Annotated in this window: 46 protein-coding genes and 1 pseudogene; 25 read left to right on the top strand and 22 right to left on the bottom strand. The window is 71.6% G+C overall.

Going from position 1 to position 57,671, the window contains the following annotated elements; all coding sequences use genetic code 11:
• Window positions 1-597: 597 nt before the first annotated feature.
• The gene (locus AB0H81_RS09385) at window positions 598-1,683 is read right to left on the bottom strand and encodes a glutamate--cysteine ligase (RefSeq protein WP_358371524.1); all 1,086 of its coding nucleotides are present in this window, start codon (window positions 1,681-1,683) and stop codon (window positions 598-600) included.
• 680 nt (window positions 1,684-2,363) lie between these two features.
• Between AB0H81_RS09385 and AB0H81_RS09380 the strand changes: the two genes are divergently transcribed.
• Window positions 2,364-4,556 carry a N,N-dimethylformamidase beta subunit family domain-containing protein gene (locus AB0H81_RS09380; RefSeq protein ID WP_358371521.1) on the top strand — a complete coding sequence of 731 codons (2,193 nt, stop codon included), beginning with the start codon at window positions 2,364-2,366 and terminating at the stop codon, window positions 4,554-4,556.
• A 92-nt stretch (window positions 4,557-4,648) separates the two neighbouring features.
• On the opposite strand, the gene AB0H81_RS09375 is transcribed toward AB0H81_RS09380, so the two are convergent.
• Both AB0H81_RS09375 and AB0H81_RS09370 read right to left on the bottom strand, forming a co-directional pair.
• On the bottom strand, window positions 4,649-5,305 hold the full coding sequence (locus tag AB0H81_RS09375; protein WP_358371518.1) for a M15 family metallopeptidase: 657 nt from the start codon (window positions 5,303-5,305) through the stop codon (window positions 4,649-4,651).
• 12 nt (window positions 5,306-5,317) lie between these two features.
• Window positions 5,318-6,556: an ROK family transcriptional regulator gene (locus tag AB0H81_RS09370; protein WP_358371516.1), complete on the bottom strand. Its 1,239-nt coding sequence runs from the start codon at window positions 6,554-6,556 to the stop codon at window positions 5,318-5,320.
• A 170-nt stretch (window positions 6,557-6,726) separates the two neighbouring features.
• Between AB0H81_RS09370 and AB0H81_RS09365 the strand changes: the two genes are divergently transcribed.
• From AB0H81_RS09365 to AB0H81_RS09350, 4 genes are all read left to right on the top strand, one after another.
• Window positions 6,727-8,052, top strand: a complete 1,326-nt coding sequence (locus AB0H81_RS09365; RefSeq protein ID WP_358371513.1) for an extracellular solute-binding protein — start codon at window positions 6,727-6,729, stop codon at window positions 8,050-8,052.
• Window positions 8,053-8,054: 2 nt separating this feature from the next.
• Complete coding sequence (locus tag AB0H81_RS09360) at window positions 8,055-9,065, top strand: sugar ABC transporter permease (protein ID WP_358371510.1); 1,011 nt, start codon at window positions 8,055-8,057, stop codon at window positions 9,063-9,065.
• Window positions 9,062-9,913 carry a carbohydrate ABC transporter permease gene (locus tag AB0H81_RS09355; protein WP_358371507.1) on the top strand — a complete coding sequence of 284 codons (852 nt, stop codon included), beginning with the start codon at window positions 9,062-9,064 and terminating at the stop codon, window positions 9,911-9,913. Before AB0H81_RS09360 ends, AB0H81_RS09355 begins: the two co-directional genes overlap by 4 nt.
• Window positions 9,914-10,000: 87 nt before the next feature.
• Window positions 10,001-11,539: a glycoside hydrolase family 3 protein gene (locus AB0H81_RS09350; protein ID WP_358371504.1), complete on the top strand. Its 1,539-nt coding sequence runs from the start codon at window positions 10,001-10,003 to the stop codon at window positions 11,537-11,539.
• 27 nt (window positions 11,540-11,566) lie between these two features.
• Here the strand turns inward: AB0H81_RS09350 and AB0H81_RS09345 are convergent, their stop codons facing one another.
• Window positions 11,567-12,745 carry an ROK family transcriptional regulator gene (locus AB0H81_RS09345; RefSeq protein WP_358371501.1) on the bottom strand — a complete coding sequence of 393 codons (1,179 nt, stop codon included), beginning with the start codon at window positions 12,743-12,745 and terminating at the stop codon, window positions 11,567-11,569.
• Window positions 12,746-13,015: 270 nt separating this feature from the next.
• Between AB0H81_RS09345 and AB0H81_RS09340 the strand changes: the two genes are divergently transcribed.
• Both AB0H81_RS09340 and AB0H81_RS09335 read left to right on the top strand, forming a co-directional pair.
• Window positions 13,016-13,465 (top strand): Rrf2 family transcriptional regulator, encoded by a 450-nt coding sequence (locus AB0H81_RS09340; RefSeq protein WP_175594372.1) that lies wholly within the window; start codon window positions 13,016-13,018, stop codon window positions 13,463-13,465.
• A 49-nt stretch (window positions 13,466-13,514) separates the two neighbouring features.
• On the top strand, window positions 13,515-14,300 hold the full coding sequence (locus AB0H81_RS09335) for a DNA-formamidopyrimidine glycosylase family protein (RefSeq protein ID WP_358371498.1): 786 nt from the start codon (window positions 13,515-13,517) through the stop codon (window positions 14,298-14,300).
• Here the strand turns inward: AB0H81_RS09335 and AB0H81_RS09330 are convergent.
• The 8 genes from AB0H81_RS09330 to AB0H81_RS09295 form a co-directional block, all read right to left on the bottom strand.
• Window positions 14,297-14,653, bottom strand: a complete 357-nt coding sequence (locus AB0H81_RS09330; protein ID WP_358371637.1) for a helix-turn-helix transcriptional regulator — start codon at window positions 14,651-14,653, stop codon at window positions 14,297-14,299. The two genes, AB0H81_RS09335 and AB0H81_RS09330, sit on opposite strands and share 4 nt — an antisense overlap.
• Before the next feature lie 286 nt (window positions 14,654-14,939).
• Window positions 14,940-15,431 carry a CinA family protein gene (locus AB0H81_RS09325; RefSeq protein ID WP_358371495.1) on the bottom strand — a complete coding sequence of 164 codons (492 nt, stop codon included), beginning with the start codon at window positions 15,429-15,431 and terminating at the stop codon, window positions 14,940-14,942.
• Window positions 15,432-15,433: 2 nt separating this feature from the next.
• A complete protein-coding gene (gene pgsA, locus AB0H81_RS09320; RefSeq protein ID WP_358371492.1) occupies window positions 15,434-16,006 on the bottom strand; it encodes a CDP-diacylglycerol--glycerol-3-phosphate 3-phosphatidyltransferase in 573 nt (190 codons plus the stop codon).
• Window positions 16,003-17,412: a 30S ribosomal protein S12 methylthiotransferase RimO gene (gene rimO / locus AB0H81_RS09315; RefSeq protein ID WP_358371489.1), complete on the bottom strand. Its 1,410-nt coding sequence runs from the start codon at window positions 17,410-17,412 to the stop codon at window positions 16,003-16,005. Before rimO ends, pgsA begins: the two co-directional genes overlap by 4 nt.
• 46 nt (window positions 17,413-17,458) lie before the next feature.
• Window positions 17,459-18,295, bottom strand: coding sequence for a helix-turn-helix domain-containing protein (locus tag AB0H81_RS09310; RefSeq protein ID WP_358371486.1), 837 nt, complete (start codon window positions 18,293-18,295; stop codon window positions 17,459-17,461).
• A 78-nt stretch (window positions 18,296-18,373) separates the two neighbouring features.
• Window positions 18,374-20,899, bottom strand: coding sequence for a DNA translocase FtsK (locus AB0H81_RS09305; RefSeq protein WP_358371483.1), 2,526 nt, complete (start codon window positions 20,897-20,899; stop codon window positions 18,374-18,376).
• Window positions 20,900-20,995: 96 nt separating this feature from the next.
• Complete coding sequence (locus AB0H81_RS09300; protein ID WP_358371481.1) at window positions 20,996-21,943, bottom strand: aldose epimerase family protein; 948 nt, start codon at window positions 21,941-21,943, stop codon at window positions 20,996-20,998.
• Window positions 21,940-22,911, bottom strand: a complete 972-nt coding sequence (locus AB0H81_RS09295) for a LacI family DNA-binding transcriptional regulator (RefSeq protein WP_358371479.1) — start codon at window positions 22,909-22,911, stop codon at window positions 21,940-21,942. The genes AB0H81_RS09300 and AB0H81_RS09295 overlap by 4 nt, the downstream gene beginning before the upstream one ends.
• A gap of 224 nt (window positions 22,912-23,135) precedes the next feature.
• On the opposite strand from AB0H81_RS09295, the gene AB0H81_RS09290 reads away from it, so the two are divergent.
• The 4 genes from AB0H81_RS09290 to AB0H81_RS09275 are packed head-to-tail and all read left to right on the top strand — an operon-like array spanning window position 23,136 to window position 27,866.
• On the top strand, window positions 23,136-24,023 hold the full coding sequence (locus AB0H81_RS09290) for an NAD(P)-dependent oxidoreductase (protein ID WP_358371476.1): 888 nt from the start codon (window positions 23,136-23,138) through the stop codon (window positions 24,021-24,023).
• Entirely contained in the window at window positions 24,020-24,928 is a 909-nt protein-coding gene (locus tag AB0H81_RS09285) for a 5-dehydro-4-deoxyglucarate dehydratase (protein ID WP_358371472.1), read from the top strand. The genes AB0H81_RS09290 and AB0H81_RS09285 overlap by 4 nt, the downstream gene beginning before the upstream one ends.
• Entirely contained in the window at window positions 24,925-25,974 is a 1,050-nt protein-coding gene (locus AB0H81_RS09280) for a mandelate racemase/muconate lactonizing enzyme family protein (protein WP_358371469.1), read from the top strand. Before AB0H81_RS09285 ends, AB0H81_RS09280 begins: the two co-directional genes overlap by 4 nt.
• 2 nt (window positions 25,975-25,976) lie before the next feature.
• Window positions 25,977-27,866, top strand: coding sequence for a DUF6807 family protein (locus AB0H81_RS09275; RefSeq protein ID WP_358371466.1), 1,890 nt, complete (start codon window positions 25,977-25,979; stop codon window positions 27,864-27,866).
• A gap of 36 nt (window positions 27,867-27,902) precedes the next feature.
• Here the strand turns inward: AB0H81_RS09275 and AB0H81_RS09270 are convergent, their stop codons facing one another.
• From AB0H81_RS09270 to AB0H81_RS09245, 6 genes are all read right to left on the bottom strand, one after another.
• A complete protein-coding gene (locus AB0H81_RS09270) occupies window positions 27,903-29,072 on the bottom strand; it encodes a hypothetical protein (RefSeq protein WP_358371464.1) in 1,170 nt (389 codons plus the stop codon).
• The gene (locus tag AB0H81_RS09265) at window positions 29,065-30,345 is read right to left on the bottom strand and encodes a Gfo/Idh/MocA family oxidoreductase (protein WP_358371460.1); all 1,281 of its coding nucleotides are present in this window, start codon (window positions 30,343-30,345) and stop codon (window positions 29,065-29,067) included. The genes AB0H81_RS09270 and AB0H81_RS09265 overlap by 8 nt, the downstream gene beginning before the upstream one ends.
• Window positions 30,346-30,441: 96 nt before the next feature.
• Window positions 30,442-31,689, bottom strand: coding sequence for an extracellular solute-binding protein (locus AB0H81_RS09260; protein WP_358371457.1), 1,248 nt, complete (start codon window positions 31,687-31,689; stop codon window positions 30,442-30,444).
• 81 nt (window positions 31,690-31,770) lie between these two features.
• Window positions 31,771-32,637: a carbohydrate ABC transporter permease gene (locus AB0H81_RS09255; protein ID WP_358371454.1), complete on the bottom strand. Its 867-nt coding sequence runs from the start codon at window positions 32,635-32,637 to the stop codon at window positions 31,771-31,773.
• The gene (locus AB0H81_RS09250; RefSeq protein WP_358371451.1) at window positions 32,621-33,514 is read right to left on the bottom strand and encodes a sugar ABC transporter permease; all 894 of its coding nucleotides are present in this window, start codon (window positions 33,512-33,514) and stop codon (window positions 32,621-32,623) included. Before AB0H81_RS09250 ends, AB0H81_RS09255 begins: the two co-directional genes overlap by 17 nt.
• A 343-nt stretch (window positions 33,515-33,857) precedes the next feature.
• Window positions 33,858-34,658 (bottom strand): NAD(P)-dependent oxidoreductase, encoded by an 801-nt coding sequence (locus tag AB0H81_RS09245; RefSeq protein ID WP_358371448.1) that lies wholly within the window; start codon window positions 34,656-34,658, stop codon window positions 33,858-33,860.
• A gap of 135 nt (window positions 34,659-34,793) precedes the next feature.
• Between AB0H81_RS09245 and AB0H81_RS09240 the strand changes: the two genes are divergently transcribed.
• The 7 genes from AB0H81_RS09240 (at window position 34,794) to AB0H81_RS09210 (ending at window position 43,652) form a co-directional block, all read left to right on the top strand.
• Entirely contained in the window at window positions 34,794-36,104 is a 1,311-nt protein-coding gene (locus AB0H81_RS09240; protein WP_358371445.1) for a sugar ABC transporter substrate-binding protein, read from the top strand.
• 14 nt (window positions 36,105-36,118) lie between these two features.
• The gene (locus AB0H81_RS09235) at window positions 36,119-37,039 is read left to right on the top strand and encodes a sugar ABC transporter permease (protein ID WP_358371442.1); all 921 of its coding nucleotides are present in this window, start codon (window positions 36,119-36,121) and stop codon (window positions 37,037-37,039) included.
• Window positions 37,036-37,899: a carbohydrate ABC transporter permease gene (locus tag AB0H81_RS09230; RefSeq protein WP_358371441.1), complete on the top strand. Its 864-nt coding sequence runs from the start codon at window positions 37,036-37,038 to the stop codon at window positions 37,897-37,899. Before AB0H81_RS09235 ends, AB0H81_RS09230 begins: the two co-directional genes overlap by 4 nt.
• Window positions 37,900-37,938: 39 nt before the next feature.
• Complete coding sequence (locus AB0H81_RS09225; RefSeq protein WP_358371438.1) at window positions 37,939-38,727, top strand: IclR family transcriptional regulator; 789 nt, start codon at window positions 37,939-37,941, stop codon at window positions 38,725-38,727.
• A 12-nt stretch (window positions 38,728-38,739) separates the two neighbouring features.
• On the top strand, window positions 38,740-39,645 hold the full coding sequence (locus AB0H81_RS09220; protein ID WP_358371436.1) for a 5-dehydro-4-deoxyglucarate dehydratase: 906 nt from the start codon (window positions 38,740-38,742) through the stop codon (window positions 39,643-39,645).
• A gap of 138 nt (window positions 39,646-39,783) precedes the next feature.
• The gene (locus AB0H81_RS09215) at window positions 39,784-41,874 is read left to right on the top strand and encodes a beta-galactosidase (RefSeq protein WP_358371433.1); all 2,091 of its coding nucleotides are present in this window, start codon (window positions 39,784-39,786) and stop codon (window positions 41,872-41,874) included.
• A gap of 365 nt (window positions 41,875-42,239) precedes the next feature.
• Window positions 42,240-43,652: a GH1 family beta-glucosidase gene (locus AB0H81_RS09210; RefSeq protein ID WP_358371430.1), complete on the top strand. Its 1,413-nt coding sequence runs from the start codon at window positions 42,240-42,242 to the stop codon at window positions 43,650-43,652.
• A 186-nt stretch (window positions 43,653-43,838) separates the two neighbouring features.
• Here the strand turns inward: AB0H81_RS09210 and AB0H81_RS09205 are convergent, their stop codons facing one another.
• Window positions 43,839-45,311, bottom strand: coding sequence for an aldehyde dehydrogenase (NADP(+)) (locus tag AB0H81_RS09205; RefSeq protein ID WP_358371427.1), 1,473 nt, complete (start codon window positions 45,309-45,311; stop codon window positions 43,839-43,841).
• 101 nt (window positions 45,312-45,412) lie between these two features.
• On the opposite strand from AB0H81_RS09205, the gene AB0H81_RS09200 reads away from it, so the two are divergent.
• Together AB0H81_RS09200 and AB0H81_RS09195 are read left to right on the top strand one after the other, a co-directional pair.
• The gene (locus AB0H81_RS09200) at window positions 45,413-46,669 is read left to right on the top strand and encodes a glucarate dehydratase family protein (protein ID WP_358371424.1); all 1,257 of its coding nucleotides are present in this window, start codon (window positions 45,413-45,415) and stop codon (window positions 46,667-46,669) included.
• A gap of 411 nt (window positions 46,670-47,080) precedes the next feature.
• Window positions 47,081-48,241, top strand: a complete 1,161-nt coding sequence (locus AB0H81_RS09195) for a hypothetical protein (protein WP_358371421.1) — start codon at window positions 47,081-47,083, stop codon at window positions 48,239-48,241.
• A gap of 37 nt (window positions 48,242-48,278) precedes the next feature.
• Here AB0H81_RS09195 and AB0H81_RS09190 read toward each other — a convergent pair whose 3' ends face one another.
• The 3 genes from AB0H81_RS09190 to AB0H81_RS09180 form a co-directional block, all read right to left on the bottom strand.
• Window positions 48,279-48,548, bottom strand: coding sequence for a hypothetical protein (locus tag AB0H81_RS09190; RefSeq protein WP_358371418.1), 270 nt, complete (start codon window positions 48,546-48,548; stop codon window positions 48,279-48,281).
• Window positions 48,549-48,618: 70 nt separating this feature from the next.
• Window positions 48,619-49,260: a response regulator transcription factor gene (locus tag AB0H81_RS09185; protein WP_358371416.1), complete on the bottom strand. Its 642-nt coding sequence runs from the start codon at window positions 49,258-49,260 to the stop codon at window positions 48,619-48,621.
• Window positions 49,257-50,729, bottom strand: a complete 1,473-nt coding sequence (locus AB0H81_RS09180) for a histidine kinase (protein ID WP_358371413.1) — start codon at window positions 50,727-50,729, stop codon at window positions 49,257-49,259. The genes AB0H81_RS09185 and AB0H81_RS09180 overlap by 4 nt, the downstream gene beginning before the upstream one ends.
• Before the next feature lie 112 nt (window positions 50,730-50,841).
• On the opposite strand from AB0H81_RS09180, the pseudogene AB0H81_RS09175 reads away from it, so the two are divergent.
• The 5 genes and pseudogenes from AB0H81_RS09175 to AB0H81_RS09155 form a co-directional block, all read left to right on the top strand.
• Window positions 50,842-51,468, top strand: a pseudogene (locus AB0H81_RS09175) (ABC transporter ATP-binding protein); the annotation flags it as partial.
• Window positions 51,469-51,557: 89 nt separating this feature from the next.
• Window positions 51,558-52,322: an ABC transporter permease gene (locus tag AB0H81_RS09170; RefSeq protein ID WP_358371410.1), complete on the top strand. Its 765-nt coding sequence runs from the start codon at window positions 51,558-51,560 to the stop codon at window positions 52,320-52,322.
• 73 nt (window positions 52,323-52,395) lie between these two features.
• The gene (locus AB0H81_RS09165) at window positions 52,396-53,172 is read left to right on the top strand and encodes an ABC transporter permease subunit (protein ID WP_358371407.1); all 777 of its coding nucleotides are present in this window, start codon (window positions 52,396-52,398) and stop codon (window positions 53,170-53,172) included.
• Window positions 53,173-53,666: 494 nt separating this feature from the next.
• Window positions 53,667-55,520 carry a serine hydrolase domain-containing protein gene (locus AB0H81_RS09160; protein ID WP_358371404.1) on the top strand — a complete coding sequence of 618 codons (1,854 nt, stop codon included), beginning with the start codon at window positions 53,667-53,669 and terminating at the stop codon, window positions 55,518-55,520.
• A 765-nt stretch (window positions 55,521-56,285) separates the two neighbouring features.
• Window positions 56,286-57,662, top strand: coding sequence for a PucR family transcriptional regulator ligand-binding domain-containing protein (locus AB0H81_RS09155; RefSeq protein ID WP_358371401.1), 1,377 nt, complete (start codon window positions 56,286-56,288; stop codon window positions 57,660-57,662).
• The last annotated feature ends 9 nt before the right edge of the window (window positions 57,663-57,671 follow it).

Genomic DNA, 57,671 nt, shown 5'->3' with positions numbered 1-57,671 from the left:
TCGCCCTGGAGGAACGACTACTCCCGGAGGGACGACCGCCCTTGGAGAAACGAGTACTCCAGGGGCGACGACTACCCCTGAGGCGACGGCCGCCTCTGAGGGGACCGTCGCCTCTAAGGGGACGGACGCCTCTGAGACGACGGCCGCCTCTGAGGAGAGGACCGTCCTTGGAATGGACACCCGTGGGGGGACGACCCCCTGGAGGACACCTACTCCTGGGGAGGACTGCCTCTAGAGGGCTGTGCGGGAGGGCCGGGTCTTCGGCTGGCTTGCGTCCTCAGTTGGCTGATCGCCTCTCTCGAGGAGCTGTTCACGTCACCCGAGGAACTCGTCTCAGTCCACCCGCCTCTTGAGGGGCTTGTCTTGTGGGGCGCGCCTCTTGGGCACTCGTTTCTTGGAACGCGGGGCGCGCGCCTCTTGGGAATCCCCCTCTAGGGATTTCGTCTCGTGAGGCGCGCGTCCCTTGAGTGCGTCTTGAAAGCGCGTCCTTCGGAGGCGCGTCCCTCGGAAGCGCGTCCCTCGGAGGCGGGTCTCCGGAGGGTGCTGGTCCTCAAGGGGACCGGAGCCTACTCCTCGACATCAGCGACGCGTCGAGGGTCAGGCCGTGGTCGCCTGAATCAGGTCGTCCACCACTCTTGTGAGGTCGCCGGTGGTCGCGTGGGTGCGGAGCTGGCGGGTGGCGCCCGAGCCTCTCCTGAGGAGCCGGCCCAGGCCGTCCTTCACGAGTTCCAGGTCGCCTGACTCGGCCAGCGCGGGCCGTACATGGTTCAGGAGGCGGCAGGCGTGCACCGGCGCGGGTACGAGGGCGCCCGAACGCAGGTCCAGGGTGTCGCCCGCGAGCCCGTCGCGGGCGGCGCGCCAGTAGGCGGCCCGGAGCACCTCCGGCGGCACGGGCAGTCCCCGGTCGCCGTCGGCCACGTCGTGCAGGGCCGTCACGACGAGGGCGCGCACCAGGCCGGCGAGGGTGGCGCTGTCGCCCACGTCCAGCGGCACGTCCGTGACCCGCACCTCGACGGTCGGGAGCCGGGGCGACGGGCGCACGTCCCAGAACACCGTGCGCCGGTCCATCAGCGCCCCCGACTCCGTCAGCGCTTCCAGCGCCTGCTCGTAGGCCTCGAACGAGGGGAAGTACGGCGGGGCGCCCGAGACGGGCCAGCGACCCCAGCTGATCACCCGCCAGGAGGCGTATCCCGTGTCGCGGCCCGCGAAGAACGGCGAGTTGGCGGCCAGCGCGATCAGGCTGGGCAGCCAGGGACGCAGGTGGTTGGCCACATAGACGGCGTGCTCGTCGTCGGGCACGTCCACGTGGACGTGAAGGGCGCAGATGCTGCTCTCGTCCTGGAGGGCGCGGTAGAGTTCGCGGCCCTGTTCGTAGCGGGTGTCGTCCCCGAGCGGGGGCCGGGCGACGTCCCCGAGGACGGGACCGCCGCTGGCGACCACGGCCAGGCCGCACGACCGCGCCGCCCCGGCCACGTCCTTGCGCGTCAGGCGCAGGTCGGCGGCCAGCGCGTTCAGGTCGGACGTCGGCGCCGTGCGGGCCTCCACCTGGAAGCGGGTGATCTCCTGGTCGACGTCGAGCGTGCCGGACGCTCTGGCCAGGACCTCGGCCGCCCGGGGAACGACGTGACGGGTGCGCGGGTCGACGACGAGGTACTCCTCCTCGATCCCGATCAGCAGAGCCACGACCCACCTCACAGCGCGCTCAGGAAACCACCTCCGTACCGTTCTGTTGTGGTTTGTGCCCGTTGGTGCGCCTCAGGGAAACCGCCTCACGGATCTTTCGCCGCCCGCGCCCCTACGCACAAGTCCCCAAGCCCCCGCCTGCGTGTCCTTCGCGCAGGTCCCCAAGCCCCCTACCTACGCCTCCTCGCCCATCCGCTGCGCGTCCGCTCCCCTGCACCTCCCCTCGCACGCCTTCCCTAACGGTCCCAACCCGCGTCTTCCTCACCACATCTCCTCGTGCGCGCCTCCCTCGCCGCCCTCTCTCACACCACCCCTCCTCCCTTTACGGCCGGCACGGGAAGGCCCACCCACCGCACAGGGCCGGCCCCTGTCCAGGGGAACGCTCCTCCGGTTCCCCGGCTTGCCGCCGTGACGTGCGCATTCTGGGCCGTCCACGTGGTAGTCCCGACACCGGGGGCGTGCCCCACAAAGACACTGGGCCGCAGCCCTCGAAGGCCGGTCACCCGCGCCACATCCGGCGGGAAACCGCTTACTCTTGTGCCGTCCAGGAGATCGTGAAAAGCTGCCGATCAAGCCTTACTGTTAAGAGTCTTTCCAGTAGGCGGCACGGCACCCCCATCCCCGTCTCCCAGGAGGGCTTCGAACCGCATGGAGAACCCCCCGACCGAGACGGCCGTCGCATGACCGTGCGCGCCTACGCCCGGGCGACGTCGTGCGCGCAGGGCGACACACTGTCCTTCGTCGTGTCCGGGACCGCGCCGGTCGAGGTGGCCGACGTGGCGAGCGACCGGGTCGTGTTCACTGGTGTCGCGACCCCGGCCTGGGAGCTGGAGATCGGCGCCGGCTGGCCCAGCTCGCTCTACCGGGCGCGGTTCGGGCCCGAGGTGCCATGGCCTCAGGGGCTTCCGGGCGAGGCGCCATGCCCCGACAATGAGGTCTTCTTCGTGGTGCGGGAGGCGGTTCCGGCCGCGCCGATCCTGGTCAGCGTGCCGTTCGCCACCTGGCAGGCGTACAACAGGGCGGGCGAGCCGGGGCAGGGCCTCTACTGGACCGAGTCGCCGGTGCGCGCCGGTCGCGTGAGCTTCGACCGGCCGGGCGGCGGCCCTTCCCCGGAACGCTGGGAGTTCGGCCTGATCCGGTGGCTGCGGCCGGCCGGCTACGAGGTCGCGTACTGCTCGAACCTCGACCTCGACGACGGACGTGACCTGCTGGCCCGGCACCGCGTCCTCGTCGTCAACGGCCACGACGAGTACTGGTCGGACGGGATGCGCGACGCGGTCGAGGGGTTCGTCCGGCGCGGGGGGAACCTGGCCGTCCTGTCCGGCAACACCGCGTGGTGGCGGATCCGGCTGGAGGACGGCGGGCGGACCATGGTGTGCCACCGCGACGCGCTGTGTGATCTCGTGGACGACCCCCGGCTGGCGACCGTCGAGTGGTCGTCCGCCGGCCGGCCCGAGAACACGCTCACCGGCGTCAGCTTCCGCGCCGGCGCGGGCACGTGGGGGCCTCACATGCGGCGCATGCTGGACGAGTCGTACACGGCGCGCTTCGCGGACCACTGGGTGTTCCAGGGGACGGGGCTGAAGGACGGCGACCCGTTCGGGCAGGGGTGCCTGGGCTACGAGACGGACGCGGCCGAGGTCGAGGAGATCGGCGGGGTGCCCCGGGCCACGTGCCGTGACGGGACACCGCCGTCTTTCGTGGTGCTGGCCACGGCGGACCTGCGGCACTGGAGCGCCTACGGCCAGGGCGGGACGGCCACCATGGGGATCTTCACCAGCGGCCTGGGCACCGTGTTCAACGCGGCCACCGTCAACTGGGGCAACACCCTGCACGACCCGGTCGTGGAGCGCGTCACCCGCAACGTGCTCGACCGCTTCAGCGGCGCGGCGCCCGCTCCCGACTGGGAGATCATCGGGGCCGCCGGGACGGACGTCCGGGCGCTGGCGGTGCTGGGACGGACGCTGTACGCGGTGGACGGGTCGGGGGCGCTGCTGCGACGGGAGCTGTGCGGCCAGAACCTGCCGTGGGAGCCCGCCGGAAGCGCCAGAACCGCGACCGGGACCACAGGGGCTGAGCGAATCGGGCCCGGGACGGCAGTGGCCGATGCGATCGGGCCCAGGACTGGGATCGCAGGGACCGAGGCGATCGGGCCCGGGACTGGGGCCGCCAGAGCCGAGACCCGGACTGCCGAGGCCGGGGCTCGGACCGGGGCGGCCGGGACTGCCGGAGCCGCTCGGGTCGCTGGGGACGTGGTCGCGCTGGCGGTGCCGAGGGAGGCAGCGGCGGGGTTCCCCGTGGGACTGTACGGGCTGACGGATGCGGGGCGGCTCGTCCGATGGGACGGCGAGGACCTGTGGGCGGACCTCGGGGCGGCGCCATCGGGTGTGACAGGGCTGGCGGTGGCGGACTGCACCTTCTACGCAGTGACGGGGGGCGGGGAGCTGTGGCGGCGGCCGTTCGCGTCCCGGGGGTGGGAGCCGGCCGGCGTGATCCGACCGGCCGACACACCCGAACCGACCAGTACGCGGGAAGCGGCCGAGCCAGGCGGACCGGCTGACGTGACCGGAATGAGAGCCCGCCGGGTGAGCGGGCTGGCGGCCATGAACGGGCGGCTGTTCGCGGGCCTCGCCGACGGCCGGGTGCTCACCTCACTTCCCGGCGGCCCATGGGAGGAGTACGACGTGACGCTCGTCGCGGCCGTCTTCACGGCGCACGCGGGCGCGCTGGTGGCGGCCGACCGCGAGACGCCGCTCAGCCGCCACACCGTCCGCCGCCGCCATCACTGGGACAGCGGCCGTCGCCGAGATGCGACCGTCGCAGGACAACCACCGTCACCAGACAGCCCGGCGGCACCAGCACAACCGGCGTGACCACGACGGCGGCCCCCAGGCAACCCGCCGCCATGACAGCCACCGACTTCCAGGACAAACCCCGCCACCAGGACCAGCGACGGCGGCGGGCGTCAGAGGGACGTCGGGCCGTAGAGGGCGTGCGGGGCGCCGGTGGTGAAGGCCCAGTAGCGGTCCCCGTACGACCAGTGCCACCACTCCGTGGGGTAGTTGACCAGCCCGACCGGTTCCAGCGCCGCGGCCAGGAGCTTGCGGTGCCGCCGCGCCGCCTCCGGCAGGTCCGGAGCCGCCGTGTAGCACAGCCCGCCGCTCTGCTCCGGTGTGTCGTTGATCGCCGTCCCCATGTCGTACTCGGACCCGTCGGGGTCGCACAGCGTGAGGTCGACGGCGGCGCCGGCCGTGTGCGGGGCCACGTCGACGGGTGAGACGTAGCGGCTGGTGGCGGAGTGCAGCTCGTCCGGCGTCAGGCCGGGGAAGCGTCCGGCCAGTTCGGCGCGGTAGCCGTCGAAGATCTGGCGCTGCGAGGAGATCGTCCGGTGCCCCTCGACGATCAGCAGGTGGTACCCGTCGGGCAGGGTGCGCTCGGCGCGTTCGAGCCGGTCGAGGATGCCCTGACGCAGGTGGGCGTACGCGCCCTCGGGGTCGGCCATCCGCTCGTCCACCCGCAGCCGGCCGCGGACGTCGACCAGCGGCTCGCTGTTGTCGACGAGGGGAGTCGCGGCGACACGCGGATCGGAGATCAGCACGATGCCGCCAGTTGGGTGCCACATGTGCAGCAATTCTCACACAGTGTCGGAGAAGACCTGTTCGCGGGCTTCCTCCAGCGCGGCCACCAGAGCCCCGCGCAGCACGGGGTTGCCGGTCACGCCCGTGGCCACGACCGCGGGCCGGCTGGGGCTGATCCTGGCCACGGCGGTCTCGACGCGCTCGGCGAGCTCCGCGCCGCCCGCCTTGCCCACGTCGCCGGCCAGCACGATGAGACCCGGGTCGAGGACGACGCTGACGGCGGCCACGGCGACGGCGAGCCGGGCGGCGACCGCGTCGAGGAACCCGGTGTTGCCGGCGACGACCGCGGCCTCCACCAGCCCGGCGACCGAAGCCGCCTGCGACGGCTTCGAGAAGCCTCCGCCCGCGACACGACCGTCCGGTAGCGCCGGCGAGTCCGGAGATTCGGGAGAATCGGTCAAGCCGTGGGCGCGGGCCAGGGCGGTCAGGGCCGCCTGGCCCACGAGTCGCTGGTACGACCCCGACTGAGGCCGCGTCACGTCGTCCGGCAGCGGCTCCCCCGGCACCGGCAGCCAGCCGATCTCCCCCGCTCCTCCCGTGATGCCCCGGTGCAGCCGTCCGTCCAGCATGACGCCGAGCCCCTGCCCCACGCCGGCCCACATGACCACGAAGTCGTCGTGGCCGGCGGCGGCGCCGTGGCGGTGCTCGGCGAGGGCGACGAGGTTGACGTCGTTCTCGATGGTCACGGACGCCCCGAGGGAGCGGCGGAGGCTGGCGAGCACGCCCGTGTGCCAGGCGGGCAGGTCGTGCGAGAAGCGCATGTCGCCCGTGCGGGGGTCCACGACGCCGCGCGTGCCGATGACGAACGACCGCAGCTGCGGGAGCGTGATGCGGGCCGAGGCGCAGGCCCGCTGGACGGCGGCGTGGACGGCGGCGACGGGGTCCTCTCCCCCGGCCGGATCCACGACGATCTCGACCACGACCCGGCCGGTGATGTCGGCGACGCCGACGGTGATGGAGTCGGGCAGCACCTCCAGCCCGGCGACGTGGGCGCTGGAGGGCACGACGCCGTAGAGGGCGGCGTTGGGGCCGCGCCCGCCGGCCCGTTCGCCGGCGACGTGGACGAGGCCGCGTTCCTCCAGCCGGGCGAGGAGCTGCCCGGCTGTGACCTTGGACAGGCCGGTGCGCTCGCCCAGCTCGGCGCGGGTCAGCGGGCCGTCGGAGATGAGCAGGTCGAGCGCGCTGCGGTCGTTGAGCCGGCGCAGCAGCCTGGGGACGCCCGGGTTGCGGGTCACGGGCTTCCTCCCCTCTCGTCACGAAACGCTAACGCCGGTTTCTTTTAAGAAAGTTTCTTGTTAGTTTACCACCATTCGACACTGACGATCAGCCAGGTGCGGACCCCCGGGCTCGGCACCCGTATGAGCGCAGACCCCCGACGCGTTTTAGCCGGGAAGGGAGAACCCTAGTGAGGATCGCGAAGACCACGGCCGCTACGGTCACCACGGCCGCCCTGGCCCTGGGACTGGCCGCGTGCGGCGGCTCCTCCGAGCCGTCCAAGAACCAGCCGGCGCAGTCCGCCTCGGCCGCCGGCCCCAAGTTCGCGGGCCAGAGCCTCACCGTCTGGCGTCTCGGCGACCCCAACGAGCCGTCGCAGAAGTACATGGACGACCTCGTCGCCGAGTTCAAGACGCAGACCGGCGCCGACGCGAAGGTCCAGTGGATCCCGTGGCCGCAGGTCAACGACAAGTTCACGGCCGCGGCGGCCGGCGGCGAGGGCCCTGACGTGACCGAGATCGGCAACGACCAGGTGCCGCTGTGGCAGAGCCAGGACGCCCTGGCCCCCGTCACGTCGATCACCTCCGCCGGCGAGCAGGCCCAGATCCCGAAGAACCTCTTCGGCCTGGAGACCATCGACGGCGAGGTCTACGCCATGCCGTGGGGCGCCGGCACCCGCGCGGTCATGTACCGCACGGACTGGTTCAAGGAACTCAAGATCGAGGTCCCGAAGACCTGGGACGAGCTGCTGGCCGCCGCCAAGAAGATCCAGGACAAGAAGGGCAAGGACGTCGACGGGTTCGCCTTCAACGGCGGCTCCGACGCCAACCACCTGCTCGGCGCGCTCGCCTGGTCCGAGGGCGGCGAGTACGCGGTCAAGGAGGGCGACAAGTGGGTGGGCAAGCTCACCGACCCCGCCTTCAAGTCCGGCTTCGGGACGTACACGGGGATCGTCACCTCCGGCGTGTCCGGCAAGTCGCGCCTGACGCAGAACACCACCGACATCCGCACCCGCTTCTCCAACGGCAAGGTCGGCATGTATCTCACGGCCTCGTGGGACATCGCCACCATCAAGGAGGAGAGCAAGGGCAAGATCAAGGACGACCAGATGGCGTTCTTCCCGCTGCCCTCCAAGAGCGGGGGCGAGACCCCGGCGTTCTTCGGCGGCAACGACATCGCCGTTTGGAACGACGCCAAGAACAAGGAGCTCGCGACCGAGTTCGTGAAGCTCGCCTCCGGCAAGAAGTGGGCCGACCGGTACGCCAAGGACGGCGGCCTGCTCCCGGTCTACCCGGACACCCTGGCCGAGCTGGCCAAGGACCCGGCGCAGGCGGCCTTCGCCGCCGCCTTCGCCAAGGCCAAGGCCTTCCCCGCCGACCCGCAGTGGACCGAGGCCAACGAGACCAAGGCCGTCCTGCAGAACGCGGCCCGCTCGGTCATCGAGGGCAAGGCCACGGCGGACGACGCGCTGACCGCGGCCAACAAGGAACTCGAAGACATCCTGAACCAGTCGTGACGATGGCGGACACGTCAACGCTCGCCAGGGGCGGAGCCACCTCCGCCCCCGGGCGGCGCCGCGGCTCGCGCAAGCCCTCCCGCGCCGGCGGCCTGCCGGCGTGGGCGGTGCCCTACGTCCTGCTCGTCCCCGGCACGCTGGTGATCGGGGGGCTGCTGCTGTACCCGATGGCGCAGATGGCCGTCATGTCGTTCCAGGACATCAGTCTCCGGGTCATCCGCGGGGTCGCGGAGCCGAAGTGGGTGGGGCTGAAGAACTACCAGCAGATCCTGGACAACGACATCTTCTGGTCCTCGCTCCGCAACACGGTCCTGTTCGCCGCGGTCACCGTGACGCTCACACTGGTGCTCGGCACGGCGGTGGGCGTGCTGCTGAACCGGCTGAGCAAGCGCATGTCCACCTTCGTGGTCATCGGGATCATGTCGGCGTGGGCGGTCCCGCCGGTGGCGCAGGGCACGATCTGGCGCTGGCTGTTCGACGCCGAGGCCGGGATCATCAACTGGGCGCTGAACCTGCTGCCCGACTGGCTGTCGTCGCTGGTGTTCGGCCGGACCGACTGGACGGGCGAGCCGTGGCTCAACGACTCCTGGTCGGTGTACGTGGTGCTGGTGCTGACCGTGGTGTGGGCGTCCTTCCCGTTCGTGGCGGTGTCGGTGCTGGCCGGGCTCAAGGGCATCCCGTCCGAGCTGTACGAGGCGGCCCGGGTGGACGGCTCCACCCCGTGGCGCACGTTCAGGAAGATCACCTTCCCGCTGCTCAAGCCGGTCTTCGCGGTCCTGACGATCCTGTCGATCATCTGGGACTTCAAGGTGCTCAGCCAGCTGTACGTACTGCTCAACGGGCCCACGAACCGCGAGGCGTTCAACCTGTCCCTCTACTCCTACGCCGAGGCGTTCAAGGCGCCGCCGAAGATGGGCACGGGAGCGGCGATCGCGATCGTGCTGACGATCATGCTGCTGGTCGTCACCGCCGTCTACACCCGGCAGATGGTCAAACAGGAGGACCTGGCATGAACCCGCTGGCCCGCAAGCGGCTCACCCGGGCCGCGCTGAACACGGCCGGAGTGCTGGTCTTCCTCTTCGCCGTCTTCCCCGTCTACTGGATGGTCTCCACCTCGTTCAAGGCGAACGACCAGATCTTCACCACGGACTTCATCCCGTTCCCCACGCACTTCACCTTCGAGCACGTCGAACGGGTGCTGAACGAGGGCGTGGCGGGCAACCCCATCTGGGTCTACATGCGCAACAGCGCGATCGTCGCGCTCGGCACCGTGCTCGTCGGGTCGACGTTCGCGCTGCTGGCGGCGACCGCGGTGGCCCGCTTCCGGTTCAGGGGGCGTACCGCGTTCCTGGTCGCGCTGCTCGTCGTGCAGATGATCCCGTGCGAGGCGCTGGTGATCCCGCTGTTCCTGAACGTCAAGCGGCTCGGGCTCTACAACGAGCTGCTCGGCCTCATCGTGATCCAGGTGGGCCTCACCCTCCCGTTCGGCATCTGGATGCTGCGCACGTTCGTCGCGGCGGTGCCCAGGTCGCTGGAGGAGGCCGCGTGGATCGACGGCGCGAGCCGGTTCACCACGTTCAGGAAGGTGCTCTTCCCCCTCGTGGCGCCGGGCCTGGTGGCGACGAGCATCTTCTCGTTCATCACCGCGTGGAACGACCTGATCTTCGCGCTGGTGCTGATGAAGGAGAGCTCCGGCTACACCATGCCGGTGGCCCTGCAGTTCTTCTTCGGGCAGCGCGGCACCGACTGGGGCGCCATCATGGCCACCTCCACCCTGATGACGCTGCCCGTCATCGTCTTCTTCCTGCTGGTGCAGCGCCGCATGGTCTCCGGCCTGGTGGCCGGGGCCGTCAAGGGCTGACCCTCCCCTGCCGCGGTCCCCGGCACGGCCGGCGTCCCTCCACGCGCCGGCCCGTGCCGCGGACCGCCCTTCCCACGATGAGGAACCATGAGTCACAGTGATCGGGGGCTGCGCCGCCTCGCGGCGGGCACGCTGCTGGCCGCGTTCGAGGGCATGACGGCGCCCGCCTGGGTGCTGAGAGAGCTGGAGAACGGCCTCGGCGGCGTCACGCTCTTCGGCTTCAACGTCACCGAGCCGGCCGCGCTGGCCGGGCTGACCGCCTCCCTGCGGGCCGCCGGCGACCCCGTCGTCTCGCTCGACGAGGAGGGCGGGGACGTGACCCGGCTCGCCTACCACGTCGGCAGCCCGTACCCGGGCAACGCCGCGCTCGGCGCGGTGGACGACCCGGACCTCACGCGCCGCGTCTACCGGGCGATCGGCGCGGAGCTGGTCGCCTGCGGGGTGAACCTCGACATGGCGCCCGACGCCGACGTCAACACCGCGGCGGACAACCCGGTCATCGGCACCCGGGCCTTCGGTGACGACCCGGAGTTGGTCGCCCGGCACACCGTGGCGGCCGTCGAGGGGCTCCAGGCGGTCGGGGTGGCCGCCTGTGTCAAGCACTTCCCCGGCCACGGCGCCACCACCGTGGACTCGCACCTGGACGTGCCGTTCGTGGACGTGCCGCTGGACGTGCTGCGCGCCAGGGAGCTGGCGCCGTTCTGGGCGGCCATCGCCGCGGGCACCAAGTCGATCATGACGGCGCACGTCGCGGTGCCGGCGCTGACCGGCGACCGGCCCGCCACCCTGTCCGCGGCCGCGCTCACCGGGCTGCTGCGCGGCGAGCTCGGCTACCGAGGGGTGGTGATCTCCGACGCGCTCGACATGCAGGCCATCACCGAAGGCGTGGGACTGGCCGAGGGGGCCGTCCAGTCGCTGGCGGCCGGCGCCGACCTGCTGTGCCTCGGGCCGAGGCCGGGGCCGGAGGACGTGGCGGGCATCATCGAGGCGATCGTGGCGGCGGCCCGGGAGGGTCGTCTGCCGGTGGAGCGCCTGGAGGAGGCCGCGGCCCGTACGGCGGCGCTGCGCACCTGGTTCGGCACGCGCGCCGGCGCCGCCCACGAGGTGCGCTCCGCCGACGCGCCGGAGAGCGGGCACATCGGCGGGACGCCGGAGAGCGGGCACGGCGGCGGGACGCCGCAGGACGGGCACGACGGCGGGGGCGCGTCCTCGATCGGCCTGCACGCCGCGAGGCGCGCCGTCCGTCTCGACGGCTCGGCCGGGCCGCTGACCGACCCGCTGGTGGTGGAGGTGGACACCCCGCCGACCATCGCGGTCGGCGACGTGCCGTGGGGCGTCTCGCCGTGGCTGCCACAGGCCGAGGTCGTCCGGGTACGGCCCGCCGACGCGGACGCGGGCGCCCTCCTGGAACGCGCCACCGGCCGGTCGCTGGTCGTGATCGTCAAGGACGCCCACCGCTACGCCGACAGCCGGGCTCTGGTGTCGGCGCTGGTGGCCGCCCGGCCCGACGCGATCGTGGTGGAGATGGGGCTTCCGGTGTGGCGGCCGGGCAGCGCCGCCTACATCGCCACGTACGGCGCGGCCCGCGCCAACGCCCAGGCGGCCATGGAGCTCCTCACCGCCTGACGGCCGGACGACCGGCGGAAGGCCGGTTCAGGAGGCGAAGATCTCCTCTCGGGCCTGCTGGAGGGCGGCCAGGACGGCGCCGCGCAGCACCGGGTTGCCCTCCAGGGTGCTGGTCGTCACCTGGGGCCGTACGGGGCAGATGCGGGCGACCGCCTCCTCCACCCGGGCGGTGAGGGCGCGCCCGCCCGCGTGGCCCACCTCGCCGCCCAGCACGACCAGCCCCGGGTCGAGGATCACGCACACCGCGGCCACGCCCAGCGCGAGCCGGTGGGCCAGCTCGTCCAGCAGCGGCTCGCCCCGGTCTCCGGCCGCGAGAGCCACCTCCACGCACTCCCGCGCGCCGGCGGCGGCGAAGCCGTAGCCGGCGGCGAGCTCGGCCACCGCCTCGGCGCTGACCAGCGACTGCAGGCCGCCCGCCAGCGCGGGCAGGCGCCCCGGGGAGGTGCGGATCTCCTCGGGCAGCGGCGCGCCCGGCACCGCGAGGTAGCCGATCTCGCCCGCGCTGCCCGAGCGGCCCCGGTGGAGTTTGCCGCCGAGCATGACGGCCAGGCCGAGCCCGCGGCTCGCCCACAGCAGCACGAAGTCGTCGAGGCCCTCGGCGGCTCCGTCGGCGCGCTCGGCGACGGCGGCGAGGTTGACGTCGTTCTCGATGGTGACCTCGCGCTTGAGCTCACCGGCCAGCGCCTCGTGGCTGCCGTCGTGCCAGCCCGGCAGGTCGAAGGCGTAGCGGACGTCGCCCGTGCGGGGATCGACCACGCCGGGCGTGCCGATCACGACGCCGCGCAGCCTGCCGACGCCGACCTTGGCGCTGCGGCAGGCCTTCATGATGGCGCCGTGGAGCACGGGGACGAGGTCGTCGTGGCCGTTGGGGGCGAAGGTCACCTCGGCCACCGTGCGGCCGTGGATGTCGGCGACGGCCGCGGAGACCTGCTCCGGCCCGACCTCGAGGCCGGCCACGTACGCGCTGGAGGGGATGACGGAGTAGAGCGCCGCGTTGGGGCCCCGGCCGCCGGCCTGGGCGCCGACGACCTCGACCAGGCCGCGCTCCTCCAGCCGGGCGAGCGTCTGGGAGGCGGTGACCTTGGACAGGCCGGTCAGGTCGCCGATCTGCCCCCGGGTCATCGGACCGGTGGAGAGCAGCAACTCGAGCGCGGCCCGGTCGTTGATCTCTCTCAGCAGTCTGGGCACACCAGGGCGTCGCTCCACGCTGTATCCCACCGTCTAATCGAAAAGGTTGTTGGAAGTTTAGCGCTCCTCCCGCCGCTAATCACCGCAGGTGAACGCGAGGATCCCTCGTGACAGCGGCCTCGTGGGCACGCTCCCATCCTGACCCCGGCCGAGGACGGGCGCCGTGAAAGCGAAAACGGGTCCGCGGAAATGTCCGCGCAGGCAGGACCGCTCCCGGGACGCCGATCATCGGGCCGTTCCGGCGACCATGCGCATTATCACTGTTGACCAGGAGGGATAATCGACAACATGCGCCTATCCGCTCGTGTCGACTACGCCCTCCGTGCCGCCGCCGAACTCGCCGCAGCCGGTGCCGGCCCGACCACCGTGGGCGAGCTCGCCAAGGAGCAGGACATGCCGCCCAAGTACCTGGAGAACATCCTGCTGCAGATGCGCCGCGCGGGCCTGGTCCGCGGCCAGCGGGGCCCCGAGGGCGGCTACGTGCTGGCCCGCCCCGCGGCCCAGATCTCGCTCGCCGACGTGATCAGGGCAGTGGACGGGCCGCTGGCCAACGTCCGCGGCGAGCGTCCCGAGCACGTGGGCTACCGCGGCCCGGCGGAGTCGCTCCAGCAGGTCTGGATCGCGCTGCGGGCCACCGAGCGCTCCATCCTGGAGGAGGTCACGCTGGAGCAGGTCGCGAGCGGCACGCTGCCCGAGCGCGTCCGCCAGCTCGCCGCCGACCCCGCCGCCTGGGACTGATCTCCCGGCGCCTCGCAGGACACCGGGCAGGGCTTCCTAGACTGGAGGCATGCCCGAGGGAGACGCCGTCTACCGTGCCGCCGCCCGGCTGCGGGGAGCGCTCGACGGGCGGGTGCTGACCAGGTCCGACTTCCGGGTGCCCCGCCACGCCACCGCCGACCTGCGCGGGCGGACGGTGCTGACCACCGTGTCACGGGGCAAGCATCTGCTCACCCGCGTGGAGGGCGGCCTGACCGTGCACACCCACCTGCGCATGGACGGGGTCTGGCGGATCACGCCGGCCCGCCGCGGCGCGCCGCGGGCAGGCGGCGACGGGGTGCGGCTCGTGCTGGCCAACGCGGAGTGGCAGGCGACCGGGATCAGGCTCGGGATGGTGGACCTGCTGCGGACCGCCGGTGAGTCACAGGTCGTGGGTCATCTCGGCCCCGACCTGCTCGGCGACGACTGGGACGCGGCCGAGGCGGTGCGGCGGCTGACGCGGGAACCGGACAGGACGATCGGGGAGGCGCTGCTCGACCAGCGCAACCTGGCGGGGATCGGCACGATCTACCGCGCCGAGACGCTGTTTCTCAGAGGGATCTGGCCGTGGCGCACGGTCGGAGAGGTGACGGACCTGGAGGGGACGGTCACGCTGGCCCGGAGGCTGCTGGACGCGAACAAGGCTCACGCGGGCACCGTGACGACGGGCGATCGCCGTCCCGGCGCGCAGACCTGGGTCTACGGCAGAGCGGGGCAGCCCTGTCGCCGATGCGGCACGCGCATCAGCCGTGGAGAGATGGGGGCACGGCCACAGGAACGGCTGATCCTGTGGTGCGGGGCCTGCCAGCCTCGTTAGGCGGCCACCATGTTCTTGACCTCGGGAAACACGGAGTCGGAAATCGATCCGGACACCGATTCGCCCAAGGGGATGCGCTCGTGGTCGGGGACGTCGGCGAGAACGGGGGCAGCCTGCAGCTCAGCCAGGGCGAACTGGTCGGACACCTCGCGCAGCACCTGCGACAGCGGAATGCCGAGGGCACCGCAGATCGAGGCCAGCAACTCGGACGACGCCTCCTTCTGGCCACGCTCCACCTCGGACAAGTAGCCGAGCGAGACCCGCGCCAACGTGGACACCTCTCGGAGAGTGCGTCCCTGCCGCACGCGCAACCGCCTCAGCACGTCGCCGAGCAGCTGACGCAGCAAAATCATCTGTCGCTCCCTCCCCGGGGTGGAGGTCTTCACCACGCCCCGCGCGATCGGATCGTGCCGCCCGTCCTTCTTCTTCGCTTGGTACATGCTCCTCGCCGTCGTCATGGGGCCCTGCCGTCCCCGGATCGTCGCTCCCGGCCCGTCATGCGACACACCCGGCCTGCCTGCCGGGCGCTCGCTGCTTGACGTTGGCTCACGGACCTCACTCACAGCTCCACCGTACCTGTATCGACCGACACCGCGTCAGACCGTGCCTGTCATGTTCGCTCGGGACGTAACACGGTAATCACCCGGAATGTTCCCCCTTGTTCGGCTTAAGCACACCTGTAAGTAGATCAACCGCCTCGTCCACCGTCTTTACCCTGATACGTTCGCGCGACCCCTGGAGCCTCAACTCCCGCGACCAGATTTCTCCCCCGGGCCCGCTGACGGCCACGTGCACGGTGCCGACCGGCTTGCCGTCCTGCGGCTCAGGCCCCGCCACTCCGGTCACGGCCAGCCCGTACGTCGCCGCGCACAACCGGGCCACACCCGCCGCCATCGCCGCCGCGACATCCTGGTGGACCGCCCCCTCCCGCCGCAGCAGGTCGTCCGGCACCCCCAGCAGCGCGTGCTTCAGGTCCGTGGCGTACGAGACCACCCCGCCCCGGAACGCCTTGGACGCCCCCGGCACGGCCGTGATGACCGCCCCGATGAGCCCCCCGGTCAGCGACTCGGCCACGGCCAGCGTGGCACCCCGCTCCACGAGCAGCGTGATCGCCTCGGCGGCCGGCGCCATGCTCATTCCCCTCTGGCCCGCCGCGCCACCTTGCGGAGCTTGACCGCGCGGACCACGTAGTCGACGCCCGTGGCCACCGTCACGAGCAGGGCGGCGCCCATGACCACCCAGCGCAGCGGGTCGGGCACACCGGGCAGGATGTACAGGACGATGGCCGCGATCTGCAGCACGGTCTTGACCTTGCCGCCGTAGCTGGCCGGGATGATCGCCCGGCGGATCAGCAGGAAGCGCAGCAGCGTGATGCCCACCTCGCGGCCCAGGATCACCAGCGTGACCCACCAGGGCAGCTCCTCGAGGATCGACAGGCACACCAGCGCCGCCCCGGTCAGCGCCTTGTCGGCGATCGGGTCGGCGATCTTGCCGAAGTCGGTGATCAGCCCGTACCGGCGGGCCAGCTCACCGTCGAGGTGGTCGGTGATGGACGCCACGGCGAACACGGCCAGCGCCGCCAGGCGCCAGCCCGGGCCCGGCAGGAACAGGCAGACGACGAAGAAGGGGACGAGCGCCAACCGCAGGACCGTGAGGACGTTGGCGATGTTCCACGGGCTGACCACGCGGCGCTCGTCCATCGTCATGGACCGGCCTTGATGCGGGCGATCAGGTCGACCCCCTCGGCGTCGACCACGACCGCGCGCACGATCTGCCCCCGGACCAGGCCGATGCCCTGCACGGTCACGGACCCGTCGACCTCCGGCCCCTGGTGGGCGGCCCGGCCCTCGTAGCCGCCGTCACCCAGGTCGTCGTCGATGAGCACGTCGACCTCGGTGCCGATGCGCTCCTCGGCCCGCTGCGCGGTCAGCTCCTCGGCCAGCTCGGTCAGCACGCGCACCCGCTCGTCGACGACCTCCTGGTCCAGCTTGCCGTCGAAGCCGGCCGCCTCGGTGCCGTCCTCGTCGGAGTAGCCGAACACGCCGATGACGTCGAGCCGCGCCTGCTCCAGGAAGCCGACCAGCTCGCCGAACTCCTCCTCGGTCTCACCCGGGAAGCCGACGATGAAGTTGGAGCGCACACCCGCCTCAGGGGCGCGCTCGCGGATGCTCTCCAGCAGCCCGAGGAAGCGCTCCGGGTCACCGAAGCGGCGCATCCGGCGCAGCACCGTGCCGCTGGCGTGCTGGAAGGACAGGTCGAAGTACGGGGCGATCCCCTCGGTGGCCGCGATGACCTCCAGCAGCCCCGGCCGCAGCTCGGCCGGCTGCAGGTAGCTCACCCGCACCCGGTCGATGCCCTCGACGGCGGCCAGGCGCGGCAGCAGCTTCTCCAGCGCCCGCAGGTCGCCGAGGTCCTTGCCGTAGGAGGTGGAGTTCTCGCTGACCAGGACCAGCTCGCGCACCCCCCGGTGGGCGAGCCAGTCGGCCTCGGCCAGCAGCTCCTCGGGGTCGCGTGAGACGTAGGCGCCGCGGAAGGCCGGGATGGCGCAGAACGAGCAGCGCCGGTCACAGCCGGAGGCGAGCTTGAGGGAGGCCACCGGGCTCTCGTCGAGCCGCTTGCGCAGCACGCGGGGGCCGCTGGCGGGGGCCAGCCCCTCGGGCAGGTCGCCGTGGCCCGGGATGGCGGCCTTGGAGGCCGCGGCCCGGTCGACGGGCGAGATGGGCAGCAGGGTGCGGCGGTCACGCGGCGTGTGCGGCTTGAGCGGCCGCCCGGCGAGCACGTCGTCGAGGCGGCCGCCGATGTCGGCGTAGTCGTCGAAGGAGATGACCGCGCTGGCCTCGGGCAACGCCTCGGCCAGCTCGTTGCCGTAGCGCTCGGCCATACAACCCGCGGCGACCACCTTGGCCCCGGAGTCGGCCGCGGCCAGCAGCGTGTCGATGGAGTCCTTCTTCGCCGAGTCGATGAAGCCACACGTGTTGACGACGACGACGTCGGGGTCGTCGTCGCCCAGCTGCCAGCCGGCAGCCTCAAGTCGCGCGGCCAGCTCCTCGGAGTCGACCTCGTTGCGCGCGCAGCCCAGGGTGATCAGCGATGCGGTTCGGCGGGATGACATGGTGAACACTACGGTATCGGGAGTTGGCCACCACCCGATGCACAGGCTACCTCGCAGGAGGCGCCGGCGGCCCGAACGAGCGGCGCACGCTCTGCCCGCGCGAGCCCAGCTTGCCCACCTTCTTGCCGTTGACCTGCACCGATACCGCCGTGGCGTCGCTGACCTCCAGGTCGACCCGGTTGGGTGCCCGCCAGGTGGAGGTCATGCCCGGCTCCATCATCCCGGCGAACAGCTTGCGCCCGTCGGCGTCGGCGACGTTGACGTAGGACGACCGCTTGGCCTTGACCTGCACCACGACCTGGTTGGCGGCGACGGTCGCCTTCGCGCTCGCGCTCGCCCGCGGCGGGGCCGGCTTGGCCCGCTGGTGGACGCCCGGGGCCGGCAGGCTGGGCACGGCGGGGATCTGCTCCACCCCGGCCTCCCGCGTGCCGCCGGCGCCGCCCATGACGCGGACGACGCCGAAGACGACGACGAGGCTCAGCGCCACGCCCAGCGCCATCGACCAGTTCGGTGAGCGCCGCTCGGCCGCCCGCAGCCTGCGGTCGGTGCGGAAGACGCTGGCCATGCGCACCGACGGCGGTTCGCCGCCGTGCAGCTCGTCGTAGAGATGGGCCATGGCCTCGGGATCGAGGCCGAGCGCCCTGGACAGCGCCTTGATGTGGCCGCGCTCGTAGAAGTCGCCGCCGCACTGCGAGAACTCGTCACGCTCGAAGGCGTGAATGATCGCCTCGCGTATGCGCGTGACCGCGCTGAGCTGCTCGACCGTCATGCCCGCCGACCGTCTGGCGGCGGAGAGCACGGCCCCCAAGCTCCGCGTCTCCGTGCCCTGCGTCGGCGCGCCCTGCGCCGGCGCGCCCTGCTCCTGTGTCCTCTGGTCCTCCACGGCGCACGCCTCCCAGCCCCCGACGATGCGTAGTCAGTCCTATTCAAGCAGTAATCGCCGGGGAAGGGTACATCGGGGTCACCCGCCGCGCAGATCGGCCAGCAGGGCGGGCAGATCGTCGGGCTTGACCAGCACCTCGCGGGCCTTGGAGCCCTCGCTGGGGCCGACCACCTCGCGGCTCTCCAGCAGGTCCATCAGCCGGCCGGCCTTGGCGAAGCCGACGCGCAGCTTGCGCTGGAGCATCGAGGTGGAGCCGAACTGGGTGGTCACGATGAGCTCGGCCGCCTGGATCAGCAGCTCCAGGTCGTCGCCGATGTCCTCGTCGATCTCCCGCTTGACCGGCGCCGCGGCCACGTCCTCGCGGTACTCGGCCTGCATCTGCGTCTTGCAGTGCGCGACGATCTCGGCGATCTCCTTCTCCGAGACGAACGCGTTCTGGATGCGGATGGGCTTGCTCGCGCCCATCGGCAGGAACAGCGCGTCGCCCTGGCCGACCAGCTTGTCGGCGCCGGGCTGGTCGAGGATGACCCGCGAGTCGGTGAGCGAGGAGACGGCGAAGGCCAGCCGGGAGGGCACGTTGGCCTTGATGAGGCCGGTGACGACGTCCACGGAGGGCCGCTGGGTGGCGATGACGAGGTGGATTCCGGCGGCGCGGGCGAGCTGGGTGATGCGCACGATGGAGTCCTCGACGTCGCGCGGGGCGACCATCATGAGGTCGGCCAGCTCGTCGACGATCACCAGCAGGTACGGGTACGGCTGGTAGACCCGCTCGCTGCCCGGCGGCGGCTGGAGCTTGCCGGCCCGCACCGCCTTGTTGAACTCGTCCACGTGGCGGAACCCGGAGGCCGCCAGGTCGTCGTAGCGGCGGTCCATCTCGCCCACCACCCATTCGAGGGCCTCGGCGGCCTTCTTCGGGTTGGTGATGATCGGGGTGATCAGGTGGGGGATGCCCTCGTACACCGAGAGCTCCACCCGCTTGGGGTCCACGAGCACCATGCGCACCTCGTCGGGCGTGGCGCGCATGAGGATCGAGGTGATGAGGCCGTTGACGCAGACGGACTTGCCCGCGCCGGTGGCGCCCGCGATGAGCAGGTGGGGCATCTTGGCGAGGTTGGCCACGATGGTGCGGCCCTCGACGTCCTTGCCCAGCCCCACGATCATCGGGTGGTGGTCGGCCTGGGCCACCTGCGCGCGCAGCACGTCGCCGAGGGCCACGAGGTCCTTGTCGGCGTTGGGGATCTCCACGCCGATGGCCGACTTGCCGGGGATGGGCGACAGGATGCGCACGTCGGCCGACTTCACGGCGTAGGCGATGTTCTTGGTGAGCGCGGTGACCTTCTCCACCTTCACGGCGGGACCGAGCTCGATCTCGTAGCGGGTCACCGTGGGACCGCGGGTGAAGCCGATCACCTGCGCGTCGATGCCGAACTGCTCCAGCACGCTGGTGAGCGCGTTGACCACGACGGAGTTGGCCTTGGTCTGCGGCTTGGGCGGGGTGCCCTGCTTGAGGAACTGCAGGTCGGGCAGGCCGTACGGGCCGGCCTGCGGCGACAGGACGAGCTGCTCGACCTTGCGCGGCGCGGGCGTCGGCTCCGGCGGCTCGGCGCGGCGGACCGGCTCGGGCGCGGGCGGCTCCTCCTCCACCAGGCCCGGCACGATCTCGGGCGCGTGGTCGGACCGCTTCTCCTGGTCGGCCAGGACCGGCGTGTCGTACGGCGGCTCGCCCTCGCGCTCGGGCGTGTCCCCGGCGGGCTTGCGGACGCGGCGCGCCCGCTTGGCGTCGGGCCTCGGGGCGCCGGCCGGGGTGGCGCCCTTCTGCTCGAACAGCAGGTGCCGCAGCTCCGACAGCCGCTCGGGGATCCGGTGGACCGGGGTGGCGGTGATCACCAGCACGCCGAACCCCGACAGCATGAGCAGGAGCGGGATCGTGATCCACGAGGGCAGGATGCTCATGGGCGGGGCCGAGACGATGAACCCGATGAGGCCGCCCGCCTGGGCGACCCGGTCCATGCCGTCGTTGGCGTTGCCCGCGGGGTTGGGGTAGGGCACGTCGTTGGCCACGTGGATGACGCCGAGCACGCCGATCAGCAGCGCGCTCCAGCCGATCACCATGCGGCCGGTGTCGGCGTTCTGGTCGGGGTGGCGCAGGTAGCGCCAGGCCAGCAGGCCGAGCAGCAGCGGCAGCGCCCAGGCCAGCGAGCCGAACATGGCGCGCACGACCACGTTGACGACGGTGGAGACCGTGCCCTCGGAGGCGCGCCAGGTCATCGCGGCCAGCACGATGGCGCCGGCCAGGACCGCGAGGCCCACGCCGTCGCGCCGGTGGGCTGGGTCGAGCTCGCGCGCGTTCTTGCCGAGCGCGCGGGCCGCGCCGCCGATGCCGTTGGCCACGAGCATCCACAACCCGACGACCAGCTTGCCGATCATCGTGAAGACCCACGTGATCGGGTCCTGGTGGGTCAGGGACGCCTTGCGGGCCGGCGCGGAGCCCCTCGCCCTCGAACGCCCCGACGACGTGGATCCGCGCTTCGCGGGGGCCGGGCGCGGGCTGGTCGACCGCTTCGCCGGCCCCTTCGATGCGCTTTTCGGCGTACGGGTGGCCATGATGCCAAAGGTACGTCGGAGACACCGGCGAACGCACTCAGGCTCGCCGATGACCGCCGCGATCCGGTATCAGCCGGACACCTCAGACTGCTTGCGTCAGGCCGGGAATCGGTAGGTCGTGCTGGAGGTGAAGCGCTCCCCCGGCCGCAGCACCGTGGAGGGGAACTCCGGCTGGTTGGGCGAGTCGGGGAAGTGCTGGGTCTCCAGGCAGAAGCCCGCGTGCGGCCCGTACGGCGTGGTGACGCCGTCGAGCATGCCGCCCGCGTAGAACTGCACGCCCGGCTCGGTGGTGGTGACCTCCATGGTCAGGCCGCTGACGGGCTCGACGACGCGCATGTCGCCCGAGCCGTCGAGGACGAAGCAGTGGTCGTAGGCCCCGTCGAGGCGCGCGCCGATGGCGTGGGGCGTGGTGAAGTCGAACGGCGTGCCCTTGACCGGGGCGAGGTCACCGGTGGGGATCTTGTCGTCGTCGACGGGCAGGTAGTGCTCGGCGCCGATGCGCATCTCGTGGCCGAGCACGTCGCCGCCGCCGGCGAGGTTGAAGTAGGAGTGGTTGGTCAGGTTGAGCACGGTGGGCGCGTCGGACTCGGCGGTGTAGTCGATGCGCAGCGCGTCGCCGTCGGCCGTGTAGGTGACGGAGGCGTTCAGCGTGCCCGGGTAGCCCTGGTCGCCGTCGGGGCTGGTCAGGGTGAGCGTCACGGACGCGTCACCGGCGTCGGCGACCGTCCAGACCTTGCGGTCGAACCCTTCGACGCCGCCGTGCAGGCTGCTGGGCCCGTTGTTGCGGGGCAGGGTGTAGGTGACGCCGTCGAGGGTGAAGGAGCCGTTCGCGATGCGGTTGCCGTACCTGCCGACGATCGCGCCGAAGTAGCGGCTGCGGGTCAGGTAGTCCTCCAGCGTGTCGAGCCCGAGCACCACGTTGACGCCCGACACCTCCAACGACTGGAGCACGGCGCCGTAGCTGAGCACGGAGGCGCGCAGCCGCCCGGAGGTCAGCTCGAAGCGCTCGACGCGCTCCCCCGACGGCAGTGTTCCGAACATCATGTGCGTGCCTCTCCCGTGGACTCTCGGACGATCAGGGTTGTCTCCAGCATCGTGACACCCGTGGCCGCCTCGGCGTCGACCGACTGGAGCAGCATGTCGACGGCGATGCGGCCGGCCGCGGCGGTGGGCATGGCGATGGTGGTGAGCTTGGGGCGGCCGAGCCGGCCGGCCACGATGTCGTCGACGCCGATCACGCTGACGTCGCGCGGCACCTCGACGCCGCGCTCGGCCAGGCCCTCGATGAGCCCGATGGCGACGAGGTCGTTGTAGGCGAGGACGCCGGTCGCGCCGGAGGCCAGCACGTCGGCGGCGGCGGCCAGGCCGCCCAGCTCGGTCGGCGGGTTGGGGCCGAGGAAGACGACGTCCACCTCGTTCATCGCGGCGGCCGCCTCCTGCATCTCCTTGCTGGTCCACGACCCGCTCGGGCCGGTGACCACGGCCAGCCGGCGGTGCCCGAGCCCGGTGAGGTGCTCGACGGCGAGGCGGGCCCCGCGCCCGACGTCCATGAGGACCGTGGGCATGCCCTTGACCCTCCGGTTGACCAGGACGAACGGGATCTCCTCGCGCAGACGCTCTATCGTCCTGTTCGTCAGGCGCGGGCTGCACAGCAGGACGCCGTCGACCTGTTTGGTGAGGGTCTGGATCAGATCCTCCTCGGCCTTCGGGTCCTCGTCGGTGTCGGCCACGAAGACGTGGTAGTCGCGCAGCCGGGCCTGGGCCTGGGCCGCCTTGATGAGCGGCGGGAAGAAGGGGTTGGCGATGTCGGCCACGATGAGGCCGAGGTTGTGGGTGCGTCCGGTGGTCAGCGCGCGGGCGGCGCGGTTGGGCCGGTAGCCGAGGTCCTCGGCGACGGCCAGCACGCGGGTGCGGGTCTCCGGGTTGACCAGGTGGGGCGCGGAGAAGGAGCGCGACACCGTGGAGACGTGGACGCCGGAAGCGCGGGCCACGTCGCGAATCGTCACTGCCACGCCCGGCCTCCTCCGACCACAGCTGTACTTTAGTGCAAGCGTTTGTATTGCTGTCAATGAGCCGTCGCCGTCTGGCCGGCACCGCCGGCGCACCACCCTATCCGGATGTTCCCGCAAGTGGGAGGGGCGGCCACCCCTTCGCCGCTTGACGTTGCCGGAACGGAACCTCAATACTTTTTGCAACCGGTTGCCGAACCCGAACCCCAGGAGTGGTGGAAGATCCGATGACACGAACACTGGTGACCGGGAGCGCCGGCCGGCTCGGGCGCAGCGTGGTCACCGCATTGGCGCAGGCCGGTCACGAGGTGATCGGGGTCGACGTCGCGCCGGGCACCCCCCCGGAGGCGGCCTCCACGCTGCCCGCCGACCTGACCGACCTCGGCCAGGCCTACGACGTGCTCGCCCGCTTCCGCCCCGACGTGGTGGTCCATTTGGCCGCCATCGCGACGCCGTTCAGCCGGCCCGAGGGCGTCATCTACCGGACCAACACCCAGCTCGCCTTCAACGTCTGCGAGGCGGCGAGCGGCACCGGGGTCGGCCGGGTGGTCATCGCCAGCAGCCCGACCGTCATCGGCTACGGCGCGCCCCGCGGGTGGGCGCCGCGCTACCTGCCGATCGACGAGGACCATCCGGCCGAGCCGTGGAACGCCTACAGCTTGTCGAAGCTGGTGGCCGAGCAGACCATGGCCGCCTTCGCGCGCGGCTCGGAGACCAGGTTCGCGGCCGTGCGGCCGTGCTTCGTGGTGGCCCCCGAGGAGTGGGCGGGCGCGCCCACCCAGTCCGGCCACACGATCGCCGAGCGGCTGGACCGGCCGGAGATCGCCGGGGTGTCGCTGTTCAACTACATCGACGCGCGCGACGCCTCCGACATGATCTCCGTGCTGATCGACCGCATGTGGGACGTGCCGAGCGGTGAGGTGTTCTTCGCCGGCGCGGCCGACGCCCTCGCCCGAGAGCCCCTGGCGGAGCTGCTGCCCGCCGTCAACCCCGCCACCGCGGCCGCCGCGGCCGCGCTGACCGGCACCGCCCCCGCCTTCTCCTCGGCCAAGGCCGAGCGGCTGCTGGGCTGGACCCCCAAGCGCGACTGGCGAACCGAACTGGAGATCGGATGAACCTCAGCGGGATCCTCTTCTTCCCGGTCACGCCGTTCGACGCCGAGGGGCGCCTGGCCGAGGAGGTGCTGGCCGAGCACATCAGGCGCGGCCTCGCGCACCGGCCGGGCGCGGTCTTCGTCGCCTGCGGCACCGGCGAGTTCCCCGCCCTGTCGGAGGCCGAGCACGAGGCGGCGGTCCGGGTGGCCGTCACGGAGGCGCGGGGCGAGACCCCGGTGCTGGCCGGCGCGGGCGGGCCGCTCGGCTCGGCGTTGCGCCAGGCGCGCGCGGCCCGCGACGCGGGGGCGGACGGGCTGCTGCTCATGCCGCCGTACCTGGCCATGGGGCCGCGCGAGGGCTTCACCGCGTACGTGCGGGCGGTCGCCGAGGTGCTGCCCGTGATCATCTACATGCGCGGCTCGGTGGTGCTCACCCCCGAGCAGGTGGTGGAGCTGGCCCGGATCCCCGGCGTCGTGGGCCTGAAGGACGGCCTGGGCGACATCGACCTCATCCAGCGCGTCGTCCTCGCCGTGCGGCGCGAGATCGGCCCGGGCTTCGCGTTCTTCAACGGGCTGCCGACGGCCGAGCTGACCATGGGCGCCTACCGCGGCATCGGCGTCGAGCTGTACTCCTCCGCGGTGTTCGCCTTCGCCCCGGAGATCGCCACCGCGTACCTCGCGGGCGCCGAGAGCCTGCTCACCGAGTTCTACGAGCCGCTCGTACGGCTGCGCTCCAAGGTCCCGGGGTACGCCGTCTCGCTGGTCAAGGCCGGGGTGCGGCTGACCGGCCTGGACGCGGGCCCGGTGCGGCCCCCGCTGGTGGACGCCGCCCCCGAGCACGTGGCCGAGCTGGAGGAGCTCATCCGGCACGGCAGGTCCGTCGCGGCCGCGCACGGCAGGACCACGGCGACGGCGGTGGGCCGGTGATCCGTGACCTGCGGGTGAGCGCCCGCACGGCCGCCCTGCCGCGGCCGTGGGGGCCCGACGTGCCCGTCAACCACGTGCTGGTCGTCGAGGTGGTCCTGGACGACGGGCGCGTCGGCACGGGCTTCTCCTGGACGCCGCAGATCGGCGCGCGGGCCGTGCAGGCGCTGCTGGAGCACGACGTCCGCGAGGCGGTCGCCGGCCTCGACCCGCACCCCGAGGTGGTGTGGGACCGGCTCTGGCGGCACCTGCGCGAGGCGGGCCCCGGCGGCGTCACCACCGTGGCGCTCGCGGGCGTGGACCTCGCGCTGTGGGACCTGCGGTGCGGCGAGCGCGGGATCGTGGACGTGCTCGGCCGGCGCAGGGACACCGTGCCGGTCTACGGCAGCGGCGTGAACCTGCACTACCCGCTGGAGGAGCTGGTCGCCCAGGCGGAGCGGTGGAAGGCCGCGGGCCACCCGGCCGTCAAGATCAAGGTGGGCAAGCCCGACCTGCGTGAGGACGTCGAGCGGGTGGCGGCGGTCCGCGAGGTGATCGGGCCGGACACGCTGCTGATGATCGACGCCAACCAGCGCTGGGACCTGCACCGGGCCCGGCGCGCGGTGGACGCGCTGGCGCCGTACGGACTGCACTGGCTGGAGGAGCCGCTGCCGGCCGACGACGTGGCCGCGCACGTGGAGCTGCGCCGGTCGGTGGACGTGCCGATCGCGGTCGGCGAGAACGTCTACACCGTCTACGGCTTCCGCGACCTGCTGACCGCGGGCGCCTGCGACGTGGTCCAGCCCAACGTGGTCCGGGTGGGCGGCATCACGCCGTTCCTGCGCATCACGGAGCTGGCCCGGGCGTTCGACGTGCCCGTCTACCCGCACCTGCTGCCCGACCTGTCGGCGCAGCTCGCGCTCACGCTGCCGCTGCCGTGCATGGCCGAGGAGGTCGAGGACGCCTCGTTCGCGGCCCTCGGGCTGCTGGAGGAGCCGTACCCGGTCCGGGTGAGCGGTGGGAAACTGAGCGTCGGAGAGCACCGGGGCCTCGGGCTCCGCTGGAGGTGAGCATGCGGGTCGTGCTGGCGGGCACGCGGGGATACGGCGCCCACTACCTGGAGCGGCTGCGGCACCTGCGGGACGTGGTCGAGCTGGCCGGCGTCTGCGACACCACGCCGCCGGAGCCGGGGGCGCTCGACGGGCTCGGCGAGCCGGAGTTCTCGGCCGACCTGCCCGAGTTGATCAAGCGGACCGGCGCGCGGATCGCGATCCTCGCCACGCCCATCCCGACGCACGCCGAGCTCACCCTGGCCGCGCTGGCCGCGGGGGCGCACGTGCTGGTGGAGAAGCCGACGGCGGCCACGCTGGCCGACTTCGACCGGATGGAGCGGGCCGCCGCCGAGGCCGGCCTGGCCTGCCAGGTGGGCTTCCAGAGCCTCGGGTCGGCGGCGATCCCGGCGGTGCGCGAGATGATCGCCTCGGGCGTCGTCGGCCGGGTCACCGGGATCGGCGTGGGCGGCTCCTGGCCGCGGCCCGCCTCCTACTTCACCCGCAGCCCCTGGGCGGGGCGGCGCCGGCTCGACGGCGTGGACGTCGTGGACGGGGCGCTGACCAACCCGTTCGCGCACGCGCTGGCGACCGCCCTCGCGGTGGCCGGGGCCGAGGAACGCGGCGCCGTCGAGGCGGTCGAGACCGAGCTGTTCCACGCCAACGCCATCGAGTCGGACGACACCTCCTCTGTCCGCGTCACGCCCGTGGGCGGGCCGCCGATCGTGGCCGCGGTGACGCTGTGCGCCGCCGAGCGGGACGAGCCGTACGTGGTCGTCCACGGGGAGCGGGGACGGATCCGGCTCACGTACACGCTGGACGAGGTCCAGGTGAACGACGAGCCCGTGCGGCGCTTCGGCCGGACCGACCTGCTGCGCAACCTGGTGGCGCACGTCGCCTCGGGCGAGGCGCTGCTCGTGCCGATCGGCAGGACCGGGGCGTTCATGGAGGTCATGGAGGCCATCCGGCTCGCGCCCGATCCGCTGCCGATCGACGGCGACCACCTCGACCGCTCCGGTGAGGGCGTGGTGCTGCCGGGCGTCGCCGACCTGGTCGACGCGAGCGCGGACCGGCTCGCGCTGTTCTCCGAGCTGGGCGCGTCCTGGGCGACGCCGCTGCTGGCGGGCGACAGGGTGGTCGCGGAGTACGTCACCCGGCCCGATCTGCCGCTCACCGAGTCGCCCCGGCCGTACCTCCACCCGGTGCGCACGCTGGGCGGGACCGTCGTGACCGAGGTCCGGCCGCAGGACCATCCCCACCATCTGGGGGCGGGCGTGGCCGTCACGGACGTGGGCGGGCGCAACTTCTGGGGCGGGCGCACGTACGTCCGCGACCAGGGGCCCACGTGGCTCGACAACCACGGCGTGCAGCGGCACGTGGCGTTCGAGGAGCGTGACGCGGCGGGCTTCGCCGAGACGCTGCTGTGGGAGCGGCCGGGCGAGGAGCCGGTCGTGCGCGAGGAGCGGACGGCCCGGGCGGTGCCGCTGTCGCGGGGCTGGGCGCTGCGCTTCTCGTTCACGCTGCGCAACCTCACCGGCTCGCCGCTGACCGTGCAGAGCTCGGCCACCAAGGGGCGGGCCGGCGCCGGGTACGGCGGCTTCTTCTGGCGAGCCCCCGCCGGGTCGCCGGGGCTGCGGGTCCTCACCGGCGAGGCCGAGGGCGAGCAGGCGGTGCACGGGTCGCGGGCGCCGTGGCTGGCGCTGGCCTCCGAGGACTGGACGCTGGTGTTCGCCCAGGACGACGACCCGTGGTTCGTCCGGGTCGCCGAGTATCCCGGGGTGGGCACGGCGCTCGCCTGGGACACGCCGCTGGTCTTCGACGACGTGCTGGCCCGCCGGGTCACCGTTGTCGTGGCCGACGGCCCTCTCGCGCCCGCCGACGTGCCCGTCCTGGTGGCCGAGGCCCTGGGCTGACCCTTCCACGCTCCCCTGCGCGCCCGGGCCCCGGGCTCAGGCGCCCAGCCGGCGCTCCAGCCACGCGAAGGCGTGCTCCTGCATGGGCACGGTGAACGCGTGCGGGGCGTCGAAGAAGACGCCCTCGTAGCCGCCCTCCGGGTACGCCCGGCAGATGATCTCGTGGGCCCGGCGCATCCCGGCCGGCGGGAACAGCTCGTCCCGCTCGCCGTACTGCACGAGGAGCGGCCCCGGGGCGCGGGAGGCGGCCAGGGACGGCCAGTCGCACACCCGCGACAGGCCGGGCGGGTAGAGCATCCACGTGTGCGAGGCGACGTGGCGGTCCAGCATGTCCCGGTACGACGACATCATGGCCACGACGGCGACCGCGGCGATCCCCGGGTCGAACGCCCCGAGCAGCGCGGCGCGCAGGCCGCCGCCCGACAGCCCCACGCAGCCCACCGGGCCGACGCCGGGCAGGGAGCGCAGGCAGGCCGCCGCGGCCAGGTCCTCCCCCGCCACCGCCCCGGCCAGCGACGTGCCGAGCAGCGTGCAGTACTTCTCCAGCAGGTGCTCGTGCAGCGCCGCCGCGCGGTCGTAACCGTCGGCCTCGGACAACCCCTCGGAGACGCCCCCGGCGGCCAGCGCCGCCACCGGCTCGGGCATGGCCTCCAGCGGGAAGCGGCGGCTGCCCCAGCCGAGGACGTCGTGGACCAGCACGGCGAAGCCGCGCCGGGCCAGCTCCCCGGCGTACGCGCGGCCGCCGTAGATCTGGCCGCGCAGCCGCGTCACCTCGGGGGACGGCGGCTCGGGGCCGTCGGCGACCTTCTCCTTGCCGGCGAACTTCATGCCGGCGTGGCAGTGCAGCGCGACGACGCCCGGCAGCGGGCCTGATGCGCCGCGCGGCCTGAGCAGGTACGCCCGGGTGCGCGGGCCGTAGCCGACCGACCAGGACAGCTCCTCGCCGGCGAGGTCGCCGGCGGTCCAGGAGCGCTCCACGCGGACGTCCTCGGCCGTGAGGTCGAGCACGCCGGCCGCCTCGCGGGCGGCCCGGCGCAGGGCCGGGCCCGGGGCGGCCTCGGGGAAGAGGCCGCGCCCGCGCGCGGCCACCTCGGCGAGGCCGGAGAACTCCCCGAGGTGCCGCAGCCCGGCCACCGGCTCCGGCGCGGGCTCAGGGACGGGGCCGGGGCCGGGGCCGGGGCCGGGGCCAGGCGACGGCTCAGGCATCGGCCAGGCTGGTGCCGTCCTCGGTGAGGGCGACGGGCAGGCCGGTCGCGGCCGAGCGGTTGGCGGCGACGCCCACCAGCACGCTGCGGATGCCGTCGCGGTAGCCGGCCGGGCGGCCGAGCGGGTCGTCGCCGGGGCCGCGGAAGACGTCGTTCAGCAGCAGGCGGTCGCCGCCGCCGTGGCCGCCCGCGCCGCGCTCGATCGTGATCTCCTCCGGCTGCTGCCAGTGACGGTGCAGCACGAGCTTCTCCCACGCGTCGGCCGCGTGCTCCTTGCTCGCGGCGCTCGGGTCGATGGCGGCCTGCGGCGGGGTCCAGGACCGCTCGCACACCTCCAGCTCGATACGGCCCTCGGTGCCGGTGAAGACGACGCGGTAACCCTCGAACGGGGCGTGCGCGGTGAGCGAGTAGGTGAGCATCGCCCGGTTGGCGTAGCGGACGAGGACCGCCATGTTGTCGTCGATGGTCACGCCGTCGGCGAAGACGTCCTGGTCGCGGATGTAGCCGTCCTCGTGCTCGGCGTCGAGGTAGAGGCGCTTGAGGCGGGGGTCGGCCGAGATGTCGAGCAGATACGGGTCGGTGCCGAGGCCCGGCGCGCCGTGCGAGCGCGCGGGACGCTCGCCCCGGGGCAGGGCCGTGCCGTAGAAGCGCAGGTCGGCCTGAGCGAACACCAGCTCGGGAGCCGCGCCGAGCCACCAGTTGACCAGGTCGAAGTGGTGGGTGGACTTGTGGACGAGCAGGCCGCCCGAGTTGGCGCGGTCGCGGTGCCAGCGGCGGAAGTAGTCGGCCCCGTGGATGGTGTCCAGGGCCCAGTCGAAGTGGACGGAGGTGACCTCGCCGATGGCGCCCTCACTGAGCAGGCGCTTCACCGCCGAGTTGCGCGGGGAGTAGCGGTAGTTGAAGGTCACCACCAGCTTGCCGGAGGCCCGCTCCGCCGCCTCGGCGATCGCGGCGCAGCTCTCGGCGTCGATGGTGAGCGGCTTCTCCACGATGACGTCCTTGCCGGCGTCCAGGGCGGCGCAGACGTAGCCGGCGTGGGTGGCGTCGACCGTGGTGACGACCACCGTGTCGGCCAGGTCGAGCAGCTTGCCGTACTCGTCGGGGCCGAAGCAGGGCACCTCCCGGCCGATGCGCTCGACGTAGTAGGCCATGCGGGTGCGGTTGGTGTCGCAGAGACCGGCGATGGTCCCGGCGTCGCTCCAGTCGCCCAGCAACGCGTCCACGTACATCTGGACGCGGTGACCGAGGCCGACGAAAGCGTACCTGGTGCTCAACTTGCTCTCCCCGAGATTCGAGATGTGGGGCCGGGGGCGCTCGTCCCCCGGCCCGTGATGCTGTGGCCGCCCCCTCGATCAGGGGCGGCCGGAGGGTCAGCCGGCGATGGCGGCGTTCGCCTCGGACAGGAACTTCTGGGCGCCCGCGTCCGGCGTGGTCTTGCCGAACAGGACCTCATCGGTGTTGCGCTTGAGGATGTCCTCCATCTGGAGGGCGCCCTTCGGCGGGGCGGTGATCGGGCTCAGCTCGCCCTTGATCTCGTCGATGAAGGTCAGGGTCCGCTGGTCGACCGGGGGCAGCTTGTCCTTGACGGCGGCCAGCACCTTGGAGTTGGTGGGCAGGCCGCGGTCGCTCAGCAGGATCGCGGCGGCGTCCGGGTCGTTGACCAGGAAGTCGATCAGCTTGGCGGCCTCGGCGGAGTGCTCGGTCTTGGCGGAGGCGGTGTAGTACATGGCCGGCTGGAGGAACATGCCGCCGCTGGTCGCGCCCTTCTGCCGGGGCATGCGCAGCAGCTCGAGCTCCTGGCCCGACGCCTTGGACAGGATGTTGAGCTGGTTGCTCCACCACATGCCCATCGCGCCGGCGTTGGTGGCCAGCAGCGACTGCTCGGGACCGGCGGTCAGCAGCTCGGCGCTCTTGGCCGGCTCGGGAGCCGCCTTCGTCGCGATGAGCTGCTGGCTGATGTTCCACCAGGCCTTGATCGTGTCGACCGAGAGGCCGATCTTGGTGCCGTCGTAGAACTTCTCACCGCGCTGGGCGGCGAAGACCTGCAGCCACGCCGGGTTGGGGTTGTACTCGGCGCCCATCGCGCCGCCGCCGGTGGTCGAGACCTGCTTGGCGAGGTTGATCCACTCGTCCCAGGTCCAGGTCTTGTCGTCGGGCAGCTTCTGCTTGGCCTTCTCCAGCACCGACGGGTTGGCCAGCATGGAGAAGGCGTTGACGCCCGTGGGGATGGCGAACTGCTTGCCGTCCACCTGGCCGCTGGTCAGCACCTGCTGGTCGAGGTCGGCGCTCGGGACCTTGCCGGCCAGGTCCGCCAGGGCGCCGCGACCGGCGTACTCGCTGAGGCCGCGGATCTCGATGCTCATGACGTCCGGGGCGTCGTTGGCCGCCAGCTTAGTCGCGAGCTTCTCGTAGTAGCTGTCCCAGTTGGAGAAGTCGCCCTCGACGTCGATGGTCGGGTTCTTCTCCTCGAACTTCTTCAGGGCCGCCTCGGTCAGCTTCTGGCGGGCGTCGCTGCCCCAGTAGGAGAAGACGATCTTCACCTTGTCGCCGGAGCCGCCGCTGTCGCCGCCGCTTCCGCCGCCACAGGCGCTGGCCGTCGTCATCACGGCCGCCGTCAAGACGGCAACCGTCCACATCTTCTTACGAGAGCCGAGACTCACAGCTCTACCTCCTCTAGGAGATTGCGGGGGGTGAAACGGCTACTTGAGGCCGGTGGTAGCCACACCGCGGATCAGGTACTTCTGGCCGGCCAGGAAGAACCCGAAGATGGGCCCGAGCGACACGATCGACATCGCGAACATCGGACCCCACGCCGACTCTCCGCTCGAGTCCAGGAACTGACGGAGGGCGACGGCCACCGTGAGGTTATCGCTGTTCGTCAGATACAGGTTCTGGCTGAAGAAGTCATTCCACGTCCAGATAAAGGTGAATATGCCGGTCGTGGCGAGGGCGGGCACGCACAGCGGAAGGATCACCTGCAGGAACACCCGCCAGTACCCGGCGCCGTCGATGGACGCTGCCTCGTCGAGCTCCCGGGGCAGGGTCCGGATGAACTGCACCATCAGGAAGATGAAGAACGCGTCCGTCGCCAGGAACTTCGGCACGACCAGCGGCCAGATCGTGTTGATCCAGTCCAGGTTCGAGAACAGGATGTACTGCGGCACGACCGTGACGTGGTGCGGCAGCATGATCGAACCCAGCATGACCGCGAACCACAGCTTCTTCAGCGGGAAGTTCAGCCGGGCGAACGCGTAGGCGGCCAGCGAGCAGGCGATGAGGTTGGCCAGCACGCTCAGGCCGGTGATGACGGCGGAGTTCCACAGGTAGTACCCGAACGAGTGCTTGAGCGCGTGCCAGCCGTTGGAGTAGTTCTCCAGCGTCACGGTGCTCGGCAGCAGCCCCGGCTCCCGGAAGATCAGCTCCTGTGGCTTGAGCGAGCTGGAGATCATCCACAGCAGCGGGTAGAGCATCAGCAGGCCGAAGCCCGCGAGCATGAGGTGCTTGAGCAGGCGGCCGCCCTTCCTCGGGCGGAAGAGGAACGGGACCGCGTTACTTCGTGTCGCCATAGAAGACCCAATACTTCGACGCGAGGAAATTCACGCCGGTCAGGCCGGCGATGATCAGCAGGAGAACCCAGGCCATGGCGGCCGCGTAGCCCATCTCGTAGCTCTTGAAGCCCTTGAGGTAGAGATAGAGCGTGTAGAAGAGCGTGGAGTCGACCGGTCCGCCGTTCCCGCCGCTCACGATGAACGACTGGGTGAACGACTGGAACGACTTGATGACCTCCAGGACGAGGTTGAAGAAGATGATCGGCGTCAGCAGCGGCAGCGTGATCGACCGGAACTGGCGCAGCCTGCTCGCGCCGTCCACCGAGGCGGCCTCGTAGTAGCTCTGGGGGATCTGCCGCAGCCCGGCCAGGAAGATGACCATGGGCGCGCCGAACGTCCACACGTGCAGGAGGATCAGCGTGCCGAGCGCGGTGTCGGGATCGGAGACCCAGCCGGGCCCCTCGATGCCGAAGATGCTCAGCACCGCGTTGAACAGGCCGTCCACGCCGAAGAGCTTGCGCCACAGGATGGCGATGGCGACGCTGCCGCCCAGCAGGGAGGGCAGGTAGTAGATCGAGCGGTAGAACGGCAGCCCGCGCAGGCCCCGGTCGAGCGCGAGGGCCAGGAGCAGCGCGAAGGCGAGCTGCAACGGCACCGACACGACGACGTATATGGTGGTCACCTTCAGCGAGGTGAGAAACCGGTCGTCCTGCGTGAACATCTTCACGTAGTTGTCGGTCCCGACCCACGAGCCCTCCTCCAGGAGGCTGTAGTCGGTGAACGACAGGTACAGCGAGGCCAGGATGGGCCCCACCGTGATGACGAACAGCCCCAGGAACCAGGGGGCGAGGAAGACGTAGGCCGTCAGGGCCTCACGCCTCCTGCGAGCGTTCACAGCCGGCGGCTGACGATGTCCCGCGGTTACGGACAGCGAATCAGACATGGATTCATGCATCCCTCATTCCAGGGCCTCCCCGGCACGGCGGGATCGGATAGCGCCTTCCTATAGGGGTGTGAAAAGTTTCGTCAACCCTTTGCAGGCGTTACAAACCCGTTACCGATATATCGCCAACCCGGAAACCCCAGTTCACAAGGGCAAAGCGCTGCGGGGAGAGCAGTTAACGTTTTGGGCTTCTGCGCGTTGGGACTACAACCGGTTGCATGTTTACGGACGCCTGGGGGTGGTTACGGACCGTGGCCGGCGGGAGCGGTGGCCCCCGCCGGTCAGGCCGCGCGGGTCACCACTTGCCGCCCAGCTCCTTCAGCGTGAAGACGCCGCCGGCCCGGTCGTGGAGGGGCTCGGTGAGGTCCGGCTCGCCCTGCTCGGCGAGGAGGGGAGCGGCGTACGCCTCCGAGTCGTCCTGGGAGACGTAGCCGATGGCGCGGGCCTCGTCGAGCGACCACCAGCGCCGGGTGTTGTCGGAGACGCCCCAGACGACGTGGTAGCCCGGCGCGGTGAACGCGGCCTCCACCAGCCGGGTCAGGTCGCCGGGCGAGATCCAGGTGGCCAGGCCGCGGGTGTCGCCGGACGCCTCGTTGCAGGTGCCGAGCCGGATCACGGTCACGTTCATGCCGAAGCGGTCGTGGTAGAGGCTGCCGAGCGCCTCCATGACGACCTTGCTGACGCCGTAGAAGGTGTCGGGGCGGGGAAAGGCGTAGTCGGGCAGGTCGGCGCCGCCGGGCGGGCGGGTGTGGAATCCGGCGGCGTGATGGCTGCCCATCATCACGACGTGCCGCACGCCCTCCTCCCGGGCGGCCTCCAGCAGCGCCTGGGTGCCGTCCATGTTGGCCCGCACGATGTCGGCCCACGGGTGCTCGCGGCTCTGGCCGCCGAGATGGAGCACGGCGTCGACGCCCTCCATGGCGGCGGCCATCGCGGCACGGTCGGCCAGGTCGGCCGTCACCTCCTCCTCGCCGGAGCCGGGCGCCGGGTCGACCGGCCGGAGGTCGGACAGGCGGAGGACACGGCCCTCACGGGCCAGGCGGGGGCGGAGCAGCGTGCCGACCTTGCCGGCCGCGCCGGTCATGAGAATGCGCATGACCCCCTTGTACACAACCGTGCCTCAAATTCACATTCTTGAATCTTGACCGTGATCTGGGTCACTCGTTACGTTCACACGGACGAGCTTCACATGGGCGACACTCGTCCACGTTTGTGAACAGGAGGCGGTCTTATGTCACGCCAACTGCTCGGGGTCGCGCTCGCGGCGACCCTGGCCGTAACGATGACAGGCTGCGGCTCCGGGGGATCCGGCTCGGGCGACGACCCGTTGGAGATCTGGATCAGGCAGGCGCCTGACTCCGCCTCCGCCAAGACGGCCGTCAAGCTCGGCGACGCCTTCACCAAGGCCAGCGGGATCAGGACCAAAGTGGTCGCGATCTTCGACGACTTCGAGACGAAGCTGCAGCAGCAGGCGGCGCAGCGCAAGCTGCCGGACATCGTCGTCAACGACACCGCGCAGCTCGGCAACATGCACACCCAGGGCTGGGTGCGCGAGGTGGACAGGGCCAAGCTCGCCGGCGGCGACAAGCTGTCCGACCTCGCCTGGAAGGCGGCCCAGGGCGGCGACGGCAAGTACTACGCCGTGCCGTTCTCCGCCCAGGCGTTCGCGCTCGTCATCCGCAAGGACTGGCGGGAGAAGGTCGGCCTCGACACGCCGAAGACGTGGGAGGACCTCACGAAGCTCGCCCAGGCGTTCACCGACAAGGACCCCGACGGCAACGGCCAGAAGGACACGGCCGGCCTCGTCATCCCCGGCGGCACCAAGCGCGGCTACGCCTCCTGGTACGCCTCCTCCCTCATCTACGCCAACGGCGGCGACTTCGTGAAGGCGACCGGCCCCGGCAAGTTCACCGCCGCGGTCAACGACCCCAAGACGGTCGAGGCCGTGCAGTACCTCCAGGACCAGTTCTGCAAGACCAAGACGGTCAACCCCGGCGCGGTCAGCAACGACACGACCGTCACCCACGAGGTGTTCGAGAAGGGCCAGGGCGGCATCTACCTGGTCGGCCCGTACGTGCTGGCCCGTTTCGTCAAGAACGTCGGCACCGACAAGATCGAGGTCGTCCCGGTCCCCAAGGGCCCGTCCGGCGGTCCCGGCACCCTCGGCGAGGGCGAGAACGTCTACCTCATGGCCGGCTCGGACAACGAGGAGGGGCAGCGCAAGTTCGCCGAGTTCGCCTCCTCCCCCGACGGCCAGCGGATCGGCATGAACAAGGACGCCGACGGCGTCATCGTCCGCCTGCCGGTCAACACCCAGGTCGACATGGGCGCCGAGCGGCAGGACCCGCGCTGGAAGGTCTTCCAGGAGTCCTACGCCAACGCCGTCTACGCGCCGCCGGTGCCGAACTGGGCGCCCATCCGGCAGACCTCGGCCGACGCGATCAACACGGTGTGGGCCGACTGCTCCGCCGACGTCAAGAGGGCGATGGAGACCCTGAACACGAAGCTGAACCAGGAACTGCAGTCCCAGAAGGCCTCCTGAGCATGGGCCCGAGCGTGACGCTGACGCCGGCGCCGCCCACCGCGGCGACCCCACGCCGCCGCCCCGGGCGGGCGCCGCGGCGGGGGACGCTCGTCGCGTGGGCGTTCCTGGCGCCCGCCCTGCTGCTGTTCCTCTACTTCAAGTTCATCCCCATGGCCAAGGGCCTGGTGATGAGCTTCCAGGAGATCCGCTACATCGACAGCACGTGGGTGGGCCTCGACAACTACCGCACGATCCTCACCGACGAGGCGTTCACCTCGGCGATCCGGCACAGCGTGGTGCTGGCCCTCGGCACCACGGCCGGCTCGCTCGTGCTCGGGCTGGGGCTGGCCCTGCTCATCGAGGGGCCGGCCCGCTACCTGTGGTTCGTCAGGACCGCCGCGTTCCTCCCGGTCGTGACCACGATGGCGGTCGTGGCCGAGGTGTGGCGGATCATGTACCACCCGGCCGACACCGGCATGGTCAACAGCATCCTCGGCTGGTTCGGCGGGGACCCGCAGCCCTTCCTCGCCAGCGAGCACTCCTCACTGCTGTCGATCATGGGCATGAGCATCTGGCGCGGCACGCCGTACGACATGATGATCTTCCTGGCGGGGCTCGTGGGCGTGGACCGCTCGCTCTACGAGGCCGCCGCCGTGGACGGCGCGTCCACCTGGAAGCGGCTGCGGCACATCACGCTGCCGGCGCTGCGGCCGGTGTTCTGGATCCTTTTCACCCTGGCGGCCATCCGCGGCCTGCGGGTCTTCGTCGAGGTGTACGTCCTGACCAACGGCGGGCCGAACGGCTCCTCCGAGGTGCTCATGACCCTCATCTACAAGCTCGGCTTCCAGAAGGGCGACCTCGGCGTGGCCTCGGCGGGCGGCATCCTGCTGTTCCTGGCCACGCTGCTGCTCACCGTCCTGGTCCAGGTCATGCGCAGGAGGCAGGCGGCATGATGCGATTCGACAGCGCCCTCGGCCTGGAGGCGCGCCGGGGGCCGGTCGCGACCGCCGTGAAGGTCGTCGTCCACACCGGCATGGTCCTCGTCTTCACCGGCCCGCTGATCGGCCTGCTGGTCAGCGCGTTCAGCCGGACGCTCGACCCGACCAGCTTCTCGCTGTGGCCCGACGGGTTCACCCTCGACAACTTCGTCCAGGCGGCCGACAAGAACGTCTACGGCTACCTGCTCAACTCGTTCGTGGTCGTCGGGTTCGGCCTGCTGCTGCAGATGCTCGTCAGCGTCTTCGCCGCCTACTCCCTGTCGCGCAAGAAGTTCCGCGGCATGGCGGTCGTCATGCTCGTCATGCTGGCCACGATGATGCTGCCCGAGGAGATCATCGCGATCCCGCTGTCGCTGGTGCTGGCCGACCTGCCGCTCCTCCACACCGACCTCATCGGCACGTACGCGGGGATGATCCTGCCGGTCGGCGCCTGGGGCTTCTCCATCCTCGTCATGACCGAGTTCATGAAGGAGGTGCCGGTCGAGCTGGAGGAGGCCGCGCGCATCGACGGGGCGGGCGAGCTGCGCACGTTCTTCACCATCATCCTGCCGCTGTGCCGGCCGGCCCTCGGCGTGATCGGGGTCTTCGGCTTCACGATGATCTGGGACCAGTACCTGCTGCCCCTGATCGTGGCGCCGGAGCCCGGCATGTGGACGCTGCCGGTCGCGCTACGCTCGCTGCGCTCCGACGAGGAGGTGGGCATCGGCGTGCTGCTCGCCGCCTCGCTGCTGGCGCTGCTGCCGTCGATCGTCGCGTTCCTGGCCTTCCAGCGGCAGTTCATGCGCGGCCTGACAAGCGGCGCCGTCAAGGGTTAAGTGTTCATGTACGTGGACGGCATCCAATATTCTGAACGTGTGGAGCGTCGCCGAGATGGGATGAACATGGAGCCGCAGCTCGTCAAGTCCGCCGAACGGACCGTCCGGATCCTGGAGGCCCTGGCCGCCTCGCCGGACACCCTGACGCTGGCCGAGCTCCAGCAACGCACCGGCTTCCCGCGCAGCAGCCTGCACGCGCTCATGCGCACGCTCGTGGAGCTCAAGTGGGTCGAGACCGACTCGGGCCGAGGGGCGTTCGGCATCGGGCCGCACGCGCTGCTGACCGGCACGGCCTACCTCGACAAGGACCCGGCGCTGCCGTTCGCGCAGCAGACCCTGGAGGACCTGCGCGCGGAGATCGGCCAGACCGTCCATTTCGCGCGCCGCGACGAGGCCCACGTGATCTACCTGGCGACCCGCGAGTCGCGCGACGCGCACCACGTGGTCCCGCGGGTGGGCCGGCGCCTGCCCGCCCACGTCACCGCGCTCGGGCAGGCGCTGCTGGCGCAGCTCACGGACGACGAGGTGGCCGCTCTCCTGCCCGATCCTCTGACGTCGATGACCCAGCACACGATCACCGACCTGGCCAAGCTCACCGGCGAGCTCGACCAGGTCCGCACCCGCGGCTTCGCCTACGAGCGCGAGCAGGGCACGCCCGGCGTCGCCTGCGTGGCGGTGGCCGTCGACTACCGCATCCCCGCCACGGACGCGATCAGTTGCTCGATGGCGGCCGGGCTGCCGCCCGCCGAGGTCGAGAGGGTCACCGACGCGGTGATCACCCACACCCGCAAGCTGGCCGCCACTCTCCGGCGGGAGGGCATCCGCTAGAAAGGACCGTTCATGCGGCTCGATGGTGTTCTCTTCTTTCCCGTGACCCCCTTCGGGGCCGCTGGCGGCATCGCCGAGGACGTCCTCGCCGAGCACGTCGCCGGCGGGGTCGCGGCCGGGGCGGGAGGAGTGTTCGCCGCCTGCGGCACGGGCGAGTTCAACGCGCTCGACCTCCCCGAGCACCGCGCGGTGGTGCGCACCGCCGTGACCGCCGCCGCCGGACGCGTCCCCGTGTTCGCCGGGGCGGGCGGCGTGCCGGCCACGGCCAGGGCCACCGCCCGGGCCGCGGCCGACGAGGGTGCCGACGGGCTGCTGGTCATGCCGCCGTACCTCGTCAGCGCGCCGCCCGGCGGCCTGGTGCACTACGTCCGCGAGGTGACCCGGGAGACGGGGCTGCCCGCCGTCGTCTACCAGCGGGGCACGGCGCGCTTCACCCCGGCCGCGGTGGCCGAGCTGGCGCGGCTGCCCGAGGTGATCGGGTTCAAGGACGGGCTGGGCGACTTCGACCTGCTCCAGCGCATCATCCTGACCGTGCGCCGATCCACCGACCGGCCGTTCACCTTCTTCAACGGCCTGCCCACGGCCGAGCTGACCGTGCCCGCCTACCGGGGGATCGGGGTGACGCTGTACTCCAGCGCCGTGTTCGCGTTCGCGCCGGAGATCGCGCTGGCCTTCCACGACGCCGTGACGGCCGGCGACGAGGAGTGCTCCCGCCGCCTGCTGACCTCCTTCTACCTGCCGCTGGTGGAGCTGCGCGACCTGGTGCCCGGGTACGCGGTGTCGCTGGTCAAGGCCGGGGTGCGGCTGCGGGGGACGGACGTGGGCGGGGTACGGGCACCGCTGGTGGACCCGTCGCCGGAGCACGTGGCGCGGCTGGAGAAGATCCTCGCGGCCGGCCTGGAGATCGCCGGGGCCTGACTCCGCCCATTGACATCCCTCTTCCCTCGACCCTACGTTTTTGGGAGCGCTTCCATCGAAGCGCTTCGACATCCAGCAGGAGGGCCGCCCACGGCCCGCCTCCGCCAGCCGTACCGGCGACGAGACGGGAGCGTGTGCATGGCAGGGCGACCCACCGCGCCCCGCGACGGGCGCCCGGACATCGGCTCCGGCGGACGCGCGAGCCTCCGCGGCGGGCGGCCGGGCATCCACACCCTGACCGCCGGGCGCGGCCTGCTCTTCGGCGGCGACTACAACCCCGAGCAGTGGCCCGAGCACGTCTGGGCGGAGGACGTCGAGCTGATGCGGGCCGCCGGGGTCAACCTGGTCACCGTCGGCGTCTTCAGCTGGGCGCGCATCGAGCCCCAGCCCGGCGCGCGGGACTTCGGCTGGCTGGACCGGGTGCTCGGCCTGCTCGCGGCGGCGGGGATCGCCGTGGACCTGGCCACCCCCACCGCCTCGCCGCCGCCGTGGCTCGGTCACCGGCACCCCGAGACGCTGCCGGTCGACGAGTCCGGGCACCGGCTCTGGTACGGCGCGCGCAACCAGTTCTGCCCCTCCTCCCCCGTCTACCGGGAGCGGGCCCTGGCCCTCGTCACCGACCTCGCCGACCGCTACGCCGGGCACCCGGCGCTCGCCCTGTGGCACGTCGGCAACGAGTACGGCCAGGTCTGCCACTGCGACGTCTCGGCCGAGGCGTTCCGGGCCTGGCTGCGCGAGCGCCACGGCGACCTCGACGGCCTGAACGAGGCGTGGGGCACCACGTTCTGGAGCCAGCGCTACGGCGACTGGGCCGAGATCATCCCGCCGCGCCGCGCCCCGTACCTCGTCAACCCCACGCAGCGGCTCGACTGGGCGCGCTTCTGCTCCGACGCCCTGCTGGAGCACTACCGCGCCGAACGCGACGTCCTGCGCGAGCGCACCCCCGGCGTCCCCGTCACGACGAACTTCATGGGCCTGTTCAAGCCGGTGGACTCCTGGCGGTGGGCGCCCGAGGAGGACATCGTCGCCAACGACTGGTACCCGGACCCCGCCGACCCGCTGTTCCCGGTACGGGCCGCGCTCACCCACGACCTGACCCGCTCGCTCGGCGGCGGCCGGCCCTGGCTGCTGCTGGAGCAGGCCGCCTCGGCGGTCAACTGGCGCCCGCACAACCCGCCCAAGGCCGCCGGGCAGCTCCGGCTGGAGTCGCTGCAGGCCGTGGCCCGCGGCGCCGACGGTTCCTGCTACTTCCAGTGGCGGGCCTCCCGCTTCGGCGCCGAGCGCTTCCACTCCGCGATGCTGCCGCACGCCGGCCCCGACACCCGGCTGCACGCCGAGGTCCGCGCGCACGGCGCCGAGCTGCGCAGGCTCGCCGAGGTGGCCGGGCAGCCGGTGCCCGCCCAGGTCGCCCTCGTGCACGACTGGCCGAGCTGGTGGGCGATGGAGGAGGCCGGGCGGCCCAGCGACCGGCTCACCGTGCCCGGCCAGCTCCTCGCCTACTACCGGCCGCTGTGGGAACGCGGGGTGGCGGTGGACCTGGTGCCGCCGTCGGCGGACCTGTCCGGCTACGCGCTGACCGTGGTGCCGAACCTGTACCTGGTGAGCGACGAGGACGCCGAGGCGCTGACCGCGTACGTCCGCGACGGCGGCGTGCTCGTCGTCGGCCCCTTCTCCGGCGTCGCCGACCCGGACGGGCACATCCGCACCGGCCGGTTCCCCGCCCCGCTGCGCGACGTGCTCGGCGCCTCCGGCGAGGAGTGGCGGCCCGCCCCCGAGGACCGGCCGGTGCGCTGCGCCTGGGCGGACGGCGCCCCCTTCGAGGCCCACACATGGACCGAGCTGATGCGGGCCGAGGGAGCCGAGCCGGTGGCCGTCTTCACCGACGGCGACCTGGCCGGGGAACCCGCGGTGCTGCGGCACCGCGCCGGGGCCGGGACCGCGTGGTACGTGGCCACCCTTCCGGACCACGACGCGCTGGCCGAGCTGACCGGCCGGGCGCTCGCCGACGCGGGCGTGACCGGAGCGCTGCCCGGACCGCCGCCGCCAGGCGTGGAGGCGGTGCGCCGCGGCCCCGTCCTGTTCCTGCTCAACCACGGCGCCCAGGAGGCTCGGGTGCCCCTCGCCGGGCCGGCCGAGGACCTGCTGACGGGGGTGCGTGCCGAGGACGTGGTGACGCTCGCCCCGCGCGCCGTCGCCGCGCTGCGCACCGTCGCCGCGCCGCGCGCCTGAGGCCTGTCCGGGATCTCCCACGTATCTCCATCGGTCCCATCGGTTCGGCCCCCTCACGGAACGGAAGGCCATGACGTTCGAAGACGGCCACCGGCGGATGCGCCCCGGCGTGCGGGGCGCGTACGCCACCGCGGCGCACGACGTGACCGCCCACACCGGAGCGCTGCGGGTACCGGCCACCGTCCTCCCTGACCCTGCCCGCCTGGGAACCCCCGCCGTCCCACTCCCCGACCCGCCGCCTTCCCGGGAACCCCCGCGGGCGGGTTCGCGGGACCCGCCCGCGGGGTGCGCGCCACCGTCGGCGCCGGCGCCTCCGAACGCCAGATCGTCCTCGACGTCCCCCACCCCAAGGAGTGAACCCCTCGATGCCGACCACCCCTGCCCGCACCTTCCCCGAGAACTTCCTGTGGGGCACGGCCACCGCCGCCTACCAGGTGGAGGGCGCCGCCGCCGAGGACGGCCGCGGACCGTCGATCTGGGACACCTTCTCCCACACCCCCGGCCGCGTCGACGACGGCGACACCGGTGACGTCGCCTGCGACCACTACCACCGGCTGGAGGAGGACCTCGGCATCCTCGCCCGGCTGGGCGTCGGCGCCTACCGGTTCTCCATCTCCTGGCCCCGGGTGCTGCCCGGCGGCGGCGGCCGGCTCAACCAGCGCGGCCTCGACTTCTACGCCCGGCTCGTGGACGGGCTGCTGGAGCGCGGCATCGCCCCGGTCGCCACCCTCTACCACTGGGACCTGCCCCAGGAGCTGGAGGACGCCGGGGGCTGGCCGCACCGCGACACGGCGCTGCGCTTCGCCGAGTACGCCCACCGGATGGGCGAGGCCCTCGGCGACCGCGTCCACACCTGGATCACGCTCAACGAGCCGTGGTGCTCCGCCTACCTCGGTTACGCCTCCGGCGTGCACGCGCCCGGCCGTACCGACCCGGCCGACGCGCTGGCCGCCGTCCACCACCTCAACCTCGGGCACGGGCTCGCCGTCCAGGCCCTGCGCGCCACCGCCGCGCCGCAGGCGCGGATGGCCGTCACGCTCAACCTGCACCACGTGCGCGGCGTCTCCGAGCGGGACGCCGAGGCGGTGCGGCGCGTCGACGCGCTGGCCAACCGGGCCTTCCTCGGGCCGATGCTCGACGGCGCCTACCCGCGCGACCTCATCGAGGCCACGGCCTCCATCACGGACTGGGCGTTCGTCCGCGACTCCGACGAGGCCACCGCGTGCCAGCCGCTGGACCTGCTGGGCGTCAACTACTACAACCCGGTGCTGGTCCGCGGGTGGGACGGGCGGACGTCCCGGGAGACGGCCGACGGGCACGCCGACGGCTCCGCCTCACCGTGGATCGCCTGCGAGGACGTCGAGTTCGTCCAGCAGCCCGGTCCGTACACCGAGATGGGGTGGAACATCGACGAGACGGGCCTGACCGAGCTGCTGCTGCGGTTGCACGGCGACTACCCGGCGCTGCCCCTGGTGATCACCGAGAACGGGGCGGCGTTCGCCGACGCCCCCGACGCGGACGGCCGGGTCCGCGACGAGCGGCGCGTCGACTACCTGCGCCGTCACCTGACAGCGGTCGCGGACGCGATCGACGCTGGGGCGGACGTGCGGGGATACTTCGTGTGGTCGCTGATGGACAACTTCGAGTGGGCGCGCGGCTACGCCAAGCGGTTCGGGATCGTGCACGTGGACCGGGAGACGCTGAACCGGACCTGGAAGGACAGCGCCCACTGGTTCCGGGACCTGGTCGCGACCGGCACGGTGCCCGACCCGTCGTGACCCCGGCCGGCGGCACTTGGGCCGGGACCGGCACTTGAGCCCCTCCAGATCCTTAGAAACACACACCTCCGGGGAAGGCCCTCCTCAGAGGGTGCTTCGCCTACCCCGGCTTCGTGAGGCGATGACCTGAGAGCCCGCCGTGGTCCGGCCCGACGAGCAGGACCGGAGCCACGGCGGGCCGGAGGGTCAGACGGTGAAGGTGCCGTCCACGCGGCGGGGGATGCCGAGCGGGTTGCCGTCCTTCAGCTCGTCGGGCAGCAGTTCCGCCGGCCAGTCCTGGTACGCGGTCGGGGCGAGCCACCGGTCGATGGCCGTCGCGCCGACCGAGGTGTGCGCCGAGACGGTGGTGGAGGGCCAGGGCCCGCCGTGGTGCATCGCCCAGCACACGGCCACGCCGGTGGGCCAGCCGTTCCAGATGAGCCGGCCGGCCTTCCGGGACAGCACCTCGGCGATCTCGCCGGCCTCACCGGGCACGGTGGAGTGGATGGTGGCCGTCAGCGAGCCCTCCAGGCGCTCCAGCACCGGCCGCAGGTCGGCGGGGTCGCGGTAGGTGACGACGATGGAGGCGGGACCGAAGCACTCCTCGGCGACGCGGGGCAGGCCCTCGGCGAACGACTCCAGGTCCGTGGTGAACACCTTCGGCGTCACCGCCCAGCTGCCCTCCCCCGGCTTGCCCTCGGCCAGCAGGGTCAGCGCGCCGAGCCGCTCCAGGCCGCCGAGGTAGCCGTCGCGGATGCGTTCGGCCAGCATCGGGCCACCGGCGGTGGCCTCGACCGCGGCGGCCAGGGCCTTGCGCAGCTCGTCGTCGTCCGGCACGAACATCAGGCCGGGGTTGGTGCAGAACTGTCCCACGCCCAGGGTCAGGGAGGCGGCGAAGCCGCCCGCCACCTCGGCGGCGGGCGCCGACGGCAGCACGACGACGGGGTTGACGCTGCCCAGCTCGCCGAAGAAGGGGATCGGGGTCTCGCGCTCGTCGATGAGCGCCTGGATGGCCTTGCCGCCCGCGATGGAGCCGGTGAACCCGGCCGCCACGACGCCTGGGTGCTGCACGAGGTCCTTGCCGGCCTGCATGCCCTGGACCAGGCCGAGCAGGTCGGGGTACGGCAGGGCCTCGCGCACGATGCGCGCGACGCGCTCGGAGGTGCCGGGGTGGCCGGGGTGGGCCTTGACCACGACCGGGCAGCCGGCGGCCAGCGCGGAGGCGGTGTCGCCGCCGGCGACGGAGAAGGCGAAGGGGAAGTTGCTGGCCGAGAACACGGCGACGACCCCGGGCAGCGGGTGCTTCACTCGGCGCACGTCGGGCCGGGGCGGGGTGGCCGAGGGGTCGGCGTGGTCGATGATCGCGTCGAGGTGTCCGCCGTCCCGGACGACCTGGGCGAAGAGCCGGAACTGGCCGGCGGTGCGGGCCACCTCGCCGCGCAGCCGTACCTCTCCGAGGGCGGTCTCCTGGTCGGCGATCCGCCACAGCTCGTCCACGTGCGCGGTCAGCGCGTCGGCGACGGCCTCCAGGGCGCGCGCCCGCTCCTCGGCGGGGGTGACGCGCCAGGCCGTGCCCGCTGCCGCGGCGGCGGAGACGATCATGTCGACCCCGGCGGTGTCCGTCTCGGGGATGGCGTCGCCGACGGTCTCACCGGTCCTGGGATCGTATCCGTAGATCATGGATGTGCCCTTCGCAGTCTTGACACTCTCAGAGGTCGATTCTTACAGTTGCGGCATTCGTCCACAAATCTGGCAGTAGTTCACATATATGGACGGCGGCTATGCTCATCAGGGATGTCCAGGTCACCCCCGTCGCGTTCCGCGACCCTCCCCTGCTCAACGCGGCCGGCGTCCACGAACCGTGGGCGCTGCGGACCATCGTCGAGGTGGTCACCGACGAGGGCCTGAGCGGGCTGGGAGAGACGTACGGCGACCTCACACACGTGACGAAGGTACGTGAGTGCGCCGAGGCGATCGTGGGGCTGGACGTGTACGCCGCCCACGAGATGTACGCCAGGATCGCCTCGGTCGTCGGCGACGTGGTCAGCGACCTGCACGGGCTGACCGGGGTCGCGACCAAGGAGAAGAGCGTCGACCGGGTGTTCGCCGCGTTCGAGGTGGCCTACCTCGACATCCAGGGCAAGGCCGCCGGGGTGCCCGTCGTCGACCTGCTCGGCGGGCGCGTGCGCGACGCCGTGCCGTACAGCGCCTACCTGTTCTACAAGTGGGCCGCCCACCCCGGCGCTGATCCCGATCGCTTCGGGGAGGCCCTGGACCCTGCCGGACTGGTCGCACAGGCGTCCCTGCTCATCAAGGAGTACGGCTTCTCCTCCATCAAGCTCAAGGGCGGCGTCATGCCGCCCGAGGAGGAGATCGAGGCGATCAGGACGCTGCACGCGGCGTTCCCCGGCCTGCCGCTGCGGCTCGACCCGAACGCCGCCTGGACCGTGGAGACCTCCGTCCGCGTCGGCCAGGCCCTCGACGGCATGCTCCAATACCTGGAAGACCCCACACCGGACATCCCCGGCATGGCGGCCGTCGCCCGGGAGGTGCCGATGCCGCTGGCCACGAACATGTGCGTCGTCACCCCCGAGCACCTGCCGCCCGCCATCGCCCAGGACGCCGTCCAGGTGCTCCTCCTCGACCACCACTACTGGGGCGGGCTGGTGCGTTCCTCGCACATCGCCGCACTCTGCGACACGTTCGGCCTCGAACTGTCCATGCACTCCAACTCCCACCTCGGCATCAGCCTGGCCGCCATGACCCACCTGGCCGCCGCCACCCCCAACCTCACGCACGCCTGCGACACGCACACACCCTGGCAGGACGGCCAGGACGTGGTCGTACCCGGCAGCCTGCGCTTCGTGGACGGGGCGGTGCCGGTGCCGTCCGGCCCGGGCCTCGGCGTCGAACTCGACCGCGACGCCCTCGCGGCCATGCACGAGCAGTACCTGAGGTGCGGGATCACCTCCCGCGACGACGAGGGGTACATGCGGCGCTTCGAGCCGGGATTCAGCACGAGACGGGCGTCGTGGTGAAGACGGCCTCGCGGCACGTCACCGGCGTTCACGCCTGAAGGACGGCCAGATGGAACGTGCCCACTTCCTCCCGCACCGGACATCCTCGTGAACGCCCCTGCGCGTGCCCGCGGAGCCTGCAGGTGGCACCCCACGGCCACCCCCGGATGGCCCCCAGCCCGAACGCACCCCACCCCAGCCAGCCCCAAGCCCGGCAACACCCCACCCACCGTCGCCAACAGCCACCAGAGCGACGGCGCCCTCCCCACACCCAGCCTCAAGGCCGGCGCAGCCCACCCTCACCCGCCAACGGCCTAAGGACCGGCAGCACCCCACACCCACCCAGCCTCAACCTCAGCCGTGCCCCACCGACACCCCCAACGCGCCCACCACACCCGCAGCGCCCCACCCACATCCACGAAGGACCTCCACTTGAACGTCGCCTACGTTTACCCCTGGGACGTCGTCGGCGACCCGGCGGCGCCGGAGCGGCTGGCCTCCCTCGGGGTGGAGGCCGTGGCGCTGGCGGCCAGCTACCACGCCACCCGCGCCGCGACACCGCACCACCCGGCCCACCGCGTCCTCGACGTCCCGCATGCCGCCTTCTACCTCCCCGTACGGCCCACCGCCTGGGGCCGCCTGGTGCCCAGGTCACCGTCGTGGACGACGCCCGACGCGTACCTGCAGGCGAGCGACGCCCTGCGCGCCGCCGGCCTCCAAGTGCACGCCTGGACGGTGCTCACCCACAACTCCGTCCTGGGCCGGGAGCACCCGGACGTGGTGGTACGCAACGCCTTCGGCGACCCGTACCCGCACGCGCTCTGCCCGTCCTCCGCCGACGTCGTGGACTATTGCCGGCGGCTGGTGTGCGAGATCCTGGAGGTGGGCCGGCCGGACGCGCTGATCCTGGAGTCGTGCGGCCCCATGGGGTACGGCCACCAGAGCATCCACGAGAAGACGGCCGGGGCCGACTGGACGAGTGTGGACGGCGACCTCCTGTCGCTCTGTTTCTGCTCGGCCTGTGCGCCCCGCTATCCGGCAGGCACCAGAGAGAGGGTCAGAGCAGCGATCGATGGCGCCTCCGCCGGCGGATCACAGACAACACCCGGAGCGGCACACATCACCGCCTTCAGCTCCGTAGGGGAAGCCTTGGGTCCCCTGGCCGACGACATCCGCGCCCAACGCGTCAGCCTGTCGGCCTCACTCCGCCAGACCCTCATCTCCGCAGCTCGCGAGACGGCACCCGACGTGCCGATCACCATCCACGCCAACCCGGACCCCTGGGCCACGGGCGCCTTCGCCGCCCTCCCCGACGGCGAACCGGGGGCGGAGGTGCTGGTGGCCAACTGCTGGGGCGACCCGGCCACGGACACGGCCCGCCTGGCGAGGCTCGTCGAACTGTGCCGCCCGGGTCAGCGCGTCGGGGCGTACGTCCTCGGCCTGCCTCCCCGTCCGGCGGACCCGGAGGCCCAGGCGGAGCTCCTGAGGGCGTACGCCAAGGCGGGCGCCTCGGAGTTCCACCTGTATCACGCAGGACTGGCATCGCCCCGCCGCCTGGAGGCCATGCGGCAAGCCCTCCGCCTGCTCCACTGACCGTCCCCAACCACTGACGCTCATGGGTCGCGCAGCGTTACGGACCCTCAACCTCCTCCAACGCTGCACGGCAGAACAGCTCGAATGGCAGATGGAAGAGAGGAGGAATCATCGCCGAGAGCCGAAAGCGCACACCACCCAGCCAGTAGCCCAGCACCACGAGCCCCAGACCAGCACACCACGAGCCCCGTACCAGCACCACCACGAGCCCCAGATCAGCAGCACCACACGCCACCATCCAGTACCAGCACCAGGCGGCAGCGGCAGCGGCAGCGGCAGCGGCGGAAAGCCTGCACTCGTTCCGCAAGCCCGTCTCCTTGCCCCAAGCTGACCTAAATCGGTCACGCCTCCGGGAACAAGCAGCGCCTCCAGCCCCGTCATCGCACTGGTTCTATCAACCCACTCTCGTATGCCGCGATGACCAACTGAGCACGGTCCCGGGCCTCCAGCTTGGCCAGGAGTCGAGTGATATGAGTCTTGACCGTCGCGAGCGTCACGTGCAGGTGGCCGGCGATCTCTGTGTTGGAGAGCCCCCGAGCGATGAGCACAAGGACATCGCGTTCCCGCTCGGTCAGCCCGGCCAACCCCTTCGGCCGTACCGAGACCGGGGTCCGGCTGAACTCCTCGATCAGCCGACGCGTCACAGACGGAGCCAGCAGCGCCTCACCACCGGCCACCACCCGAATGGCCGCCACCAGGTCAGCAGGCGGCGTGTCCTTCAACAGGAACCCGCTCGCCCCGGCCCGAAGCGCGTCGTACACGTACGCGTCGAGATCGAACATCGTCACGATCAGGATGCGGGAAGCGTCACCGATGCGCCTGGTGGCCTCGATGCCGTCCATCTCCGGCATGCGAACATCCATCAGCACCACGTCGGGTCGCTCCTCCAGGGTGACGGCCACCGCTTCGGCCCCGGTGGCGGCCTCGCCGACGACGGTCAGGTCCGGCTCCGAATCGACCAGCACCCTGAAACTTCCCCTGAGCAGCGCCTGGTCATCGGCCACGACCACCCGGATCACGAGGGACTCCCGTAGGGCAGGGTCGCCAGCACCCGGAATCCCCCTCCGGGGATCGCCCCGGCTTCGAAGGCCCCGCCGAACATCATCACCCGCTCCCTCATCCCGATCAGCCCATGCCCGGCGCCCTCCATCGCCACCTCACCACCGATCAGTCCCCATCCGCCAGGTCTGCTTCCAGCAGGCCCACCACGGCTCGCGGCCCCGTCATTCGTCACCTCGATCCGTACCTCGCTGGAGTCAGCCACCACGGACACCCGGCAGCGAGCCGGCGCCGCGTGCTTGGCGACATTGGTGAGCGCCTCCTGCACAATGCGATACGCCGACAACTCCACACCTTCGGGCAGGCGCCCCCCGGCCGGCGCCGCACGCCCTTCACCAGGCGCCGGACACTCTCCCCCGGGCGCCGGACGTCCTCCTTCAGGCGCCGGACGCCCTCCCTCGCGTGCGGAACGCCCTCCCTCAAGCACCGGACACTCTCCCCCGGGCGCCGGACGCCCGCCTCCAGGTCCCACAGCCCCTCCAGCAGAGGCAGGAATCCCCCCGCCAAATACCTGACTCCTGTCCCCTGGCGCCGACTGCGCTCTCCAAGGCGCAACATCGTCCCCCTCCCCCGGGGTGACCATCCGCATGTCCAACTCGACCTCCACCCCGGCCAGGCGAGCACGTTCGGCCAGCTCCTGAATCCCGGCAAGCCTGGGAAGAGGACCTCGATCCGGGTCCTCCTTGGAACGGAGGATCCCGAGCAGGTGGCGCATCTCGACCAGCGCGCTGCGGCTGACCGTCTCGATCACCTTCAACGCGTCGTGTGCCTCTTCCGGCTTGCTGCGCATGACATGGTTGGCCACGCCCGCCTTCACCGCGATCAGCCCCACGCTGTGCGTGACCACGTCGTGCAGTTCGCGTGCGATCCGCAGCCGTTCCTCCGTCACCTTCTGTTCGGCAAGGCGCTCGGCGTCGCGCGCCGCGTAGATTCTGCGTTCGCGTACGGCGCGCCCGACCGTCCAGGAACCCCCCAGCGCCGCAATGCCGAGCAGCGGCACGTCGAGATGCGTGAACCAGCGAGGCCCGCCCGGATATGGAGCTCCGCCCATCGCGACCAGCCCCACAAGTGTGATCAAGGTCAGCACGGCGATCGCCGTGGTGGGCCCCAGCGCGCCCCGGTCGTCCGTGAGCGCCACGATGTACAACGCGTAAGCGGGCGCGACGTACGCGATGCTCACGACTCCCAGCACCACGGCGGCCACGGACACCGCCAGCACGAGGCAGAAGACCGGCACGGGCCACACGCGCCGCAGGGCGAGCGGGAACCCGAGACCGAGCGAGACGGCGAGCCGGGCCCATGGCACATCGAAGAGCGGCGTAGGCGCCGTCAGGAACAAAAGCGAGAAGCACAGCCCGGCCAGCAGGTCGAGCATGACCAACTGGCCTCGGCTGAGGCGCCTGGCGAAGAGGGGGTTCGGCTCGTGCACGCGTAGACGGTAGCCAACATGCCCGCGTCCGCACGTCAACCCAGGGTCTGACATCAAGGTTCGAACCCTGGTCCGATGTGCCGGCGACCCGCCGTACCCCATCCTCGACGACGTGATCCGACTCAACCACTTGACCAAACGCTACGGCGGCACACTCGCGGTGGACGACCTGTCCTTCACCGTCGAGCCCGGCCACGTCACCGGCTTCCTCGGCCCCAACGGAGCCGGGAAGTCGACGACGATGCGTCTGATTCTCGGACTGGACGCCCCTACCTCGGGCGAGGCCCTGGTCAACGGCCGGCCCTACACCACCTTGCGGAGGCCGATGGCTCAGGTGGGCGCGCTGCTGGACGCCGGTGCGGTGCACGGCGGCCGCACCGCCCATCACCATCTGCTCTGCCTGGCCCGCACCAATGACATACCTGAGCGGCGCGTGGCCGAGGTTCTCGATCTTGTCGGCCTGACCGGTGTGGCCCGCAGACGCGTGGGCGGATTCTCCCTCGGCATGAAGCAGCGGCTCGGAATCGCGGCGGCGCTCTTGGGCGACCCACGCGTCCTCATGTTCGACGAGCCGGTCAACGGCCTCGATCCCGACGGTGTGCGCTGGATTCGCGATCTCATGCGCTCACTGGCCGCCGAGGGCCGCACCGTCCTGCTGTCCAGCCATCTGATGAGCGAGATGGCGTTGACGGCGGACCGCATCGTCATCGTGGGCCGCGGCAAACTGATCGCCGAAGCCACGGTCAAGGAGCTCACCACCCGCTATCCCACTCTCGAGGATGCCTACCTCGCGCTCACGGCCGGCAGTGTGCAGTTCGGAGCCGCGCGATGAGATCGGTCGTCTCCGCCGAATGGCTGAAGCTCCGCTCCGTCACCTCGACCTACTACGCGCTCGGAGTGGCCGGTCTCATGGTCGTGCTCGGCGTGGTGTGGAGCCTCTACGTGAGCGGGCTGGCGGACGAGCGCGGCTCTCTTCGGGCCGCGGCCCCAGAAGAGGGGTTCCTTCCCCTGGTGCAGATCAGCCTGGCCGTCATCGGAGTGCTCGCCATCACGTCGGAGCACGCCACCGGGATGATCCGTACGAGCCTCACGGTCGTGCCCAAGCGAGGTGTCCTGCTGTTCGCCAAGGCGGTGGTCGTCACGGTCGCGACGTTCGCGGCGGCGAGCACGATCATCATGACCACGTACGCGGCGAGCAGGCTGATAGCGGGCGAGCGGCGACTGGGTTTCAACGAGTCCTCATTCCCCGCGGACGTGCCGATGCTGCTGGCCTCGGTGGTGTCGGTGACCGTGCTGGCGGTCGTGGGTCTCGGCCTCGGTGCGGCCATCCGCTCCACCGCCGGGGCGCTCGTGTCGGTGGTCTCGCTGCTGTTCGTACTGCCAGGCATCGCCAATTATCTGCCCGCCCCCTGGAACACCAGAGTCGCCGCCTTCATGCTCCCCAACCTGGTGCCGCAGCTCACCGGCGAGCGCCTCTCCAGACGGCTGGGCGACGGGGTTCTGCCGCCCTGGGCCGCCCTGCTGGCTCTCCTCGCCTATGCCGCGGTGGCGCTCGGGGCGGGCCTGCACATGCTCAGCAAGCGGGACGTATGACGCGCCATCACGCCTCACACACCACCGGTCCCCTCACCCATCGCAGCGCTCAGGCTCCCGGAAGACGATTCCCATGAACATGCTCAGGTCCGAATGGCTGAAAATCCGCTCGGTCCGCTCCACCGGACTCCTGCTGGTGCTCAGCCTCGGCGCCATCCTGCTCGGCGTCGCGATCGCCCGGACGGCGGCCGGCATGTACGACGACACCACTCCCGCCAAGCGCGTGACGGCCTCGATCGCCGAGCTGGAGGAGGTTTTGATCATCGTGCCGCAGCTCTGCATGGGCATCCTCGGTGTGCTGGCCATGACGTCCGAGTACGCGACCGGCATGATCAGGACCAGTCTCACCGTCGTGCCGAAGCGCTGGCCAGTGCTCGCGGCGAAGGCCGCCGTCGTGGGTGCCCTCGGCCTACTGACCGGCAACGTAACGATCTTCAGCACATACTTCCTGGTGCGCCAGACGATCGGCGACCGCTTCTCCGGCACCTACCTGACGCCGTTCCTCGACAGACTTCCGACGCTGGCCGCGACGGGCCTCACCGTCTGCGTGTTCGCCCTGCTCGGTCTCGGCCTGGGGGCGTTGACGCGCTCAACGGCTGGTGCCGTGGCCGTCCTCGTCGGCCTCGCGTACGTCATCCCGATGATCGTCGGCAAGTTGCCTTCCCCTTGGAAGGATTGGCTCGGCTCCATGATGATCAGCGCCCTGCCTCGGGAGATGAGCGGGGCTCCCTTCAAGAGCTCCGTGTACGGCACGAGTCTTTCCCCGGCGGCAGCGGTCGCCGTTCTCGCGGCGTACGCACTCGTGCCCATGCTCGCAGGCACGTGGCACCTACGCCACCGAGACACCTGACAGCCGTCCAGGCCAGGACCGCCCCCGTCCAGGCTCCACGGCCCTTGGACTGGGACCACGCCTATGCGGCCCAACCGCCCCCGGACCAGAATCGCCCTTCGATCCAACCACCCCGAGCCAGAATCGCCCTTCGATCCAACCACCCCGAGCCAGAATCGCCCTTCGATCCAACCGTTCCTCAGATCAGGGCACTTACGCCACTCGGGCCAACCGCCAAGGGGGCAGGAGCACCCCATTCGGGGCCAAGTGCCAGGGGGGCAGGACCGGCCCATTCGGGGCCAAGTGCCCCTCAGGCCGGGATTCGTCATAAAGGGTGCCGGTCTTGAGGCAGCCGTGCGCCTGTTCGGCCCAACCCTCCCCCGACCGGGGCACATATCCCCTTCAGCCCCAACCGCCGTCACACGGCAAGGTTCGGGCGATCTGCGATGATGCACTCGCACATTGTGATCATCGGAGCCCCGCGCCCGGGGCCCCGCCCTGAGGAGTCTTCCCCCATGGACCGCAGACGTTTTCTCGCTCTGACCGGCACCGCAGCGGTCGGCGCCGGCTTGGCCACCGCCAGTTTCGGCCCGGCCGCGCGGGCAGCGAGCTACCCGTTCGCCGACCGCGGCGTTCCCGAGGAGGCGCACACGAAGACGGCTGAGCTGGCGCCGTACGGCATCACCGCGGTGGCGTTCACGCCGTCGAACGGCTGGGTCGTCGTCACCCAGGACGGCCGTTATTTCGCCCGCGGCATCCCGGACGTCTGCTTCGCCGAGCTCGGCAGGTTGATCAAGGGCGGGACGAAGATCCATTGCGTGGCATTCCCGCCTGAGGGCGGCGACAGATGGGTGATCACCGGCGACAAGGGGATGGCCGCCCGCGGACTGCCCGAGGAGTGCCACGCGCGCATCACCGCCTGCTACGACGCCGGCCGCCAGGTCGTCGACGTCGCCTTTCCGCCCGCGGGCGGCAACCGGTGGACGGTGGCCGACACCGGCGGCTTCTACGCCAAGGGCGTCGACGACGAGTGCTACCAGATGATGCGCAACCTGACGCAGGGCGGCCGCCGCGTGACCCGCGTCGCCTTCCCGAAGGCCGGCGGGTGGGCGGTCGTCGCGCAGGACGAGTTCCACGCGCGAGGCATCGATGACGCCTGCTTCCAGCAGCTGAACAGCTTGGCCGCGGGTGGCTGGCAGCTGCACAACGTGGCGTTCTCGCCCACCGGCGGCTGGTCGGTGAGCTCCCGCGGCAAGGTGCCCGCACTGCCCGCCGACCGGGTGCGCCAGGTCGAGAACGCGGTGGGCGACGCGACCATCTGGCAGCGGATGAGCGCGTGGAAGACACCGGGCGTGGCGATCGCGGTGGTCGTCGGCAACAAGATCGCCTGGTCCACGGGGTACGGCTGGCTGGAGGCGGGCAGCGGCGCGGCCGCGCATCCGGAGACCGCCTTCCAGGCCGCCTCCATCAGCAAGGCCGTGGCCTCCGTCGGCGTCATGCGCCTCATGCAGACGCTCAAACTGCCTCTGACCACCGACATCCGCCCCCACCTGGGCTGGACGCTGCCCCGCCGCTCGTGCGTCTCGGCGACGGCGGTGCCGACGGTCGACCGCATGCTCACGCATCGGGCCGGCGTCATCGGGCGCGGCTCCACTTCCCCGGCGGACGCCTGCTCCGGCTTCGTCTCCGGCACCGGTGGCGGGTTCGCCGGGTACGGGCCTGACGCGACCGTCCCGACGCTGCTCCAGGTCATGAACGGCGAGGGCAACTCGCCGAAGATCGAGCTCACCACCAACCCAGGGGCCGAGTTCCACTACTCCGGCGCGGGCTTCGTGCTGCTGCAGCGGATGGTGGAGCAGAAGAGCGGCCTGCCGCTGGCACAGTACATGGACAAGGAGGTGTTCGCGCCACTGGGCATGAAGACCAGCTCGTACGCGCTGTCGCCCGGGTTCGAGCTGGCCGCCGGGCACACCGCCTCCGGCGCGGTGATCCCCGGCCAGCGCAACCGCTACCCGGAGTCGGCCGCCGCGGGCCTGTACACGAATGTCCTCGACCTGTGCCGCCTCGTCAGCTACCTCAACAGGGCGTGGACCGCCTCAGGCGACATCGCCGGCCCGCTCACCAGAACTTCTGTGCGCACGCTGCTCGCCGCGGGGCCCGAGCCGACCATGGGCCGGGGCCTGTTCATCTCCGGCGCCGGCACGAAGAACTTCTCCTACACCCACGACGGCTCCAACTACGGCTTCAAGTCCGTGGTCAAGGGCTATCCGCAACTCGGCGCCGGCTATGCCGTCCTGGCCAACGGCAACAACATGAGCCTGGTCAACGAGATCGCCGCGGCCATCAGGTCGGTCTACGGCTGGGTTTGACCGGCGCCGCAGCGCGGTGGTTGCGGGCCCGGCGCCGAGGGTCTGATCGGCCCCCCTGGACAGGTGTGTCGGCGGCGAAGAGGGCGGTTGCGCTCAGCCCGCCGGACGAATGGCCGGGCCCCCAAGCCGCGGGCCACGCCTCATCACCGCATCACGCCTCGTCACAACGGCACGTCCTGTCACCGACCACGCCTCGTCACAACGCCACCTCTTGTCACCGGCCACCTTGTCACCGGCCACGCCTCGTCGCCGGCGATCCCTCGTCGCTAGGCCACGCCTGTCACCAGGCCACGTCTCCATCACCTGACCACGCCTGGTCACGGGACCGCGCCTCGCCCGACGCGGGCTGGCCATGACATACCCGGGCCGCGCCGGGCCACGACCGGCCCGACGCGGACGGAGTGCACGCCCAACGGGGACGGAATCCACGCCCAGTCCACGCCCAACGCGGAGCGGAGCCACGCCCGACGCAGACGGGATCCAGGCCCGAGACGGAGTCCAGGCCAGACAGGGACGGAGTTCACGCCCGACGCAGACGGGATCCACGCCCGAGACGGAGTCCAGGCCCGAGACGGAGTCCAGGCCAGACAGGGACGGAGTTCACGCCCAACGCGGGCGGAGTCCAGGCCCAACGCGGGGCGAGTCCAGGCCCGACGCGGACGGTGTCCATCCACGAGCCATTGATCATGACCTGCTACTCGACGACACCGGCATGGATGGACGAATCTCTAGCAAGAAGCAGGGTCACTGTCTATATTCACAAGGATGTTCACTCTCAACGCTCTTGTCAGCAACCGCGACCTGGAGTTGCGGATCCTGGAGGCGGGCCCGCCCGGAGCCCTGCAGGAGCCGGTGACCTGGGCGCACAGCACCGAACTGCCCGACCCGTCCCCCTACCTCCGGGAGCGGGAGCTGGTGCTGACCAACGGCCTGTGGGACGAGCAGGTGAGTCCGGACGAGTTCGTCACGCACGTCAAGCGCGCCAAAGCGGCCGGCATCGTGTACGGGCTGCGTGCTGAGACTCCGCGCACCCCGCCCGGGCTCGTCGCCGCGTGCCGGGCCGCGGGCCTGCCGCTGCTGGAGATCTCCCAGGCGGTCCCGTTCACCGCGGTCTCGCAGGCGGTCTCCGCGATGTACGCCGACCAGCGTCAGCAGGGGGTGATCGGCATGGTGCGCCGGGGCGACGCCCTGGCCACGGCCATCTCCCGCGGGGCCGGGGCCTCGGGGGTGCTGCGCGTGCTCACCCGCGACCATGATCTGCCCCTGGCGGTGGTCGACCGGATGGGCCGGCTGCTCGCGGCGTCCGGCGCCGAACTGGACGCCACACAACTGCAGATCGTGGCGGCGGGGCTCGCCCGCCGCCCGCCCGCGCTGGAGCTGGACCTGGGCGAGAAGCTGATCCCGGACGGGGAGCAGGGCCTGGACGGGAAGCTGGACCTGGGCGAGAAGCTGGCCCCGGACGCGGAGCAGGGCCTGGACGGGAAGCTGGACGTGGGCGAAAAGCTGGACCCGGACGAGAAGCCGGACCCGGAGGAGAAACTGGACCCGGACGGGGAGCAGGGCCTGGGGGGCGGGCGCGCCGCGCTGTTTCCCGTGGGCGCGCTCGGCGACGCCGATGCCGCGCTCATCTGCCTGCGGCCGCTGAACGAACTGACCGCCGCGGAACGCGACGCGCTGGAGCAGGCCGCCAGGTTCCTCAGCCTGGAAGTGGCCAGGCAGCAGGCAGTCCAGGCGATCGAGATGCGCTTCGCCGGCGAGTTGCTGGAGATGGTGCTGTCCGGCGGGCGCCGGGCGGCGGAGGTGGCGAGCCGGCTGCGCTCCTTCGGAGTGGACCCCGCAGGAGCGCTGGCGGTCTGCACGCTGGCCTTCGCCGACGACGTCGCGACCGAGCACGGCTTGGCCGAAGTGGTGGGCGAGTTCTTCGCGGCCGAGGGCGTGCCCGCCGTCGTCGCCGGCGGCACGAACGACGTGGTGGCCCTGCTCGCCTGGCGGCAGCCCGAGGACGAACTGCCCGTCCTGGCAGAACGCCTGGTCGAACGCACGGCGCGGCGGTTTCCCCGGCGTCATCACCGTCGACCATGCCGTGGACGCCGCAGGCCGTACGGGCATCGCCGCGGCGAGGGTCGATCCGGTGCTCGGTGAACGGCAGGA

Origin of the sequence: Nonomuraea sp. NPDC050691, assembly GCF_040654455.1 — a bacterium.
Classification (GTDB): domain Bacteria; phylum Actinomycetota; class Actinomycetes; order Streptosporangiales; family Streptosporangiaceae; genus Nonomuraea.
The sequence above is the reverse complement of the archived record's forward strand: the minus strand, read 5'-3'. Positions and strand labels throughout refer to the sequence as shown.

Excerpts from the sequence above, each read along its gene's own strand:
- AB0H81_RS09350 (WP_358371504.1), top strand. The coding sequence starts at position 10,001 with ATGAGTCACAGTGATCGGGGGCTGCGCCGCCTCGCGGCGGGCACGCTG.
- AB0H81_RS09245 (WP_358371448.1), bottom strand. The coding sequence starts at position 34,658 with ATGCGCATTCTCATGACCGGCGCGGCCGGCAAGGTCGGCACGCTGCTC.
- AB0H81_RS09305 (WP_358371483.1), bottom strand. The coding sequence starts at position 20,899 with ATGGCCACCCGTACGCCGAAAAGCGCATCGAAGGGGCCGGCGAAGCGG.
- AB0H81_RS09220 (WP_358371436.1), top strand. The coding sequence starts at position 38,740 with ATGCGGCTCGATGGTGTTCTCTTCTTTCCCGTGACCCCCTTCGGGGCC.
- AB0H81_RS09325 (WP_358371495.1), bottom strand. The coding sequence starts at position 15,431 with ATGGCGCCGGCCGCCGAGGCGATCACGCTGCTCGTGGAGCGGGGTGCC.
- AB0H81_RS09330 (WP_358371637.1), bottom strand. The coding sequence starts at position 14,653 with ATGATTTTGCTGCGTCAGCTGCTCGGCGACGTGCTGAGGCGGTTGCGC.
- AB0H81_RS09340 (WP_175594372.1), top strand. The coding sequence starts at position 13,016 with ATGCGCCTATCCGCTCGTGTCGACTACGCCCTCCGTGCCGCCGCCGAA.
- AB0H81_RS09205 (WP_358371427.1), bottom strand. The coding sequence starts at position 45,311 with ATGATCTACGGATACGATCCCAGGACCGGTGAGACCGTCGGCGACGCC.
- AB0H81_RS09300 (WP_358371481.1), bottom strand. The coding sequence starts at position 21,943 with ATGATGTTCGGAACACTGCCGTCGGGGGAGCGCGTCGAGCGCTTCGAG.
- AB0H81_RS09200 (WP_358371424.1), top strand. The coding sequence starts at position 45,413 with ATGCTCATCAGGGATGTCCAGGTCACCCCCGTCGCGTTCCGCGACCCT.
- AB0H81_RS09355 (WP_358371507.1), top strand. The coding sequence starts at position 9,062 with ATGAACCCGCTGGCCCGCAAGCGGCTCACCCGGGCCGCGCTGAACACG.
- AB0H81_RS09160 (WP_358371404.1), top strand. The coding sequence starts at position 53,667 with ATGGACCGCAGACGTTTTCTCGCTCTGACCGGCACCGCAGCGGTCGGC.
- AB0H81_RS09240 (WP_358371445.1), top strand. The coding sequence starts at position 34,794 with ATGTCACGCCAACTGCTCGGGGTCGCGCTCGCGGCGACCCTGGCCGTA.
- AB0H81_RS09215 (WP_358371433.1), top strand. The coding sequence starts at position 39,784 with ATGGCAGGGCGACCCACCGCGCCCCGCGACGGGCGCCCGGACATCGGC.
- AB0H81_RS09270 (WP_358371464.1), bottom strand. The coding sequence starts at position 29,072 with ATGCCTGAGCCGTCGCCTGGCCCCGGCCCCGGCCCCGGCCCCGGCCCC.
- AB0H81_RS09335 (WP_358371498.1), top strand. The coding sequence starts at position 13,515 with ATGCCCGAGGGAGACGCCGTCTACCGTGCCGCCGCCCGGCTGCGGGGA.
- AB0H81_RS09210 (WP_358371430.1), top strand. The coding sequence starts at position 42,240 with ATGCCGACCACCCCTGCCCGCACCTTCCCCGAGAACTTCCTGTGGGGC.
- AB0H81_RS09155 (WP_358371401.1), top strand. The coding sequence starts at position 56,286 with ATGTTCACTCTCAACGCTCTTGTCAGCAACCGCGACCTGGAGTTGCGG.
- AB0H81_RS09360 (WP_358371510.1), top strand. The coding sequence starts at position 8,055 with ATGGCGGACACGTCAACGCTCGCCAGGGGCGGAGCCACCTCCGCCCCC.
- rimO (WP_358371489.1), bottom strand. The coding sequence starts at position 17,412 with ATGTCATCCCGCCGAACCGCATCGCTGATCACCCTGGGCTGCGCGCGC.
- AB0H81_RS09275 (WP_358371466.1), top strand. The coding sequence starts at position 25,977 with ATGCGGGTCGTGCTGGCGGGCACGCGGGGATACGGCGCCCACTACCTG.
- AB0H81_RS09290 (WP_358371476.1), top strand. The coding sequence starts at position 23,136 with ATGACACGAACACTGGTGACCGGGAGCGCCGGCCGGCTCGGGCGCAGC.
- AB0H81_RS09255 (WP_358371454.1), bottom strand. The coding sequence starts at position 32,637 with ATGGCGACACGAAGTAACGCGGTCCCGTTCCTCTTCCGCCCGAGGAAG.
- AB0H81_RS09375 (WP_358371518.1), bottom strand. The coding sequence starts at position 5,305 with ATGTGGCACCCAACTGGCGGCATCGTGCTGATCTCCGATCCGCGTGTC.
- AB0H81_RS09165 (WP_358371407.1), top strand. The coding sequence starts at position 52,396 with ATGAACATGCTCAGGTCCGAATGGCTGAAAATCCGCTCGGTCCGCTCC.
- AB0H81_RS09230 (WP_358371441.1), top strand. The coding sequence starts at position 37,036 with ATGATGCGATTCGACAGCGCCCTCGGCCTGGAGGCGCGCCGGGGGCCG.
- AB0H81_RS09285 (WP_358371472.1), top strand. The coding sequence starts at position 24,020 with ATGAACCTCAGCGGGATCCTCTTCTTCCCGGTCACGCCGTTCGACGCC.
- AB0H81_RS09170 (WP_358371410.1), top strand. The coding sequence starts at position 51,558 with ATGAGATCGGTCGTCTCCGCCGAATGGCTGAAGCTCCGCTCCGTCACC.
- AB0H81_RS09380 (WP_358371521.1), top strand. The coding sequence starts at position 2,364 with ATGACCGTGCGCGCCTACGCCCGGGCGACGTCGTGCGCGCAGGGCGAC.
- pgsA (WP_358371492.1), bottom strand. The coding sequence starts at position 16,006 with ATGACGATGGACGAGCGCCGCGTGGTCAGCCCGTGGAACATCGCCAAC.